This is a genomic window from Mesorhizobium sp. M0618 (assembly GCF_040320765.1).
GTDB lineage: Bacteria > Pseudomonadota > Alphaproteobacteria > Rhizobiales > Rhizobiaceae > Mesorhizobium.
Genome location: NZ_JAMYQH010000007.1, coordinates 1 through 57,671, shown reverse-complemented (window position 1 = coordinate 57,671; position 57,671 = coordinate 1). Strand labels below are relative to the sequence as shown.

The window sequence follows — 57,671 nt, the reverse complement described above, 5'->3', positions numbered from 1 at the left end:
CGGCGTCGGGCTGTTCTGGCCAAATCCGGAGAGCGTGCTGCTGTTGCCCCTGATGTTCCTGGCCGGCATGGGCGCCGGCATGGCATGGGCGGCAATCCCGGCCTTCCTGCGCGCCCGCATGAACACCAATGAAATCCTCGTCACGCTGATGATGACCTATATCGCCACGCTGTTCCTGTCCTATCTCGTGCATGGGCCGTGGCGCGACCCGGCCGGTTTCAACTATCCGCAGACGGCCCTCCTGCCGGCTGCCGCGATGCTCCAGTCCTTTGATCCGGCGTACCGGCTCAATTCCTCGATCTTCATCACCGTCGTCGCCGTCATCGCGATGTGGCTGTTCACCGACCGCAGCTTCCTCGGCTACAAGATGTCGGTGAGCGGCGCGGCACCGCTGGCCGCGCGGTATGCGGGGTTCCGCGAGTCCGCAGCGATCTGGATCGGCCTGCTGGCAGGCGGAGCAGCAGCCGGCATCGCCGGCATGGCGGAAGCCGCCGGACCACTCGGCCAGCTCTCGCCACAGATATCGCCGGGTTATGGTTTCGCGGCCATCATCGTCGCCTTCATCGGACGGCTGAACGCCTTTGGCATCGTGCTCGGCGGGTTGCTGATGTCGCTGCTTTTCCTTGGCGGAGAAGGCGTGCAGATGACGCTTGGCCTGCCTTCAGCGCTGACGCGGATTTTCCAGGGCATCCTGCTGTTCTTCCTGCTCGCCGCCGACTTCTTCATCTTCTACCGCGTTCGCCTGGTCCGGGAGAAAGCCTGATGGATCTGTTCATTGCCATCTTCACCGGCACCATCATTGCCGCGACGCCGTTGATCTTCGCCGCCCTCGGCGAACTCGTGGTCGAAAAGTCAGGGGTCCTCAATCTCGGCATCGAAGGCATGATGCTGATGGGGGCAGCACTTGCGTTCTGGGCTGTCACCGCGGGCTTTTCCATGCCTATCGCGATCATGGCCGGCGCGCTGGCCGGTGCTGCCGCATCGCTGCTGTTCGGCGTTCTGGCGCTGACCTTCCTGACCAATCAATATGCCGCCGGCCTGGCGCTGGCGATCTTCGGGTCAGGTGTTTCGGCCTTTCTGGGGCGCGGCTTTGGCAGTTCCCCGATCGATGCGCTGCATGGCGTCGACATCCCCTATTTGTCGGATATACCTTTCCTGGGTCCGATGCTGTTTCGCTTCGATCCGATGGTTTATCTGGCCTTGCTGATGTTCGCCGCCATCAGCTGGTTTCTTTACCGGACCAAGGCCGGGCTCATCTTGCGCACGATCGGCGAGTCGCCGCAGACGTCGCATGCGATCGGCTACCCGGTGATCAAGATCCGCTACGTGGCCGTCCTGTTTGGCGGATTGATGGCCGGACTGGCGGGCGCCTATCTGTCGGTCGCCTACACGCCGCTGTGGGTCGAGAACATGACCGCCGGCAAGGGCTGGATAGCGCTTGCGCTGGTGGTATTCGCCACATGGCGGCCGCTGCGCATCCTGCTTGGCGCCTGGCTGTTTGGCGGCATGACGATCCTGCAGCTGCAAGGACAGGCGCTCGGGCTGGAAGTGCCGTCGGAACTGTTGTCGGCCCTGCCCTATCTGGCCACCATCATCGTGCTGGTCCTCATTTCGCGAAACCGCCAGATGCTCGCGCTGCATTTCCCGGCCTCGCTTGCAAAGCCCTTCCGCCCGGCGACCTGAACCAGGAACTATTCTCTGTTGTAGGGTATGCCGAGCGCCACCGGCTGATGCGTGCGCGATCGCAACCCGGCCAGCAGCACCAGGGACGCCACATAGGGTAGCACGAGGAATATCTGATGGGGGACGGGTATCCCCACGACCTGCGCATGAATGCCCAACGCCTCGAGAAACGCGAAAATGAAGATCGCACCGACAACCCGGAACGGCATCCAGTTGCCGGCAATGATGGCGACGACGACCAGCCAGCCGCGCCCGGCAATGAGATCGGGGACGAATTTGTCCGAATAGCCGAGCATCAGAAACGCACCGCCGAAGCCGGACATCATGCTGCCGAACATGATCGCCAGGCACTGCCTGAGGCCGACATGCAATCCCTTGACGTCGAGTGCCTTTGGATTTTCGCCGACGCAGCGCACCTCGAGGCCGTATTTGGTCCGGTAGAGGAAGAACCAGACCAGGACAGGCAGGAGGAAGCTGACATAGGTGAGCAAACGTTGCGAAAACAGCACCGGACCCAAGACCGGAATATCCGCCAGGTAAGGGATCGGCACCCGGTCGAAGCCAGCGAATGTCGGCGGCTCGCGGCCGGCAACATAGGCCTGGAACCAGAACAGTGTGACGCCCGACGCGAGAAGATTGAGGGCCAGCCCGGCGACGAACTGCTCGGCCTTCAACACGATCGTCACGAACGACATTATCAGGCTGCTTGCGGCGCAGGCAATGATGGCCACCACCAAGGCCAGCCACGGCGATCCTGTGGTGGAGGCGACCATGTAGGCGACCACCGCGCCGATCAACATGGTGCCTTCGACGGCGATGTTCCATATGCCGGCGCGCTGTGTGACCAGCTCGCCCATTGCCGAAAACAGCAGCGGTGTCGCAATGCGGACCATCGCCGCCAGCAGGCTGATCAGCAGCGGTCCCTGCAAGAGCTCAAGCATGGACTTCCCTCCGCACCAGTTGGAGCCGTGTCGCCACTGCGGCGCACAGGAAAAACAACAGCACCAATCCCTCCATCGCCGAGACCAGTCCCGCCGGTGTGCCGCTTTTGAGCCGCATGTAGATAGTGCCGCTCTGAAGGGCGCCGAAGAACAGTGCCGCGAGCATCGTCCCGCTAGGGCGAAGTCCGCCCACCATGGCCACGACAATACCGGAACTGCCGATGCCGAGCAGCGTTTCAGCGCGCAGCCGATGGGTGACGCCGAACAGCTCGCCCGCACCTGCCAGCCCAGCCAGCGCCCCCGACATCAGCATGACGGTCAGGAGAAGCCGGCGGACATTGGTGCCGCGAAAGGTCAAAGCGGTCGGGTTGGAGCCGAATGCGCGGATTTCATAGCCAAGCGACGTCTTGTCGAGCAAGACCGAGCAGAATGCCGAGGCAGCGAGAGCAAACAGGAACCCGACATGCAGCTTTCCCGCACCCGTGCCGAAAAACACCGGCCATTCGAGAGCCGGATTGATTGGCGGCGATTGGTGGTAGGCCACGGTGACGCCGGTCTCCATCCACGGGCCCCCGTCGAGAAGATAGGCAAGCAGGAACATGATGATGTAGTTCAACATCACCGTTGAAATGATCTCATTGGTGCCGAACCTGGTCTTCAGAATGCCGGCAAGCAGGCCAAGTGCGCCGCCACCGGCCAGCCCAGCGACCGCGAGAACACAGACGGCCAGCCACGACGGGAGCGGTGCCACCCATAAGCTGACCCAATAGGCCGCCATGGCGCCGGCGAACACCTGACCCTCCTGGCCGATGTTCCAGATCTTGGCCCTGAACGCCAGCACCGTGCCCAGTCCGACGAGCAGAAGCGGCGTCGCCTTCGCCAGCGATCCAAGCAAGGCGCCCGGGCTGCCGAAAGCACCGATCAGCAAGGACGAGAAGGCCTTGGCCGGATCGCCGCCGGAAAGCTTCAACAGGATTGCGGAAGTCAGAAAAGCACCGAGCATCGCCGCCGAATAGCAGACGACGTTCCACCCCAGGCTGCCGCCCGAGCGTCGTTGAAATGATATCATTGAGTTACCTGTCCAAGCTGGCTGGTGTCGCCAGCCATCATCATTCCGAGTTCGAGAAGGCTGGTCTCCTGCGGCCGGACGATGCCCATGATCCTGCCCTTGAAGATCACCGCGATGCGGTCGCTGAGGCGCAGCAGATCCTCAAGCTCCTCCGATGCCAGCAGGACCGCAAATCCGGCGGCGCGTTTTTCCAGGATCTTCTCGTAGACGAATTCCGAGGCGGCGACGTCGAGGCCGCGCGTCGGCTGGTTGGCCAGCAGCAACCGCCTGGCATGCTGGAACTCGCGGGCGAGAATTACGCGCTGGGCATTGCCGCCCGACAGTCGCTCCACCGGCAACTCGGCCGAGGCGGTCGCGACCTTGTATTCGTCGATCTTGCGCCGCGCCAACTCAGCCAGCTTGCGGCGATCGAGAAAAGGGCCGCGGCAATATTCGGGCGAACGCTGCCAGCCCAACACGAGATTCTCGGCGGTGCCGAACTCCGGGATCAACCCTTCGAGAAAGCGATCTTCCGGCACGAAGCCGACGCCTCTGTCGAGGATTTCGCGTGACGTCGGCGCCACCACCGGAATCCCTTCGAGGGAGAAACTGCCGGATTGAAGCCTGCGAACGCCCATCAGGACTTCGAAGAGTTCCCTCTGGCCGTTTCCGGCAACCCCCGCGAGTCCAAGCACCTCGTTGGCGGCAATGGTGAAGGTGACGTTCTTGAGAACGTCCTCGCCCCACTCGCCGATTGCCGATGCGCTTTCCATGGCGAGGATTTCGCCCGCCGGTGCAAGCGAAGCGTCCCTGACGTTCTTGGTCACCTTGTGCCCGACCATCAGCGCGGTGATCGCTTCGGCGGTCGTTCCCATGGTATCGACGGTGGCGACGACCTTGCCCCGGCGCAGCACCGTCACCCTGTCCGACTGCATCACCTCGCGCAGCTTGTGGCTGATAAGAATGATCGAAAGGCCCCGTTTGCGCATTCCGTCGAGAATGACGAAGAGCTGGTCGGATTGCTGCGGCGTGAGGACCGCCGTCGGCTCGTCGAGGATCAGCAACTCGGCGCCGAAATAAAGCGCCTTGAGGATTTCCACCCATTGCTGCTCGCCGACCGAGAGCTGCCAGATCTCGCGATCCAGATCGATGTCGATGCCGCACTCGCGGCAAAGGGTGAGAATCTTGCTGCGGGCGTCGGCTTTCTTCAGCAGCAACCCGACATCGGCACTGCCGACAATGATGTTCTCCAGAACGGTGAAATTGGAGACCAGCACGAAATGCTGATGCACCATGCCGATCCCCAACCGCAGGGCGTCGGCGGGAGAGTTTAGCTCCACCACCTCGCCCTTGAAGCGGATCACGCCACTGTCGGCCTTGTAGTAGCCGTAGAGGCAGGACGATAGCGTCGACTTGCCAGCGCCGTTCTCCCCGAAAAGGCAGTGGATCTCGCCCTTGCGGATATCGAGATTGACCCCGTCATTGGCGACGACGCTGCCAAATCGCTTGGTAAGGTTCTGGACGTTCAGAAGGTCTTCCATTGGTCGCACCGGGCTGCCTGGTTGACGTGTCTTACTTCACCTCGGCGGTCTTCAGGGGAACGACAAACTTGCCGGACATGATGTCCTGCCGCCTGGCCGTGATTTCGTCCTTCACCGCTTGCGGGATCTTGCCGTCGAAGTCGTGGTAAGGCGCGATGTCGGTGCCGCCTTCCGCCATGGAGAACCACCTTGGCTCGGCATTGCCGCTGAACTGTCCACCGGCCTTATGTTTCAGCCACTCGGCGATGATCCACTTGACGTCGGGCTGCCAGTTGATCAGCGCGCTGGATGCTATCGCGTCAGGAGCAACCTTGTTCTGGTCGTTGATATTGGCAAAGCACATGATCTTGTGCTCCTGGCACGGCTTGAAATTGTCGGTCAGCATGAACACGACGTCGGCACCGGCCGCGATCTGCACATTGGCGTGCTCTGCCGCCAGCGCATTGTCGGACCATGAGCCGATGAACGACAGCCGATGCTGGATGTCGGGCCTGATCGATTTTGCCCCGTCGAAGAATGCGTTGATCTGGTCGTTGACGTCGTCGGCGGCGAAGGTCCCCACCACCCCGACCATGCCGGATTTGGTGGTGTGGCCAGCCAGCATTCCAAGCAGGTAGGACGGTTCGTGCAACCGCTTGTAGATCCAGTACTGGTTGGCCCCGACCGGAAGGTTGCCGGAGCCGGTGACGACGAACATCAGGTCCGGAAATTCGGCGTTGAGTTTCTTGACCTGGTCGGAATAGCGGCCATGGCACCAGATGATGTTGTATTCGCCGCTTTCAGCGTAGAAGCGCATCGCGTTTTCCGCATCGTCCCCCCACAGTGGATCGGTATATTCCCAGGAGATTTCGAGTCCTTCCGGCTTCTCCTGTTTCAGGTGCTCGAGACAATCGAGCAATGTGCTGGACCAACCGACATCGGTGCGGCTTTCCAGGATGATCGCCAGTTTCAGCGTCTTTGGCTCGTCTGCCATGGATCGCACAAGCCCTGAAAGAAGCAGGGCGCCCGCCGAGCCCAGGATTGCGGTGCGTCGCGTGATGTTGGTCGTCATTGCTTGATCCTCTCATTCCAGCCGGAGAACTGTCCAATGCCGCTCGCGTCGCGCACCCGGATACTGTTGTTTTTTCCGGTTGCCTTCGTGGAGGCGGCGTTCGCCGAGACAACGTCCCCTATGGCGTTGCAAGGCAGCCGATTTTTCCGGCCTGGTTCGAAACTTCCACGGGGAAGCCCGGCTAACAATGGCTGCGATTTCTTTCGGACATATCCGCAATTAATCATGACCGAAAATGCGTCAACGCCTAGTGAGCGCGGATACCGTCGGCGGCGACGACGCCATAACGCAAGCCTCGTTCGCGTAGCCAGCGCCGGTAGGCAGCCGATGCAGCGTCGGCCCGGATCGGCACCTCGGAACGGGGATCCAGCGGCAGCTTCTTCGGCACCTGGTTCTCCAGGATCGGCTTGTCCTGACCCAGGATGGTCTGATGAAACCGCCTCAGGGACGCGAGGTCGCGGACTTCATCCAGCAGGCAGATGACGATATGGACGAGCACCCAGTCCTCTTCGACCGGCTGCCCGAACAGCGCGATAACGTCGCGCCGATCACGTTGCCGCGACCCCGTCTTGTAAAGGACGGCGCAGAACGGGTGCGGCACCCGGTAGGTATATTCGGTGTCGGCCCCCGTCGTCGAACCAGCATTCGCCTGGGGCTGGTAGAACTCGCAATCGGTGACCATTATTTCGGGTGGCTCGGCCAAAACCTGCACCTTGTAGGGTTTGACCTCGGTGTGCGGCTCCTCGCCGAGGATACCTGTGTGGACGAATGGGAAATGCCCCATGTCGAGAAAGTTCTCGACGGCCCTGGGCGCCGACACGTTGACCCTTACGACACCCTGGATGATGTGGCGGCGATCGGCTTCGGAAAACTCCGGAATCTCGAACAGGTCGCGCTCCGGCATGCCCAGCGTCGTCCAGACATAGCCGAACCGCTCAATGACGGGGAGCTCTGTTCGGGCAGCATCGACGCTAGCCTCGCCTTGCCAGACTGCAATCTTGCCGCCGCGCCGGCCAATGGTAATCGGCTGACCGAGCAGGACCGTCCGCACCGCCCGATCGACCGGCAAATCCTCGGTACAGGCAACGACATGCCAGTCGTTGAGCGCTACGGGATCGAGGTGAGAGAAATTGTCCATGATGCTGTCCAGCCCGGAATGTCTGTTGTCGGTGAACGGATCTGGCCGAGGCGCGACCCGGCAACGAGGTTGCAGGACATCGGTCCCTTGCCCTGCGGGCTTGACGCTGCAAGCCGGATCAATCCTGATAGGTCCGACATTTCATCCGCGGCCGGAAATCCGCCATGCCTGCTGTTGAGGAAAGCATATCGCCAGTTCATCCGCGCTCGTTCCGGCGGCAATGCTTGCCCCGCCCATCCGGAGGCATGTGGGCAGCCGTCAGGCGTTGCGCTTCTGCTCTCTCAACTCGGTCGGAGAGCAGTCGAATGCCAGCTTGACCTGCCGCGAAAAATGATAGGGGTTCTTGTAGCCGACCTGGTAGGCGATCTCGCTTATCGACAGTCCCGTCCGCTGCAGCAGATGCGTGCCGTAGTCGAGACGGCAACGCCACAGATATTTGGCAGGCGTCATGCCGAGATGTTTCTTGAACGCCGAGACCAGATATTGCGGGCTGACGCGCACCTGCTGCGCCACCCGCTCGATCGACAGATCAGCGGCAAAATTCTCTTCAAGGAACCGGCGCGCCTGCAGAATCGTCTGCGGGATCGGCCGCTCCGCCTCGATCACCTCGGCCTCGTAGATGAAAGCGTGGAGCAGAGCGTTGGTCAGCGACTCGCGAACACCGCTGCGACCGCCGCGCTCACCGAGGCCAAGGTCGACACCCAATTGCATGAGGGTATGGACCATCGGCGAGGCGACGATGAACGGCGCGAACTTCTCGCGCTCCTTGTACAGCCACGCCGCGTTCTGCGGCCGGCCATCGCACCAGCTGATATGGGTCAAAGTCTCCGACCCGACCGTCGTCATGTAGCGCTGGCGCGTAAGCGACAGAGCGCATTGCCCGGCCTCCAGTTGCAGGACGCTGTCATCCGTCTCCAGCCGCAGGGATCCAATGTGGACAAGCATGAAAGCCAAATAGTCGCCGCCAATCGGCCCGTACTCGCCACCATTCTCATAGGTCAGTGCACCGAACGTGTTCTCGCGGCTAAGATCGATTGGAGGCAGGCGCATGGCGACGTTCCCTCTCAGGCTGCCGGCATCGTGCAAACGAGGTCGAGCCGCTTGCCGGCACTGTCATCTCCAATAGTCGAGGGTGTGGCTCCATGGCGCAAGGCATTTGCCTGTTCGAATGAAATCTGACTTTGGCGCGCCTCAGCGACCATAGATCGGGAATGCCTCGCAAAGTTCCTCGACCGACCGGCGAGCCACCTTCTCCTGTTCAGCGCCCCATTGCGTTCCAACCGCATCAAGGACGTCGGCTACGAGATGACCGACACGCGCAAACTCGCCCTCGCCGAAACCGCGCGTCGTCGCCGCCGGCGTGCCCAGCCGGATGCCGGAGGTCACGGCAGGCGGCGCCGGGTCGAAGGGAATGCCGTTCTTGTTGCAGGTCAGCCCGGCACGGCCCAGCGCCTCCTCCGCATCCTTGCCGGACAGACCTTTGCCGCGCAGGTCGACCAGCAGCAGATGCGTATCGGTTCCACCGGAGATGATATCGAAACCGCGCTCGCCGAGCGTGGCGGCCAGGACCCTGGCATTCGTCACCACCTGACGGGCATAGACCTTGAACCCGTCCTCCAAGGCTTCACCCAAGGCAACGGCCTTGGCGGCGATGACATGCATCAGCGGACCGCCCTGCAGGCCCGGGAAGACAGCCGAATTCAGCTTCTTGGCGATGTCCTGGCTATTGGTCAGGATCATGCCGCCGCGCGGGCCGCGCAGCGTTTTGTGCGTCGTGGTGGTGACGATGTCGGCGACCTCGACCGGGTTGGGATGCACGCCGCCGGCGACCAGGCCGGCGAAATGCGCCATGTCGACCATCATCAGGGAGCCGACAGTGTCGGCGATCGCCCGGATACGCTTGAAGTCGATGATGCGCGGATAGGCTGACCCGCCGGCGATGATCAGTTTGGGCTTGGTCTCATGTGCCTTCGACTCCAGTTCCTCATAGTCGATGAGGCAATCGCTCTGGCGGACGCCGTACGGGACGGCGTTGAACCATTTTCCCGACATCGTCGGCTTGGCACCGTGAGTTAGATGCCCTCCCGCGGCGAGCGACAGACCCATGAAGGTGTCGCCGGGTTTAAGCACGGCGAGCATCACCGCGCCATTGGCCTGCGCGCCGGAATGCGGCTGGACATTGGCATGCGCCGCGCGGAAGAGACGGCAAGCCCGGTCGATAGCCGCCGCTTCCGCCAGATCGACATATTGGCAGCCGCCGTAGTAGCGATGCCCGGGATAGCCCTCGGCATATTTGTTGGTCATCACCGAGCCCTGAGCTTCGAGCACCGCCGGCGAGACGATGTTTTCGGAAGCGATCAGCTCTATCTCCGACCTCTGCCGGCCGATTTCGCGCTCTATCGCGTCGGCGATCACCGGATCCTGCCGCGCGAGGTTTCGTTGGAAGAAGCCGGACATTCTGCTGGTCTCCTGGCGTGCCCGCGGATGCTTGCAGGCATCCGGCGATGGCTGTGCTCGTTGAGTTGAAAACGCGTGGCTAATTCACCGCGTCAGGCGGGGTGCGCCCTTCGAAGAAGGCCGACAGATTGTCGATCACCCGCATGCCCATGGCGATGCGCGTCTCGCTGGTGGCGCTGCCCAGATGCGGCAGCAGCACGACATCCTCGCGCTCGGTCAAGGAGGGTGGCACGGAAGGCTCCGTCTCGAAGACATCCAGTCCGGCGCCGGCGATCCGGCGCTCACGAAGCGCCTGAACCAGTGCGTCCTCGTCAATCACGTCGCCACGCGCGGTGTTGATCAGGAAGGCCGATCTCTTCATGCAGGCAAGACGGCGTTCGTTGATGAGGCGGGTGTTCTCGCCACCGCCAGGGCAATGCAACGACACGAAATCCGAAGCCGAGAGCACGTCATCGACCGTTGCCATTTGCCGAGCCGGCATGCCGGGATCAGCAACCGCCATGCTGTCGAAGAAGACGACATCCATACCGAAGCCGAAATGACAGCGCTTCGCCATTGCCTGGCCGATGCGGCCCATGCCGATGATGCCGACGGTCTTGCCGCTGACCTGGGTGCCGCACAGATGGGTCGGCCGCCAGCCGGTCCAGTTGCCGGAGCGCAGCTCACGCTCGCCCTCTCCGGCGCGGCGGGCGCACATCAAAAGCAGCGTCATGGCGAGATCGGCGGTGGCATCGGTCAACACGGCGGGCGTGTTGGTGACGACCAGCCCTGCCGCTCTCGCGGCGGCAATATCGATGTGGTTAAAGCCGACGCCGAAATTGCCAAGCATTCTTGCCCTGACGCCACCCGCGAAGAGATCGGCGCCAAACCGGTCGGTCACGGTCGGTAGCACCGCATCGGCTTGCAGCAACGCCTCGCGGAGCTGTTGTTGCTCATAGGGACGATCGGCTTCATTCAGAGTGACATTGAACTGGCCGGCGAGGCGCTGTTCGACCTCATCCGGCCATCGCCGGGTAACGACTACCTTCAATTTGCTCACGATTACGTTCCTCTCAAGCCGCGCGTTCGTGCAGCGGCAGCAAGTTCCGGCCGATCTCAGAGCGGTACCATTCCTGGGCAACGGCGACACCGGAACCGGCCTCGATCCGTGCGCCAGCGTCGCGCAATGACATTTCCGCCGAGGCCAGCGCGGCGAGACACATGACCTCGTTGAGATCGCCGAGATGGCCGATGCGGAACACGCGGCCGGCCACCTTGCTCAGCCCGGCGCCGAAGGAAGTGCGATATCTGGAGTAGCCGTTGGCGATGACTTGCCTGGCATCGACATCGTCGGGAACGACGATCGCCGAAACCGTATCCGACCACCATTTTTCCTCCCTCGCACAGAGCCTCAGTCCCCACGCATGCACACCGCGACGAACACCTTCGGCGAGGCGGTGGTGACGGGCAAAGATCTGCTCGAGTCCTTCGGCGAAGACGAGATCAAGCGAAGCCCTCAGCCCAAGCAGCAACTGCGTTGGCGGCGTGTAGGGGAAGAAGCCGGTTTTGGACGGCGTCTGCATATCCTCGAAGCTGAAATAGCAACGCTCCATGCGTGACTGCTTGTGCGCTTCCAACGCTTTGGCGCTCACCGCCAGGATGCCGAGACCGGCAGGCAGCATCAGCCCTTTCTGCGAGCCGGTGATGGCGAGGTCGACACCCCATTCGTCCATCCGAAAATCGATCGAGCCGATCGAGCTCACGCCGTCGACGAACAGCAGCGCGTCATGAGCCGTTTCGTCGAGCGCGGCACGCACGCCGGCGACGTCGGATGTCACGCCGGTTGCGGTCTCGTTGTGGGTGGCGAACACCGCCTTGATCTCGCCGCCCTTGTCGTCGCTCAACCTTTGCCGATAGGCGTCGAGCGGAACCCCCTCGCCCCATTCGACGTCGATGCAATCGACCTCCAGTCCGAGCCGCTCGGCCATATCGACCCAGAGATGCGAGAACTGACCGAAACGCGACATCAGCACCCGGTCGCCACGGTTGAGCGTGTTGGAGATTGCCGCTTCCCAGGCACCGGTGCCCGAGCCTGGAAAGATGAAGACGCTGCCGGTCTCGGTCTTGAAGATCCGCTTCAGGTCGCGAAACAAAGGCAGGACCAGTTCCGGAAAATCCGGTGCGCGCATATCCTGCATCGGCACGTTCATGGCCCGCCGGACCGCGTCAGGAATGTTGGTCGGACCCGGGATAAAGAGATGCGCCGTTCCATTCTTCATGATCTGATTCTCCTGTTGACATGAGCCTTGCCACACACAAGCCCAGTGGTGCCGCCTTACGCGAACACAACCGTCTTTCGTCCGTTGATCATCACCCGGGCTTCGAGGTGCCGTTTGATGGCACGCGCAAGAACGCGACTTTCGATATCGCGGCCGGCCGCGATAAAATCCTCGACGCTCATGGAATGCGTTACCCGCTCGGTTTCCTGCTCGATGATCGGCCCCTCATCGAGTTGGGCGGTCACATAGTGAGCCGTGGCGCCAATCAGCTTGACCCCGTGCTCAAATGCCTGGTGATACGGCCGCGCGCCCTTGAAGCTTGGCAGGAACGAATGGTGGATGTTGATGACCCTGCCGAACAGGCGCTCCGCGAGGTCGTCGGAGTACACTTGCATGTAGCGCGCCAGGACGACGAGGTCGGCGCCGACGTCTTCGATCACCGCCAGTATCCGGCCTTCCTGTTCCTGCTTGTTGTCCTTCGAGATCGGGAGCACGTAGTAGGGAATGCCCGCCCATGCGGCAGTTTCGCGGCTGTCTTCGTGATTGGAGATGATCGCTGCGACCTCGGCTTCGAGCCAGCCAACACGGATTTGGTAGATCAGGTGCAGCAATGCATGGTCAAACTTCGAGACCATGATGACGATTTTCGGCCGACGACTACGTTCGAGCAGCCGGCAGCTCAAGCCGAAGCGGTCAACCGCAGGGGCAAGTCCCTCTTTGATGGCGTCGGCAGATACCCAGGCGGGCGCCGAAAGGGCAATGCGCATGAAGAAACGGTTCGAGGCCCGGTCCCAATGCTGGCTACTCTCGACAATGTTGGTGCCAAGGCTGGCAAGCTCAGTCGTCACCGCCGCCACGATCCCGGCCTGGTCTTCGCAGGACAGGGTCAGAATGAACGAAAGTCGAAGCGTTGCACAATTCATCGTTCGTTGATCCGCGGCCAGCACGCCTCGCGATAATCGCTGAACCAGGCAAGTGTCTTTTCCCACCCACCGAATGGGAAGAAATGGAGGTGTAGCGGCGCGGTCGGCGCCGGGTAGCTTGCCGCCATCGTTTCCAAGATCTCGGCCGGGTTCCTGTCGGCCACGATGTTGAAGAGGCCGCTGGCGGAACGCCGCAGCGCCGCGATCGAAGGACCAACACCGCACATCATGGCGAACCGGATGAGTTTGGTAAGGCTGGTCACGCCGGCCAGACCGACATGAACCGGCAGCGCGGGATGTGCCATATGCAGACTGCTTGCCCAGGCGGCGATCATGTCCCCATCGAAAGCGAATTGCGATACGACCCTGGCTTCCAGCGATCGCTCGACACAGATGTCGAGCTTGCGCCGCAATGCGTCCGCCAGCACGGCTTCGACGATGCTTGGATGCCCTTCCGGATAGCCGGCGACGAAGGCGGTTCGTATCGTGCTGTCTCTGACCACTGGATGGGCGAGCAACTGGGTTGCCTCCCCCAGCGGCCCAGGAAAGAGAGCCGGATTGCCGCCAAGAAAGAGCGCTTCGCCGATCCCGTTTCGGCTGTGGGCGGTGACAAGATCGACGTAGTCCTGCTCTGAATTGAAGTTCCGCGCGCCCAGGTGTGGCACCGGCGCAAAACCCAACTCCTTGATCCGGCGAGCTGCTTCGATTTGCAAAGCTTCGGGCTTGCCGGGAAGGTGAGTAAGAAAGACGCGAGAGCCAAGCGGAAAGCAGTCGGCTCGTGGCGCAAATGTGCGTGCCTGCTCCGGCGCCAGCTCGATCGACACCTCCGCGCCAAACGCAAATGCAGCGGACCCTCGTGTCTGGATAAGTTCTTGGCGCATATCGTTCATGATCTTTCCAGGTCTCTCCCGACAAGTTCGATTTCGCGGCACCGTGTGCCGTGGCAATGGGAGCCGGGCAGACCAGCTGCCCGGCTTGTCGTCATGGGAGGATGCGACGACAGGACTCAGTTCTGAAACAGCGTTCAGCTAACCGTTGGCAGCGCGCTTAAGCGACAGGAAAGGCAGCGCAACGACACTCGCCTTGACGTCAACTGCAGCGCCATCCTTGTTCCACTTCAACGAAAGCTCAGTGCCGACTGCCGCAGCCTCACGCCGTAGATGCCCGAAGCCGATCATTTTCCCGGTTGAAGGTGACCAAGCGACGCTGCTGGCGTGCCCGACTTCGTTCTCGCCCTGGAAGGCTTTAAGCGGATACCATCGCACCCGCCTTAGATCACCTGGCGCCCCACTCTCGAGGCCTCTCCCATCGAGGGCCTGCGACCAATCGATGTCGAGCCCCACGAGCTGGCGATGGTCGCCTGTGTTCGACATGCGTTGCAGCGCCGCCTTGCCAATGAAATCGGCCTTGCGGAAGTCGATCAACCGACCGAGGCCAAGATCGAATGGCGAAGCGCGGTATTTTCCAGCCGCCTGGATACCTGCACCGCCATGATCCGGGCCGGCGCTGGTGTAGTCATAGCCGACGATCAGCAGGCCGGCTTCGAGACGCGCGATGTCGAGCGCCCAGGCACCAGCAGGAAGAATGCCATAAGGCTTGCCTGCCGCCTCCACTGCGTCCCACACGGCAGCACCGTCGTCCGCCTTGACCCATAATTCGTAACCGTGTTCGCCGGTAAAGCCCTGGCGCAGGATTTCGACCTGCCTGCCAGCAATGGTGACAATGGCCAAGCGAGAGAACGGTAAATCCTGCGCTGACTGTGTGACAGCCTCAAGGACTTCGCGGGAGCGCGGCCCTTGCAAGGTGAGAATGCCGTAGGTATCGGAGATATCGGTCACGCGGACGTCGAGACCCTCGGCATGCTGCTTCCACCACGCGAAGCCCGGATCGGCCGAAACACGAAATGTCGTTTCATCCATGCGGAAGACCAGACCGTCGCCGACGACGTGCCCATTCTCGTCGCACCACGGCGCATAATAGATCTGCCCGACCTGTAGCTTGGTGATGTCGCGCGGGATCAGCCTGTCCATCAGCTTTTCCGCATCCGAGCCGGCAATGACATATTTCGACAATGGCGACATGTCGCCCATGGCAACCCTGGTTCGGATTGCTGACAGCTCCTCGACCATATCGGAATAGGAATCGACGACCATGTTCCGGTCCCAGCGCATCCACAAGGCGTTCTGGTTCAGCGGAGCCGTCCGCTCGACGAAAGGCGTGCCGCGAAAGGCCACCCGGGCATCCGCTACCGCGCTCAGGCCTGTGGTGAATTTGATGTCATCCATTGCAAGTCTCCTCCCGGCCGCAAGGCACTTCGCCGCGACATTCAACAACGGGTGAGGACCGGCGCATCCCGCGCCAGGGAAACGAGTCTGTCAAAGAGCCGACCGCAGAGGATTTCCTACGGGCAGGAACCAGCTCAGTCAGATGTCTCTTGCCTCATCCGTATCTGGGGCGAGACTTTCACTTCACGGAGTTTTTCGGAATGCCCCCGGTTGCCGACGACATACCCGCAGTTCAACCTGATCATTTCAAGCTGTTGTTTGAGCAGCCGTTCAAATGCACTTGCGCGCTTTGATCACGAAGCTGGCCAAGTCGTCGCTTCCACGGTCAGCCATTCCTTCGGAGGGCATCGGTTAGCCTCTGTCCCCAAATTCAGAAAATTTCGACTAAGCCGCGTGCCTCCGATAGCAAAAGAATGCATCTTCAATAGTGGGTCTCGCGATGTAGCGGTCTCCCGCTACCACCATCCTTGTTGAAATTTCGAAGCAACCACGACGGTTTCGATCAAGTCCCGCACCGGCCACAGTGCCCTGTTTGAAGTTGGTTTGGTTGTTCCTCGTAGCGTGCCAGCACCGCGAGACGCAGCGCGATCACACCGGTCACGCGGGCGCCTGATCCAACTCGGCAAAATTCGCGGGTTGAATCTTGTCTGCACGGGAAGCCATGATCGATTTTGCCGTTACCGGCGCCCCACGACATCCATTTGCGCGACCGCCGGCTTAGTGAATGACCTTATGTCAGCCGATGCCAGATGAATTCCGAAATCTTTGCAGCAGCGCCGCCACCTCCGTAAGGAGACGGCTTGTGCGCCATCGACGCATAATGATCACCGTCCGACAGCAACCGCTCAAGGTTTGACTTTAGCCCCTCGCCAGCCGATCCGACAAGCACAGCAGAACCGAGTTCCACGATCTCCTGACGCTCGGTATGGTCGCGGGTAATGAGAACAGGCGCTCCCAGAAACTGCGCCTCCTCTTGTATGCCGCCGCTGTCAGTCACGACGACGAAGGCCCGTCGCAGCAGATTGATCATCTCGCCGTAACGGAGAGGCGGCGAAAGGATCACCGCGGGGCTGTCACCCAGTTCCCGCCTAACCACTGTGGCAACGGACGGGTTGGGGTGCACTGGCAAGACGACGAAGACGCCGGGATGTGCCTCGGCAACGGCTCTCACGGCTCGTAGCGCGGCGGCCATCGCTATCCCCTGACTCTCGCGCCGGTGCGTGGTCATGACAATAAGCCGTGCATTCGCGCGTATGCCGAGGCTCTCGACGATCGTTGTATCCACTGGGACCAGCCGAGCGGCATCAATAACGGTATTTCCCGTCACAAGAATGGCGGAGCCATCGACGCCTTGGTTCAGCAACGAAATCCGCGCCTTCTCGGTTGGCGCGAAATGGACGTTCGCCGCTATCGACGTCGCCAGTCGATGAAATTCTTCCGGAAATGGATGCTGAAGATTCCCGGTCCTGAGACCAGCTTCGATATGACCGAAGGGGATGCCGCGATAAAAAGAACATATGGCAGCCGCGAAAACCGAGCTCGTGTCTCCTTGGGCCAGGACAAAATGCGGAAGGTTGGTCGAAAGGTAGGAGTCCAGTTCCGCCAGCAACCGCCCCAGCAGCGGCGCAAGTCCTTGGCCGGGGACCAAGGCACCCAGGCGCTGGTCAAGCCGAAGTCCAAAAACCGCAAGCGCCTCGTTAAGAATTTCTTCGTGCTGGCCGGTTCCGACAAGCATAACAGAGTGCTCGCAAGAACAGAACCTCTCCCTTAACGAGACAACGACAGGCGCCATCTTGATGGCTTCAGGCCTTGTTCCAATAACGCATAAAATCTTCGCCATCTGTCTTGTCGCATTAGCTCGCCAAAGTCATTCTCATGCATCACGGTGGCGGTGGGGTGTCCACCCGCCCCATTTGCTTTCGAAATAGTCCTGGTTGCGCTGCCAGATCTCGGCGTATGCCACTTTCGAGAGCTTAGTGAAACTCGCCCCACCGACATGGTGGACAAAGGCGTCTTCGGCACAGATTGTACGCAAGCCCTTTTCATGGATGCGGCGCGAATAGTCGTCATCCTCGAATAGCCCCAGCCCGAATGTTTCGTCGAGTGGTCCAACGGCCTCCATCACGTCGCGCCGCATCGCGACGCAGAACATGGCCAGCATGGGGATATCGAAGCATTGGCCGGCATGACGAGCCGTATTCTGGTCCGCTAACGCCTCCATGCCCTCTGGGTCAAGGTAGTCCACCGCAATTTTTGCCTCGTTGCCGATCTCGTTGGTGACGGGACCGACAAGGCCAACGGACGGATTGTCGAGGTGACGGATGAGCGGGTCGAGCCAACCCTTCGGCACGAGCGTGTCGTTGTTCAGGAGAACGAGCACATCGCCCGTCGCCATACGCAAGCCCTGATTATTTGCCGCCGCGAAACCACGGTTCTCCCGATTCAACTCGATCCTGACTGGCAGCCCCGAGCGGGATAGCTGTCGCAGGTAGGACTGCGTCCCATCTTCCGACGCGTTATCGACCACAATGATCTCGTAGTTTGGGTAGGTGGTGTTGCGGATCAAGCTGTCGATGCAGGCGGCGGTGAGATCGAGGTTATTGTACGCAACTACGATGATTGACACGACTGGATAGCCGTCACGAAGCGCCTCGAGCGTCGCGTCTACCCGTGTAGCCCAGTCGTTAGCCCGCGCCAACTCACGCCGGTGGCGGGAGATCGCCGGGTCGCTCTGGGCCAGCGCCACCTCTATGGCGTGCACGGCCTCGTCCGGATTGGACGCAAAGGAGAGGTAGTCCTTGTAGACTTGAAGTTCCGCGGTCGGCGTCGCGATCACGGGCTTTCCAGCGCTCATGTATTCATAGAACTTTACGGGGTCGACCGCATGCGTGACGTTGTAGATCCTGAACGGGATCAGACAGGCGTCGAACCAGTAGAGGAATTGCGGCATCTCGCTATATGGGCGCAGACCAAGGAGGTGGACGTTTGGCAGGCTGTCGAGGCCGGCAAGGTCGGTGGAGAAATCGTCGCCGATCATCACGAAGGACCAATCGGGGCGCTGGCGCGCGACGGCAGCGACTAGCTTGAAGTCGAGCCATTCGGCGAGCGCGCCGTAGTAGCCGATAATGGGACCCTTTATGTTGCTCAAGAGATTGTTCGGGCGGCACTGCTCCTGGAAGAACGCGTAATCCACGCCGTTGCGAACAAGGACGCAACGGCGCGCCTTCGCTTGCCATTTATCTTGGAGTAGGGCGGCTGTAACCGTCACGAGGTCGGCTTCGCGGACCAGTGTCTCCTCGTCGTCGAGAAGGTCGCGGCCAATGTTCGGGAAATTGTCCCATTCGTCCATGCAGTCGTACTGCACGTGCCACCCGCGTGACGTCCGAAGCGCGAGTGCGAGCGGTGTCCAGTAGGTGAGATGCACGACAGTGACCGCTGTCTTGATCCTGAGATCGCGCGCCAGCGCGGACATCGCTTCCCCGAAGGCGGCCTGATTCTCACGGCTCATCGACTTGCTGTAGAAATCCTGGACGCCGTGAGCTCTCAATGAGACCTCGAAGACGCCGTTCGCCACCTCCATGAGGTCGTAGTCCCGGCCCGGTGGCGGCGTGCGCGAGGGTACGATATAGAACACGCGATAGCCGCGGTTGGCGAGGTTCGACATGAGCTGCTGAGGACGCTGGTAGCGCGCCGACCAATCGATGTTGGCAAAGCATACAATGTCCATGAGCCCCGAGGCGACCTGTCCTGACGGGCGCGCAGCAGGCGCGCCAGCCAAGACGGCATGAGGAGCCATGACCGGGCGTGGTTGGCCTCCTGCGCGATTTACAAGCGTCAGGAGTGGCGAGGAATTCGACCGGGAGAGGATTCGGAATCGCAGACGCCTCGGAAGGAGGAGCTTTCCGATACTGCGGAGCCAGGGCCATCTACGCCGGATGAGGATGATCAGGTCCGCCAAGAGGATGCGGAAGCTAGTACGTCGCCGCTCGTATTCGCCCGCCAGCACTTGGATCTCGCCACGCAGCCAGGCAATTCCATCGTCGCGGGCCTGAATGAGGCTCCGCAGCGTAGCGATCTCCTCGTCTTTGGCGGGATTGCCCCGCTCCTCACGCCGCATGTCCATCGGCGAAAGATGCACGGCAAGCAGCTCCCCGGTCCCATTTGCGGCTTCGCCACCGACCCGCAATTCCCCACGGAATGCCAAGAGCTGCCGCAAGTGTTCTTGGGCAGCCACATTGGAAGTCCCCAGAAGCTCACCAACTCTGGATCGCTCGACATTCGTTGCATGGCGTTCAGCCGATAGTGCGTCGCTGAGCCGTGCTGCCTCATCTGCGAGCGTCGAGCGCATCAGTTCGACCTCACGGCTGCGAGCGGTCATCGCCTCGATCTGGTCTAGCAGTTCGGCAATTCGGCGGGTCGCCGCCGCATAAGTCACTTCGGCTTCCGCGCGTTCGATCCTGGCGCCGCTGAGTTCGCTCGCCAACCTAGCGACCTGCGAGCTCCATCGTGCGCGTTCGTCGACGAAGCCTCTCGCACGTGCCTCGTCCTCTATTTCGAGCTGTCGACGCGCCAGCGTGGCGTCGCCGGGAGCACCGGAAATGCCATGCTCGACAGCGAGGTCAGCGAGCCGGAGCCCTCGCTCGGCAAGGCGGTGCGGCCGGGCATAGACGAGCAGGATCTGCTCGCCTGCCCAGTACGTCGGCTCGATGCTCCGGGTGTCGATCACCTTCGATGCGGTGAGCACGAGCTCGCCGCCAGAAAGCGTCGCCGGGATGTTCGATGGGTCAAACGTTGCCTTGTGCTCGGCCAGCCGCAAATATTCCCGGAAGGGGACCAGAATCACGAGGGCCTCGGTCGCCATTTCCCCGAGCCGCTCGAAAACTGCCAAGGGCTCATCGAAATGCTCGAGCGTGTTCGACGAGACCACCACATCAAAACGCTCGTTGAAGGGTTCGCGCAGAAGGTCGGCCCGAAGAAAATGCGGCTTGCGGAATTTCGCACACGCGGAGGCAATCGCGGGCTCGGCGAAATCGATACCCGTGACTGGGCCGGGGAAAACTTGAGCCAGGAGGTCGGTGCCGTCCCCTAACGCGCAGCCCCAATCGCAGAGGGTCCAACGCTCATCGCGCAGCGCGCGGGTCAACCATTCTGGCAGGTTGTCGAGGATGATCCGGCCAAAGAAAACCGACTGCTCTCGACCGTGGTTGGTGATCCAGTCGGTCTCGAAGCGCCGAGACCAGTAGGCCTCGCTGTTTACGTGGGCGTTGGGTCCCTCTTCTGACTCGTCGCGCGATGACATCAGAACCTGCTGCGAGCTTGCATATGGCCGCCGATTACCGTCCAGGCCGGCGTATCATTCCGATTTCCGGCGTCCACAACCATGAGCACGCAGGCCATGTCGCTCTGCTGCGACGCCGGCAGGAGGGCGAGGGCTGTCTCGGTAGACCGGTCGAGCGCGGGCATGATGACAATGACACCTATCGGACGCTGGCCGCTACAGTATTCCTCAATGACGAAGATACCCAAGGGTGTCAACTGAGCACAGATTCTAAGTGCAAACATGCTATGCTGTGTTGTAGCAGGCAGATAAAATCCACTCGTCCAGGCTCGTGAAACGATTTTTGCGACTGCATTGAAAGGCTAAGCATGTCGATTGCGGAAGCGATGACCAACGAGGACAAAGCACGTGTTGCGAAGCGCTGGTCCGAGATTAGCAGCGAGTCCGACGAATTCTCGGCAAACGTTTATTGGCTCGCAATCCCGGCCATTATGTCCCGTCACCAGCGCCGAGCCTCTGCGGGCGAGAATTATCCCTCATGGGTGGAATATTGCCTCGGTTCCTTCATTCCCCAGGGCGGCGAGCGCCGCATGCTCAGCGTCGGCTGCGGTTACGGCGACCTTGAGCGGCACCTCATGCGGATCGATGCCTGTGCGATCTGCGACGCGTTCGATATCGCGCCTGCTGCGATCGATAGTGCGATTGTGGCAGCAGCCGGGGAAGGGTTCGACGGCATCCGCTATCGCTGTGCAGATATCGAGACGCTGCAGCTTGAGGAGGGCGTTTACGACGCAGTTTGGTTCAACGGTTCCCTGCACCACATCCATGCGCTCGAGCGCGTACTAGATCGTGTCCGCTATAGCCTCAAGCCTGGCGGTTTTCTGTTCGTCAACGAATATGTCGGCGCTAACCATTTTGGGTTTCCACTCGCCCAACAGGAGGCGATTTCGCACGCCTTCCATTTGATCCCACCGCGCTATCGACTGAGCTTCATTCCGGCAATTCTCGGCCAAGTTGCGACCCAAGCACCCATCCCCGACCCGACCGAGGTTCGGCGTGCGGATCCGTCGGAAGCCATTCGGTCACAGGACATCGTGCCCGTCATCGTGAGCATGTTCGATGTCTTGGCGATGAATGCGTGTGGGGGAACGATAATGCAGTTTCTGCTGAGTGGCATTGCCGGCAATTTCCGTGAAGAGGATCCATCCTCGATGCTAGTTCTTGAAATGCTGCTCAAGATCGAGGACGCGCTTATTGATACTGGGACGCTGGGAAGCGATTTTATGGTGATAGCGGCCAGGAAGGGCAGCTAGCCAGCTTCCCGCCCAAGTGCGATGTGAGATATCCGCCGATCCGCCTGGCAGACGGCGGATTGTCATTATAGCAACATGTATATTAGCTGTTACTTGACAATATGCCTACGCTCTGGTTTCCTGATTTAACGGGTGTTTAACCAAGTTCGTTGCGTTTTTTTCGGACGGTGTTGGTATGTCGACTTTGGTTGTCGCCGACCCGCGGGGGGTGTATCTCGCCGGTCTGGAGTGGGTGTTGCAGAAGGCTGGGCACGATGTTGTCGCCCAGTGTCGCCGCCCTGTGGACGTTCTCGCTCATGTGGAGCGCCATCAGCCTGATATCGTCATCGTGGGCGTGGATCTCGCGGACCAGCAGACATCAGGTCTTTCCTCACGGCTGAAGGCCGGCAACAGCGCTCTCGGCATCATCTTCATCGTGCAGCCAACCGGCAGGCTCGATGTCAAGGAGATACAGACGCTCGACGTCGACGGCCTGTTTCTGGACGGCATCAGCCACCGCTTTCTCATCGAATGCGTGAATGCGGTGGCAACAGGCAAGAAGTGGATCGACAACAAGATCGTCCAGCAGCTGCTGATGCCCGGATCGCAGCCGCAGCCAATGTCCAGGCTGACCGGGCGGGAGACCGAAATCGCCGATCTCGTCTCGCGCGGGTTGCGCAACAAGACCATCGCGCAGCGGCTGCATTTATCCGAAGGCACGGTGAAGATGCACCTGCATCACGTCTACGAGAAGCTGCACCTCGGCGGCCGGGCGGAACTTGCCTGGATGACGCACGGCAAAGGCTCCGGGCGTCCAGGAACGGGCCGAACCGGCCTGCTCTGAACACTCTCCACTCGCACCGACATTGTACGCACGGCAACGGCCGGAGAGCCGTCTGACGGCATCCGGCTCGTGCCTGCGCGACCTCCCGCAGCGCCCGCCAGCCTGATCTATCGAAGGATATATATCGTTCGATCAGGCGCGGACATTGACCGCAATACTATCCAAGCGGGAATGGACGCGCCCTCTTCATTGGCGGCACGATGAGGCATGGGGACGAAATCCATCACGCGACCGGATGCACTGGGGTAGGTGCATTTCCGGCATCCGGGAGCTGGTTCCCTTTTCTTGAAGCGTTTTCAACCAAGGAGAACCTCCATGGCCCTCGACATCGCGGCCCAAGACATCATCATCGACGAAACCACCGGTCTTCAGGACAGTGATATTGATCCGTCCGATCCGTTGTACAGTGGCAATCTCACGCTGCAATATCTTCTGGGCCTCGGCACCGCACTGGAAGTCGCCTTCAAGGCCGACTTCGTGCAGGCCACGGGGGACGCAGGGGAAATCATCACCTCGGTCGTTCTCACGCAGAACCTCGACGGAGACCTGTTTTCCCCCACCGAAGGCGTGAACAGCGGCATTCGGACGGTCGATGGCAATTATGTGTGGCTGTTCCAGGATTCAACTGATCCAAACGTCGTGATCGGCGTCATTGGCACTGACGACCCGACTTTTGAGCCCGTCGAGACCGGGCCTCTCGCCTTCTCGTTTGGGCTCGACCCCACCAGCTCCACCAACGCGGATTTGTACTTGGTTGAGTATGTGCCGTTGCTCCATCCGCTCGGCGGGGACAGCAACCCGGATGACCGCATCGATTTGACCAATATGGTATTCGCATCGATCGAGGGGACCTCCGAGATCAGTTTCTCAGGCCAGGACGCCGCTCCCGGCAATCACGATTTCTACCTGATTAACTCGCCCGATGACGCTTCCAAGCAGCTTCTGGTGATAGGTCTGAACGGTGGCACCGCCAACGTGAGTAAACAAGGCTTCGGCATCGACAATCAGAGCATCAATCCGGGCGAAACGCTGCAGGTCGATTTTGTGACCGGCGGCGACCTGAGCGCAGGTACTGCTTCGCAGATCCAGTACGACAACCATATCGAGACTATCACGCAGGCTGGGTTCACCATCAACCAGATCACGCCTTCCACTTTTGATAAGCGCGTGGACATCACGATTACGGCCTCGAACAATACGGACAACGATCAAGGCACGAACTTCTTTGACGGCACTGCTACCAACCCCGTCGATATCGTCAGCATCAAGTTGACGGGAGAATCGGGATTTGCCGCCACCATCACCGCCGATGGCGACTACGTCACGGCGAGCGGCACGATCCACGTCTCAGGGCTTACTGGCACTGGGAACGCAGTCACCATCACCGGGCTGGATAACATCACAACCGTCGATATCACAACCGCCAGCCCAATGGACCGGCTGACCGTTACGGGGGTCGATGCAAACGAAGGGTTAGACATCACCGAGTTCCATTTCTCGGCGACGACCACCAACGCCCACACCGAAGAGGTCGGCTCCCTCATCAACTTCGACGATGACGGGCCGGCGGTGACAGCGGACGGCACCGTTCCGCCGCTGATTACCGACGATACCGACATTCCCGATACTGCATCGGCAAGCTTCGCGTCGGTCTTCAGCGTCGATGCCGGCGCCGATGGCCTGGACGGCGTCACCTATGCGCTCGACGTCAAGAGCGCCGGTGTCGACAGCGGCCTCGACGACACGCTCAGCGGCGACAACATCCTGCTGCGCGTCAACCTCAATGGCCAAGTGGAAGGTTACCTGGAGAACGACACGGCTACGGTCGCCTTCCTGATCACCGTCGATGCCACCGGCGAGGTAACGCTGACCCAGAACCGCGCGATCGTCCATGACGATCCGGCAGATTCGGTGGAGAGCGGTCTTTCGGCGGCGGCACTTGCCGCGGCCGACCTCGTGACACTGACCGCGACTGCCACCGATGGTGATGGCGACACCGACGCTGCAACCGCCAATATCGGCGACGCCTTCCACTTCGAGGATGACGGGCCGACCGTGACCGCTGACGGCACGATTCCGACGCTGACCACCGACGACAGCGATCTTTCCGATACCACATCGGCAGGCTTCGCTTCCGCCTTCAGCACCGACCTCGGCGCCGACGGCGGCGCCGTCACCTATGAACTCGACGTCAAGAGCGCAGGCGTCGACAGCGGCCTCGACGACACGCTCAGCGGCGACAACATTCTGCTGCGTCTCAACGCCAGCGGCGAGGTCGAAGGCTATCTGGCGAACGCCACAGGCACGGTCGCCTTCCTGATCAGCGTCGATGAGAACACCGGCGAGGTGACGCTGACCCAGAACCGCTCGGTCATCCATAACGATCCGGCAGATCCCGTGGAGAGCGGCGCTTCGGCGGCGGTACTTGCCGCGGCCGATCTGGTTACGCTGACCGCGACCGCCACCGATGGTGACGGCGATACCGCCGAGGCAACAGCCAACATCGGCACTGCCTTTACCTTCGAGGACGACGGCCCGACGATCACGGTGCCATTCGACGGTGACCCCGGTACCGCAGGTATCCAGCACGAGACCCTGGCCAACACGCTCAACGCGTCGGCCACGGGAGCCTTCGGGTACGACATCGGCGCGGATGCCCACACGGCCGTCTTCTACACGGGCGGCGGTTCTGACTTTGTCGACCAGAATGGCGCGCTTCCCGGCGTCCAGATCGCACTCATCGGCACGATCACCGGCGGCGGCGGAGGCAGTATCATCACCTCGGACGTCACACTCGCGTCGGAGACTGACCTCTTGGCGACGTTCAACTTCACCTTCACCTACGATAAGGACCCAGCAGCGGGCGTCCAGACGGGCACGGCGGGCGGCACCCTCGTCTTCGACAAGGTTGCCGACACTTACACCATCAACCTGACCGACCCGCTCGAAGGCTTCAGTTTCGACTTGATCCACACCAGTGAACTCTTGTCCAAGCAGCCGACGAGCAACGTGGGCCACCCGCCGATCGTGGTGGAAAAGTTGCAGGCCGATGATGCGAACACGGTGCCTGACGAAGACTTCTACGTGCAGTTCACCGGCAACGCGATCAACAAGGCCAACCCGTTCAGCTTGACAACCAATGGCCAGGGAAAAACCGCTGACACCGCGTTCACCGGCGCTGCGCACGATATGGTGAGCAACAACAATGAAACGTGGGTGTCCGCGACGCAAAGCACCAACGGCGTCGCCGGCGACACGATCCAGAAAGGCGAACTGCTCACCTTGCGGTTCTACAACAACAGCCCCGGCATCGTCACCGAGGATGTCGACCCGACTACATCCGGTGTGCAGACGACCCCGTCACAAACCGCCGGTACCATGGCCATCAAGTTCGACGGCATCGGCAACAGCGAGGACCTGATGCTGATCCTCGACCTGATCGACAAGAATGGCGCCGACAACATTGCCGGCACCGCCGACGACAACACCACGATCACGCGGGCTGTGTACGTCTCGAACGATGACATTTTCAAGACGGGCAATGTCCCGTCCCCGTACAGCAGCGAGTTCACGCTGGACAACAATGACGGCCTCGTGATCATCGAGCAGAACGACTACAACGCAGCCGGAGAAGACTATGTGATGCAGGGTGTCCAGATCATGCAGTCGGGCAACGGAATCACCGGCTCGGCGATTAACCTGGTCGGGACGACCGGCTCTGGCGGCGGCAGCAATGCGACCGGCAGTTTGGTGAATTTCGACGCAGTCGACAACGACGTGCTGAAGATCACGGACATCGCCTTCAGCACGACCGTGACCGAGACGCCATCAGCCAGCCTCGACTTCGCCTTCCAGGTGGCGGACGCGGACGGGGACCAGACGTTGACGCAGCACATATATGTTGACGTCGGCTGACACTTGACCAACGGGGGCAGCCATTGCTGCCCCCCTTCTTGCACAAGATGTCACCCCCACACCAGAGATGTAAATTATGAAAACCAGGCAACAACCCCCTGCCCTGCAGGTGGTGATGAAAGAGGCCAAACGCGCCATCCGGCCGCTAATCTGGTTCAGCGGCGGCATCAACGTGCTGATGCTGACCGGGGCGCTTTATATGCTCCAGGTCTACCACCGCGTGCTGTCCAGCCACAGCCTGGAGACGCTGGTGATGCTGTCGCTGATGGCGGCGGCCGCGCTCGGGACGCTCGCGGGGTTGGAAGTAATACGCGGGCGTCTTCTGGCCAAGGTCGGATCATGGATGAACGCGCGCTTGGGACCGGTTCTCCTGACCGCATCGGTGGAATACGCCGCGTCGGCGCCTGGTCAGGCCAACGCCCGTCCGCTGCGCGATCTGGACCAGGTGCGGAATTTCTTCACCAGCCCGAGCATCTTTCCGATCCTCGACGCGCCTTGGGCGCCACTGTTTTTCGCTGCCATATTCGTCATGCACCCTTGGCTGGGTTGGCTGGCGCTGGGCGGCGGGATCGTCCTGTTCGCTTTGGCGCTGCTCAACGAATACGTCACGCGAAAGCCCTTAACCGAGGCTTCGGGTGCGCAGTCGCGGGCCTATGTGCAGGCCGAGGCGGCGATCCGCAACGCCGAGGTCGTCCAGGCGATGGGTATGCTAAAGCCACTGATGGAGGGCTGGAAGGCACAGCAGGACGAGGCAAACAGAGGACAGGTTCTTGCCGCCAACCGTGGCGGCGTTATCGCGGCCATCGCGCGTTGTCACCGGCTGGCTCTGCAAATGGCCATACTCGGCCTTGGCGCCTATCTGGTCCTTCGCAACGAGGCCTCGCCAGGCATCATGATCTCCGCCTCGATCCTGATGGGTCGCGCATTGTCGCCGGTCGAGCAAGCCATCGGCACCTGGAAGGCGACGGTTGGGGCGCGTGCCGCCTACCGGCGTCTCACCGCTGTGGCCGGACAGCACCGGGAGGCCACACCGGCCCTGCCGCTACCACGACCGAAAGGCAGGTTCGAGGCCGAGAACCTTGTGCTTGCCCGACAGGGTGGCGAGCATATCCTGAAAGGCATCAACTTCCGCCTGGAGCCCGGTGAAGCGATGGCGTTGATCGGCCCGAGCGGGGCCGGCAAGACGAGCCTGGCGCGCATACTCGCCGGCGCCTGGCGCCCGTCCGCGGGGCGCGCCTTGCTGGACGGAACGGATGTTGCCCAATGGGCGGCGGAGGACCGTGGCCGTCATGTCGGCTATCTGCCGCAGGACATCGAACTCTTCGCCGGCACCGTGTCCGAAAATATTTGCCGCTTCGCGACGCTCAATCCGGCGGTTTTCAACAAGGTGGTCGAGGCCGCGCAGTTGGCGGGAGTCCACGAGCTGATCAAAGGACTGCCGAAGGCATACGGGACCGAGATCGGCGAAGCGGGTGCGATACTGTCGGGCGGACAGCGCCAGCGCATCGGGCTGGCGCGGGCACTCTACGGCGCCCCCACGCTGCTTATCCTCGACGAACCCAATTCCAACCTCGACAGGGAGGGCGAGGAGGCATTGATTGCCGCTCTCGGCGTGGCCAAGGCGACGAACACAACCGTTATCCTGATAGCGCACCGCGCCAACATTTTGGACAAGGTAGACAAGATACTGGTGCTCAACAGGGGTCAGCAAGATCTCTTCGGGCCGCGCGACCATGTCTTCAACGAACTCGCCAATCGCGCCGGCAAGGTGGCCCATCTGCCCAAAGCGGCCCAGTTGCCTACCCTCGAAATGGTCAAGGAAATCAAAGAGGTCAAGGAAGCATGAGCCGCCCCCCGCAATTGAACGTCGTGCCGCTGCCCCTCCCCCCACCCTCCCTCCTGGAACCGGTACCCCTGCGTCTGGGAGGCGTGAAATTCACCGGGTTCGCGATCATGTTCCTGTTCTTCGGCGTGGCCGGGGGTTGGGCGGCGCTGGCACCGTTGGACAGCGCCGCTGTGGCGCCGGGCGTTATCAAGGTCGCCGGCGACCGCAAGCTCATCCAGCACCTCGAGGGCGGCATCATCGCGGAGTTGAACGCCGCCAACGGGGATATCGTCAAGGCGGGCAAGATCCTCATCCGGCTCGACGACACGCAGGCAAAGGCGCAACTTGACCTGGTCCAGAACCGGATAGCAACGCGTGAGGCGCTGGCCGCGCGTCTCAGGGCCGAGCGTGACGGCAAGGCCGAGATCGAATTCAATCCGGCGTTGCTCGCAAACCCCGCCACGGCCGTGAAGGACGCGGTGGCCGCACAGCGTGACGTGTTTGCCGCGAAGCACCACAATCTGAAGGACGAGCGGGAAATTCTCGGCCAGCGCCGTCACCAGGTCGAGGAAGAGATAACGGGACTGGAGCAGCTTATCGTCACCGAAGACAAACAGATCGAGGCAATCGAGGATGAAAGCAAAGACCTTGAGGGGCTGCTCAAGAAAGGGCTGACCACCCGCGAACGGAACCTATTGCTCAGACGCCAACAGCGGGAGATCGAGGGGGAGCGCGCTACCAACATTGCCGCAATCGCCCGTGCCGGAAGCGCCATGGCCGAGATTGATATGCAAATCCTGAACCTCAACACAGTGCGCCTGAACCAGGCCGTCGACGAGTTGAGCAAGGTCGAGGCGGAGTTGTTCGACCTCGGACAGCAGGAGCGTTCCGCCGCGGACGTGCTTACCCGCACCGATGTCGTCGCACCGGTTGACGGCATTGTCATGGATCTGAAGGTCCATACGGCGGGCGGTGTCGTGAAACCCGGTGAGACATTGATGACCGTCGTGCCGCTCGGACAGCAACTCGTGGTCGAGGCTATGGTCAAGCCGGAGGATGTCGAGACGATCGCACCCGGACAGCTCGCGCGCGTCAGCTTCCCGGCCTTCGCCCGCTACAACCTGCCGCCACTCGAAGGTGTCGTGGAGATCGTGTCGGCTGACCGCATGGTTGAGGAACGCAGCGGCGCACCTTATTTCGCCGCGACGGTTGTGATCGACAAAAGCGAACTCGGCAAGCTGGAGGGCCGCAAGCTGCTGCCCGGCATGTCGAGCGAGACGATGATCCGGACGGGGGCTCGCACCGTGCTCTCTTATCTCGCCGAGCCGATCACGCAGAACTTCCGCCGGGCCATGCGGGAAAAATAGCCGTAGGCCGCTGAACCGGATTCAGGAAAGCAACATTCGCCCGGCCGTGATCGCCAGGAAAAACGCAAAGGCAGGTTTCAGGTAGCGCGGGTTGAGCGCGTGGGCGAGCCTGGCGCCCAAGGGTGCGAACAGGAAGCTCACGGGCGCTATGATGGCAACCGCCGGCAGGCTGACGTAGCCCAGGCTGAGCGGGGGCCTGCCGGCGATTTCTAGACCCGACCAGATGAAGCCGGCCACTGCTGGAAGCGCGATAAGCAGGCCAAGCGCCGACGATGTGCCGACGGCCCGGTGCACCGGAAAGGAAAAACTGGAAAGCGTCGGCACCGAGAGTGTGCCGCCGCCAATTTCCATGAGCGAAGAGACAAAGCCGATCACAGCAGCGATCGCGCGGTTGATCCAGCCGCTTTGCGGCAGGTGATCGGAGATCACGAGGTGCTTCGGCAGCGCCATGTTGACGGCCACCAGCAGGCCGACGACGCCGAAGACCAGCCGCAGGCCGGCGCCCGGGATGAATTTCGACATGATGCCGCCGACCAGGGCACTGACGAAAATCGCCGGTCCCCAAAGATTGAGCAGAGGCCGATCGACATTGCCGCGCCTGTTGTGTGACCGCATCGACGAGATCGAGGTGGGGATAATGACCGCAAGCGATGTCGCGACCGCCAGATGGCTGATCACAGCAGGCGAAAAGTGGAACAGGCTAAGCACCCAGAACAGCACCGGAACGATGACGATGCCGCCGCCGACTCCCAGCAGACCGGCGAGCACGCCGGAGGCCATTCCGGTCATGGCCAGGCCGGCGATCAGCATTGCAATCGTCAGCCCGTCGAAAACCGACGTGTCGAATCCGAAGTCCACTATGATTTTTCCTTGATTGGCTATTTGCGGCACGGCCTTGCGGGCACGGCCGCGCTCATCCGCTGTTGCGACCCAAAATGCAGGTCGCCCAGAAGGGTCGTAGCGTTTTTGGGATGCGCTTTGGCTAGTGGCGCACCATCCCGGCGTCGACATTGAGCGTCTGGCCAGTGATCCAGCGTGCATCGTCGGAGGCCAGGAACGAAACCACGTCGGCGATATGTTCCGGCTGCCCCTTGCCTTTCATGGCCTGAAGCATCTCGACGAAGCCGAACGCCTCGTTGTGCGGGCTCGCCTTGACGCCGTCGCTCTCGATCAGGCCGGGCGTCACCGCATTGGCGGTGATGTTGTATTTGCCAAGCTCGGTGGCGAGCGCCCTGGTGAAACCGATGACGCCACCCTTGGCCGCGACATAGGCCGCCATGTTCGGCGTGCCGGCAAAGAAGGTGTTGGATGCGATGCTGATCACCCGTCCGGCCTTCCCCGCCGCACGCATCTGGTCCGTACCGGCACGGCTGACGATAAAGGTGCCGGTCAAATTGACGTCGATGATCTTGCGCCAATGGTCGAGATCGACATCGTCCCAGGCGACGAACGGAACGATGCTGGCATTGTTGACCAGGATGTCGATGCCCCCGGTCAGGGCCTGGATTTCGGCGAAGAGTGCCTTGACCGATGCCGGATCGGAAATGTCGGCGGCGATCGCCCTCGCCTTTCCGCCTATCGCCGCGGCCGCCCCCCCGGCGCCTTCGGCATTGATGTCGCTGACGATGACGGTTGCCCCGTCGGCGGCAAGCCGCGCTGCGATCGCCTTGCCGATACCCTGCGCGGCGCCTGTAACCAGGGCCGTCTTTCCCGCAAGCCGTTCAGTCATGAAAATGCTCCCTCAATCCGTGGTGATGTCTGTTCAGGCGTCGGCGTCGATCACGGCCAGCGCCGCGTCGATGCCCTCGCCGATCGCCAGTTTCTGGCCGGCCGCGTTCATGGCGCCGCCCAGTGCCGTGAGCGCCGCGATCGCATAGATCGGCTGGGCTGTCGGTCCCATATGGCCGATGCGCGTCAGCTTCCCCAATGTTTCGCCGCGGCCCGATGAGAAGACGACGCCGTAACGGGCGCGCGCGGCCTGGCGAAGCGCTTTCTCGTCGACACCTTCGGGCGTGCGGACAGCGGTCGTGGTCGGCGACGCGATGCTGTCGCTGGCAGCCCAGATCGACAGACCCATCGCGGCAACGCCGGCGCGCATGGCCTTGGCGGTGAGTGCATGGCGCCCCCACACAGCCTCCGGTCCCTCATTGAGATAGAGGTCGAGCGCGACATCGAGCCCGTTGATCTCCGAGACCGAAGGCGTGAATGGAAACGGCTTGTCCCGCGACCACGCATGCTCCCAGTCGACGATGCTGAGCATCGACGCGCGCGGCGCCAGGGGATTGGCCTTCATCTTGGCCCAGGCCCGCTCGCTGACACCCATCATCGTCAGGCCGGGAGGCGCGCCCAGGCATTTGTTCGGGCCGGTGACATAGATATCGGCCTTGCAATCCTCGGGATGCGTCTTCATGCCGCCAAAGGACGAGACGGCGTCGACGATGAGATAACCGCCATGCGCCGAAACCAGCGCGCCGATGGCGTCGATCGGATTGATGGTGCCGGACGGCGTGTCGTGGTGGCAGACGGAAACGACGGTGATTTCCGGATGCGCCTTCAGCATTGCCGCAACCGCCTGCGGGTCGATCGCCTCGTTGTAGGGCACCTCGATCTCGAGCAGATGTGGCGAATAGCGCTTCGCCCAATAGCCAAAGCCCTTGCCGTAGACTCCCGAGGCAAGGTTGAGCACGACATCGTCCGGCGTGATCAGCGAGGCCGCGGCGGCCTCCAGGCCAAGCACCGGCTCGCCATGCAGGATGACCGGCTTGTTCGACAGCCGCATCGCCTTCTGCGCCTTGTCGACCACACCCTCGTAGAAGAGCTGGAACGCCGGGTCGTAGTCGTAGAGCACCGTGCGGCCGAGGCCGCGCAGCACTTCAGGATAGGCGTTCACCGGCCCCGCGGTCAGGGTGATGACCGGATCAGCGTGTTCGAGATAGCGCATCGTCTTGTCTCCCGATTGGCGGCGGTCAGCCGTAGAATTGCGTGCCGGTCCTGTAGGTCTTGAAGTTGTCCATGTCGTGCGAGTACATCAGCTCGGCGCCATGGTCCTCGGCGAGCTTCCTCACCTTGCGCATCGAATTGACGCCCGCCACCGGGTCGATGTGGAAGGCCGCCTGGCACAGCATTTCAAGGCTCTTTTGCGTATAGGCCGCGTCGATCGTGAACATGATCGGCTTGCGCTTGGGAAACTCCACCAGCAGGCTGTAATGGCCGATCGAATGACCGGGCGTCGAGATCAGCCGGACACCCTTGGCAAGCTCGACGTCGCCATCGATGCCTTCGAAGGTCGAATTCGCCCGTGTCGTTCCCGCAAGCAATTGTGCGGTCGCGCCACGCGCTTCGGCAGCCTCCGCCGAAAAGCTCAGGTCGGAATAGCCGAGATGTTCGAAGGGCTCGGGATTGCAGGCCTGCGGCACCTCGGTCCGATGACAGATCTTCTTGGCATGCGGAAAATACTTGTTGCCGCCGCAATGATCGAAGTGGAAATGCGAGTTGACGACGACGTCGATGTCCTTCGGCTCAAGGCCGAGCAGCGCCAGGGCGCCGGGGATGGTCTGGTGCTTTTCCTGGATCGGCTTTTCGAACGGCAGCACCTTCATCACGTGGTCGTAGTCGTAGCCGGTGTCGATGAGGAACCGACCCTCGGCATGCTCGATCAGGATCGAATAGACGGGGAAGCGCACTTCACCGCCAGGGCCGCGATTCCAGAACACATGATAGCCGTCGAGAACGAGCGAGCCGCCGTCGAGCAGGTAGACCTTGGTATCCGACATTCTTGCCTCCTTTATTGGCGCGGGTCCCGTCCGCGCATGAATTGTGCTCAGCGCGCGCCGCGCTCGTATGGAATGCCGAGCGCCGCCGGCAGGCTCGCGCGCCGGCCGAACAGCACCAGCATGATCATCACCGCCAGGAACGGCAGCATCTGGATGATGTCGGTCGGTATGTTGATGCCGGCCACCTGCATGGCCGTCGTCAGCGACAGGCAGACGCCGAACAGCAACGCGCCGAACAGCACCCAGATCGGGCGACCGCGCGCCAGCATGGCCAGCACGATGCCGAGAAAGCCCGCGCCATTGGTGATGAACGGAATGAACAGCCCAGCCCCGACATTGGCGAGATAGGCGCCGCCGAGCCCAGCCAGCGCTCCGGTCGTCAACACGGCGATGGTGCGGGTCCGCACGACATCGATGCCGGCGACATCGAGCGCGGCCGGCTTGTCGCCTGCCGCCTGCAAATTGAGGCCGAGTTGCGTGCGCCGATAGAGGTAGCTCATGCCGAAAACCAGCGCGACCGCCAGATAGACGATCAGATGATGCTTGAAGAATGCAGGCCCGATGACCGGGATGCCCGAAAGCAGCGGAATGACGGTAGCATCCGCCGCGGGCAGGCGCGGGTAGCTGCGTGAGAACTGGAAATGGTGGAGCAGTGCCGTCAGGCCCTCGAGCCCCAAGGTCAGCGCGATGCCGATGACGATCTGGTTCAGCCCGATGCGCACGCAAAGCAGCGCCATGACAAGCGCCACCGCAGCACCCCCGACGGCACCGGTGAGAAAGCCCAGCCACAGCGACCCGGAATAGAAAGCGCCGACAAAGCCGAGATAGGCGCCGGCCAGCATCATGCCTTCGATGCCGATATTGAGCACCCCCGCCTTCTCGGAGATCTGCTCGCCGAGCCCGGCAAGCAGCAGCGGGATCGCCGCGGTGACGGCGCCGAACAGGAGCGCGCTGAGAAAGACTTCGCTGAACAGCCCGGTCATGCCCTAGGCCCTCCGCGACTGGTTGTATCGGTGATCGAAATGTTCGGCGAGCGCGAGCACGATCAGCACGATGGAAACCAGCACCAGCGTGAAATGATTGGGAACGCCAAGCCGGCGCGCCGCGCTCTCACCGCCGATCGAAAGCACCGAAAGCAGGAACACGAAGCCTATCGCAGCAAAGCCGTTCATGCGGGCGAGAAACACGGCGGGTATCACGGCAAGCCCATAGGCGGGATTCCAGTCGGCGCGGACATTGCCCTGGACGCCGATGATGTCGACGGCGCCGGCAAGGCCGGCCAGCCCGGCCGAAATGGCGAAGACGGCGACGGTCAGGCCGGGGACACCGAGCCCCGAGTGAACCGCCGCGCGTGGATTGGCGCCGACGATCCTCAGCTTCAGCCCGAACGCCGTGCGCGTCATCACCAGATGCACGATGACGATCGCCGCCAGCCCAAGCAGCAGGCCACTGGTGATGGTCGTTTCGAACAGGCGCGGAAGCCGGTCTTCCACCGGAAGCGTGCGCGTCTGCGGCACAGTCGTGCTTGGGTCGCGAAACGCCAGCTTGACCAGCACATTGGCGAGCGAGGTGCCGAGGAACGTCATCATCAGCGTGGTGATGATCTCGTTGACACCCTGATAGGCACGCAGCAGGGCCGGCACCAGCGACCAGATCATCGCCACCATCATGGCGATGAGGAACGAGCAGACCAGCGCCAGCCAGGCTGGCATAATCTGAACGAACACGGGAGCGCTGGCAGCCGCCGTCACCGCGCCAAGCAGGAACTGGCCGTCGCCGCCGAGATTCCATATGCCGGCGCGAAAGGCCACGATCAGGCCGGCGGCAAGAAACAGCAGCGGCGCCATGCGCGTCAGCGTCTGCTGGATGCCGAGCGGCGAGAACAGTCCTTTCTCCAGCACGAAGCCGTAGTAGGCGAGCGGGTCGACGCCGACCGCAAGCAGGATACAGCCGGCTATGACGAGAGCGATGAGGATCGGGCCGAGCGTCATCAGCAGCCGATGCAGGATGTCGCGGCGCGTCGTTGCCCCGCTCGTGGCATCGAGTGCGGTAGCACTGACCGGGGGTGCGGTGTCGATGCTCATGCGGCAAGTCCGATCATCAGGCGACCGACCTTGGTGCGGGCGTCGTCGGCATTCTCGACGGTGCCGACCAAAGCTCCGTCGGCGATGACGGCGATGCGGTCGCACATGCCAAGCAATTCCTCGAGGTCGGTGGAGATCAGCAGCACCGCAAGGCCACGCGCCGCCGTGTCGCGGATGCGCTGGCGCGACGCCAAAGTGTTGGCGAGATCGAGCCCATAGGTCGGCTTGTTGAAGATCACCACCTTGGCGCCTTCAGCCAGTTCCCGTGCCAGAAGCACCTTCTGGATGTTGCCGCCGGACAGCCGCGCGACGGGCGTCTTCAGGCTCGGAGTACGCACATCGTATTCGCGCACGAGATGGGCGGCGCGCTTGTCGATCTCCGCGCGCTGCTCGACGCCGTTGCGCCAGAACGGGGCCGCGCCGACCTGCTTGAGGAAGAAGTTGATAGAGACCGGAAAGGTGCCGACAGTGCCCTCGCCCAGCCGGTCGTCGGTCAGGTAGCGAAGGCCGCGCCGGCGGCGCTCGCCGACGCTCAGCGTCTCGATGGCGGCGCCGTCCAGCCGCACCGAGCCGCTGGTGGCTGTACGCTGGCCGGCCAGCGCTTCCGCCAGCTGCTTCTGGCCGTTGCCGTCGATGCCGGCTATGCCCAGGATCTCGCCCGGGCGGATGTCGAAGGAGATCGACGACAGGCCCGGCGCATTGTCCGTCGGCGCGACCGCCAGATCCGCGACCTGAAGCAGCGGGGCCGTTCCGGCTCGCGCAGTGCGGACTGGACGCTCGACGGCTTCCGGATCATCCTTCTGCTTGCCGAACATCAATTCCACGATCTCCGAGACGATCTCCTGTTCGCCCAGGGCGCGAAACCGCTCGGGCGGGATCTCGCCGACCTTGCGGCCAAGCTTCAGCACCGAGATGCGGTCGCCGAAGGCAGCCGCCTCTTTGAGCTTGTGGGTGATGAAGACGATCGCCAGGCCCTGCTCGACAAGGCGGCGCATCAGCGCGCCCAGTTCGTCGATACCTTTCGGCGTCAGCATGGAGGTGGACTCGTCAAGGATGAGCAGCCGGCTGTTGCGCAGCATCGCGCGCAGGATCTCGACCTGCTGCTGCTCACCGAGCGACAACTCCGATACCTTGGCTTGAAGCTTGACGGTGATGCCGAGCGTGCCGGTGATCTCGGCGACGCGCGCCGCCAGTTCCTCGGTCCTGGGGCGCTGCCACCACGGCCCGCCAAGCAGAAGGTTCTCCGCCACCGTCAGCGTCGGCACCAGCATCATGTGCTGGAATACGGTGCCGATGCCGAGTGCCAGCGCATGGCGCGGCGAGGTGATCGGCGTCGGTTTGCCGTCGACCAGTATGCGTCCTTCGTCCGGCTGCTGCAGGCCGGACAACATGCCGATCAATGTCGATTTTCCAGCGCCGTTCTCGCCCAGCAGCACATGCACTTCGCCCGGGCGGATCGACAGGTCGACGCTGTAATTGGCAACGATGCCGGGGAACCGTTTGGTCACGCCTTCAAGCGCGACGATGTCGCGCCCGGCAACGGACGATGAAGAAAAACCGCTCATGAAAGCCCAGCACCAAAAAAACGGGAATCGTCCGGAGGGGTGAACGGATCACCCCTCCGGCAGTTGACCGTGATCGCCTTACTGGGCGACGCTGGTCATCAGTGCCCTGACGGCGGCCGCGTCATAGACCGGCTCGACCTTGATCTTGCCGGAAATGACGTCCTCGCGCAGCGCCTGGATTTCCGTCCAGACATTGTCCGGGATCGCAGCGGTCTTCAGCAGCTTGACCGAGTCGTCCTTGAGGCCGATCGTATAGTGTTTGGTGCCGAACGTGTCGGCCTTCAGGTCGGCAATCATCGCCGCATAGACCGGCTCGATGTTCCACACCACCGACGACAGCAGGAAGCCCTTGTCGATCGGTGTCTTGTCGCCGATGACGTCGATAAAATAGACCTTGCCGCCATCGGCTGCCTTGGTCGTCTCGACCGCCTGCAGCATGCCGAAGCTCGAACCGTTGCCCTGGCCGAAGATGATGTCGGCACCGGATGCGATCACGCTTTCGGTGACGCGCTTGCCGCCGGCCGCGTCGCTGTAGGCGGCAGGGCCGATCACCGCATAGGTGATCTTGACGTCAGGGTTCTCCGCCTTCACGCCTTGTGCGAACGCCGCCGACTGCGAATTCCACGATGGCGGTTCGCCCGAGACGACGATGCCGACCGACTTGGAACGCGACACCTTGCCGGCGAGACGGCCGGCCAGATAGGCACCCTCGTGGCCGCTCAGCGTGTAGTCGGCGACGAGGCCCTTCTCCAAGCCGGCTGGCGTGTCGACGATCGCCACCGGAACTTTCAGTTCCTTGGCGATTTCGGGCGCCGAGGTGTTGTAGCCGCTGGCATGAGCGATCAGCAGGCTGGCGCCGTCGGAGGCAAGCTCCCGCAGGGTCGGACGAACGTCGCCATAGCCGAGGCCCTGCGCCACGACCACTTCGACGCCGGCGGCCTTGCCTGCCGCCTTGGCGGCGTCGATGCCTTGCTGGTTCCAGCCATAGTCCGTGCCTTCTTCGGGCGTCAGGATGGCGATCGACTTGACCTCGCCGGCAAGCGCGCCGCTCATCAAGACACCGGTCAATATAACTGCACTTACACTGCTCTTAAGAAGCTTTAACATGTTACCCTCTCTGTTGTTTCACCAATCAATATTCTTATTGTTATTGCGCGAAAGCGAGATAGACTGCCGAGGAAAATTACATTGGAGCTCAGGCAAAGTGAAGATCCGTTATGCCCTTCCGGTGATGCTGGCGTTGTCGTCCTTCGCCAACGCGGTTGAGTTGCACCATGTCACCGTCCGCACCGGCACTGACGGGCTCGACATGGTTCCGTTGACGATTTCGAATGCGGGCAGCGAAGGCCTCTCCTGCAACGCCGACTTCGCCCACTGGTATTCAGCCGGGATCGCAACGATCGAGCCGGGCAAGAAGACGCGCGTCGAACTCTGGTTCGATGTGAAGACCGGCACGTTCACGATCCTCAACGACAAGCGCGAGAACCTGCCCGTCGAGCGGCTGTGGTGCGGTCTGGCGAGCCGAGCATATGCCACCCGCGTGCAGGTCACGCTCGACCGCACCGATGCGGCGAAAGGCGAGCGTGATGTGTCCTGCGCCATGGCGCAGGACAGCCTGGTCTGCCGGTAGGCGCTCATCGAGCTTTCCGTTCGAACACCGCGCACCTCTTATTCTTTTGTCAGGAATGCGTCGGTGAAAACGTCGTCCGCCGACAGAGCCGCCTTGAGCACGCCCTGGTCCGTCAGTGTCTTGAGGGTCTCCTCCCACTGCGTCTTCGTCATCCAGCCGAGACCGTGTTCCTTGGTGTCGGCGCTGCTGAACGTCGATGCGATGTCGGCGTTGATCTGCGCCAGCAGCACGTCCTTCTTGTCCGCATAGCCGGGCGCTGCCTTGGCCGTGATCTCGGCAGCTTCTTCCGGATGAGCCACGACATAGTCGAACGCCTCCCTGTATGCCTTGACGAAGCGGCGCACGACATCCGGCTTGTCCTTGATCATCGCTTGCGAAGTGAACAGGCCCGAGCCATAGGCTTTCCACCCATGGTCCGCCCCCATCATGATGCTGAGCGAGCCGGGGCCTCCGGCCTTAGCCTCCAGTTCGGGAACCTCGGCATCGATATAGCCGACGACCGTCTGAACCCGGCCAAGCAGCAGATAGCTTTCATAGGGAGGCGAGACGCTGTTCAGCGTCATGTCCTTTTCGGTCAGGCCGTTGGCGGCCAGGAAGCCCTTGAAGAAGATGTAGGTGGAGCCGGCCGGATGAATGCCGATGGTCAGCCCCTTGAGGTCGGACGGCTTGGTGAGCTTCAGCGTCTTGGCCAGCGAAATGATCCCCAGCGGCGAGTGCTGATTGACGGCCGCCAGCGCCACGACCGGGACATTCTGCGACCGTGCGACGGCAAGCGTGGGAAGATCGCCGAAGCCGAAATCCGCGTTCTCATTGCCCACCAGCCGCATTGCGTCCGGCGAGCCGGATCCCTTGCGGATCTCGGCCACATCGATGTCGTTCTTGGCGAAGAAGCCCTTTTCCTTGCCGACAAAGAACATGGCATGATTGCCACGCACCACCCAGTCGAGCTGGACGTTGACCTTATCGGCCGCCAGAGCCGCGTTGGAGAAACCGAGTGCTGCGACAAACGCCGCCAAGGTAGCGGCCTTGATAAGTGAGCGTCTCAGCATTTTTTGTTCCCTTTTGTGACGTTGGTTGATCGAGCGGCCTAGGACTGGCTGAATTTCGGCGCCCACGGCACCACGATGCGTTCGAGGATTTCGGCGGCGTAGTAGAAGGCGATGCCAAGCACGGAAACGAGCAGCAGCGCTGCGAAGACCAGCGCCGTGTCGAGCTGGGTCGAAGCGAACTGGATGACGTAGCCGAGACCGTCCGACGCCCCGGCGAACTCACCGACGATAGCGCCGATCACACTCAACGTGGCGGCGATCTTGGTCCCGGCCATCAGGTTCGGCAGCGAGTGCGGAACGCGGATCCTGAACAGGATCTGCGTCGGGCTGGCCCCGACCGAATTCATCAGCGACAGCAGCGAGCGGTCGACCGATTGCATGCCCGCCAGCATGGACAGCGTCACCGGGAAGAAGGCGATGACCAGGATCAGGCCGATCTTGGGCGCCAGCCCATAGCCGAACCAGAGAATGAAGATCGGCGCGAGAGCGACTTTCGGCACGTTCTGGAACAGCACAACCAGTGGATACAGCGCGCGTCCCAACCAGTCGAAGCGCACGATGACCAGCGCAATGGCAATGCCGACCACGACCGAGACCAGGAAGCCGAACAGGATCTCGCCCGCCGTCACCAGCGTCGCCTGCATCAGCGTGCCCCATTGCGCGACCAGCGACTTCGCGATCTCGGACGGAGCGGGAATGATGAAGGCGGATATGGCAAAGATCCGCACGGCGGCTTCCCACGCTACGATTGTCACCAGCAACAGGATGACCGCCGGCAGCCAACTGCCGGTCGCCGCACTCCAGCTGGAGGCGAGCCGCGGCTCGGGAAGGTCCGTGATGGGTTGGTCGCTCAAGACGCGCCTCCCGGCTGATGGCTGGAGCGCAGCATCGTTCGCAACTGGACCACCAGCCTGACGAACTCCGGATCTTCGGTGACCGACAGGTCGCGTGGATAAGGCAGCGCAATGTCGAGGCTCTCGGTGATCCGCCCCGGCTTGATCCCCAGCACGTGAACATGGCGCGACAGATGGATGGCCTCGTCGATGGAATGGGTGACGAGCACGATCGTCTTGCCGGTCCGCTGCCAGATTTCCAGCAGCGACTGACCCATGGAATCGCGGGTGATGGCATCGAGCGCGCCGAACGGTTCGTCCATCAACAGGACCGCCGGATCGAGCGCCAGGGCTCGTGCGATGGCGACCCGCTGCCGCATGCCACCAGACAGCTCGTTTGGCCGCTTGTGAGAGGACTCGCCCAGACCTACCAGCTCAAGCATCTCCTGCCCGCGCGCCCGCAATTCCGAGCGCGACAGCGACTTGTCGGCGATGCCGAGCAGCATCGAGGCATTGTCGACGGCGTTCTTCCACGGCAGCAGGTTGGCGTCCTGGAAGACGAGGCCGATCATCCGCTTGCGCGCTGCCTCGACCGGTGCGAGCCCGGCGATCGAAACGCTGCCCTGGGTCGGCTGCACCAGTCCGGCCAGCACCTTGAGCAAGGTGCTCTTGCCGCAGCCGGAAGGACCAATAAGGGAAACGAACGATCCCTTTGGCACCGAAAGATCGATGTTCCTGAGGATCAGCTGCCGGGCGATGACCACCGAAACGCCTTTGGCGGAGATCAGATCGTCATGGCGGATATGGGCCGGCCTGTCGCCGGCGGCTCGGATGGTTTCAATGCGCATCGCTTGTCGCCCCGCGCGCTGTTTTCTGCCGCACCCGCACCATCTGGATTGCGAGGGCGCCCTTCACACAAACAGCCGACCGGTGGAACTCCTCAAACCGGCTGGCCCTCTGCGCACCATATGACATTGGCTACTCCCGGCCTTCCAGGATGCGCCGCACCGCGACGAGCTTGCGCGCCCGTTCGCCTTGCAGCGCCTTTGTCTGCTCGGGCGTGTAGGCAAACATGCCCTCGCCCGACTTGATGCCGAACTTCAACGCAGCCGTCTTCTCCAGCACCATCGGCGCGACATCGTCGCGGTTGGAGAGATCGGCATTCAGGAAGGACGAGACGGATTTGTAGATATCCAGCCCCGCCATATCGAGCAGCGCCATCGGGCCGATGACGGCGATCTTGTAGCCGATGCCCCACGATACGCAGGTGTCGAGATCTTCCGGTTCGATGACGCCGCGCTCGACAAGGTCGACCGCCTCGCGCAGCAGCGCGTAGAGCACGCGGTTCTCGACGAAGCCCGGAACGTCCTTCTTCACCACCACCGGCAGCAGGCCGATCGAGCGAATGAGGTCGCGGATCGTGGCCACGGTTTCTGGCGCGGTCTTTTCGCCGCCGATCACTTCGATCATCGGAATGATGTGCGGCGGGTTCGACCAGTGCATGCCGACCATCCGCTCGGGATGCGAAATATGCGCCTGCAACTTGGTGATCGGGATGCCCGACGTGTCGGAAGCGACGATGACGGACGGGCCGATCAGCGGATCGATGTCACGATAGGTCTGCGCCTTGATGTCGATATTCTCGGGCACGTTCTCGATCACCAGTTCGGCGCCATCGACGGCCTCGGCGATCGTCTCGACGAATCGCACGCTGCCGGCGCCTGTCCCGGGCGCCTTGATGTCGAGACGATCGAGCACGCCGCCGGCGAGATCGAGCATGCCGCGGGCACGCTCGACCGACGCCTGTGAAACATCATACGCCGTGACATCGAGGCCGCCGCGCGAAAGCCGCGCGGCGATGCCTGGACCCATCGTTCCCAATCCGATGAGAGCGGCGCGCTTGATCATCATGCCGCCTTTGCGGGAGCAGCAGTGGTTGCCGCCTTGAAGGCCGGCCGGGCGGCGATCGCGGCCACCCAACGCTCCAGATCGGGCATCGACGGCCGGTCGATCTTGAAGTCGACGCAGCGCTTCAGGATCGGCGCGCAGGCGATGTCGGCAAGGGTCAGCTTGTCCAGCGCCAGGAAGTCCTTGCCGGCCAGGTGGCCATCGACGATCTTGAGTTGCGCGACAAGGTCCTTCACCTGTTCCTTGTATTCGGCGGTCTGTTCCTCGGGTGTGAGCTTGGCGCCCTTGAAGGCCGCCAGGTAGCCGGGATTGACCGCCGCCAGCAGGAAATCCATCCAGCGCTCGACCTCGGTCTTTTCCGCCGGCGTGGCGCCATTCAACTGTTCGCCACCGAATGCCGCGAGATAGCGCAGGATGGTGTTGGACTCCCAGATCACGGTGTCACCGTCGACCAGCGTCGGCACCTTGGAGGTCGGGTTGAGCGCCTTGTATTCCGCCGTCTGGGTGTTCTCGAATTGGCGGCCATAATCCTCGCGCTCGTAGGACGCCCCAAGCTCTTCGAGCATGAAGAGCACCTTCTGGACGTTGCCGGATGTCTGGCGGCCTAACAGCTTGTACATGTCGTCTCCTCGATTGTGTCCAATGCCTACTTGCTCGCTGGGAGCGGCTTGTAGACGATCGCATCCATTTCGATCTTGGTGTTGATGACGGCCTTTGCCTCGACGGTCGTGCGCGCCAGCACGGCATCGCCGATCCCTTCGAGGAACGCCTTGTTGTAGCGGCCGAAATCGCGCGTATCCTCGAGATAAGTGGTGATCCGCACGACATCCGACAGCGTCGCGCCCTCATGCGCGATGACGCGCGCGATGGTCTTCAGCGTGGCCAGCGTTTCTTCCTCGATCGTGCCGCTGATCATGTTGTTGTTCTCGTCCTTCGGCACCTGGCCCGAGACGAAGATGAAATCGCCGGCACGCACCGCCGGATGAAACGGCAGGTTCGGGTTCTTGTTGCCGATGGCGTAATGGCTGGCGGATTTTCGCGTGCTGTCGCTCAATGCCTGCTCCTAGAGAACACTGGTTTCGATGATGTCGACGCCACGGATGCGATCGATCAGGTAGACGATGCCGCGGTCGTCGATGGTCACGTCGTTGGACGAGGAACGCTCCGCCCCCTCGGGCGCGTCGGGCACGAAATGGCCGACCTCCTTTGGCGCGAACGGGTCGGCGATGTCGACGAGGCGCAGCCCCTGCGCGAACCATGCAAACGGAATGATCGTGCCCTTGAACCGTTCGGAAGGCTGATGGCAGCCGGTCATCTGCGGCTGCGGTGAACCATCCGGGTCGAGGCCCGGCACCTGGAAGGTCGAGATCGGCAACGGGTTGGTCTCGTCGGTGATGTCGTAGATCCACGTGAAGGCCGGCGGTGATGGCCGAAGCTTGGCGACGTCCTCGTCCGCCACCACCATGATGTTGCGGCCCTTGAGCGGCTGTGGAATCGGCAGGCAGGTGTGGGTGGGATGCGGAAAGCTCGGGCTCGAATTGACGTGCGAGACCAGCTTCGGCTTGGTGATGTCCGAAATGTCGAGGATGAACAGGCCGTGATGCCAGTAGCTGACATACAGCCGGTCGCCCATGCGCAAAGGATGGTGGCAACGCGGCGTGACATAGTCGTGCCAGGGGTATTCCTCGCCGCCACCGGTCCACTGGCCGGGTATCCACCAGCGTCCGACCTCGACCGGCTTTGTGGGATCGATCAGGTCGAGGATCATCACGATGTTGCCGACATAACCGTCGGCGGTCGGCGAGATGTAGACGTAACGGCCGTCGAAGTCGTAGCGGTGGACGCCCTTGCCGCCGGTTATCCATTTCGAGATGAGCTTGGGCTGTGCCGGCTTGGTTGTGTCGTAGAGTGCCAACCCGCCGCCGAAATCGGCCGGGCCGGCATCGCCAAAGCGCTCGTGGTTGATGATCATCAGCCCGTCCTTGGCGCGCACCTTGTGCGAGTGCCAGCCGGGCGGAACATCGATCGTGGCTATCTTGCGCGGATTGCGCGGGTCGGAAATGTCGACCAGCGTCGTACCGCTCGGCGGCCGCATGTGGCCGATATAGAGGATGTTGCCGTCGACCCAGACCTGGCCGCCGCCTGGGCAGTCGACATGGCCGATCTGCTTGGTGTTGAACGCCGAAACCAAATGCATACGCCCTTGCTGCTGAAACGTCATTTCAATGTCCCCGCCGCCAATGGCGGCGGGGCAGTAGGATGGGAACTAGACGAGACGGAGCAGATCGCCGGCCTGGTTGCGGCCCCAGCGCTTGTAGAGGAGCAGCGCCTTCTGCGTCGGCGCATCGGTGGCGCCGAAGAAGATCACCGGCTCGCTCGACGAGCCGTTGACATGCTCGACCCAGGAACCCCCGGGTATGGCGATGGTGTCGAATTGGTTCCAGTCGTAACGCTTGCCGTCGATGATCGAATGGCCGTTGCCACGGAACGGCGCCAAGAGCAGGCTGGCGGTCTCGCGCTGCGGCAAGGTCTTCTCGCCGGGGCGCAGCATCTGCACGTAGAAATTGATGGTGTGGAAGACGGGTCCGCCGGTCGTCGGATCGACATAGTCGATGACGATGCCTTCATGAGGGTCGCCGTCCCAATCCTTGTGGGCATCGAGGACCGCTTCCATCTTCTCCCAGCGGTAGACATACATCGGCGACGACAGGCCGCCGCCGCGCTTGTGATCGACGAAACGCGGCATCAGGCCGCCCTCGCCATAGATGCGCTGTGAGTAGTCACCGGGATAGCGGGCGGTCTGCACCTTCTTCTCGACTTCCTTGCCATCGACCATCTCGGTGTATTTGTGGTCGAAATGGACGGCATGCAGCGTTTCGACCAGCGGCAGGTCGAGCACCGACAGGTTGACCGCCTGCTCACCGCCGACGGTGCCATGATTGTGCCAGGCGTCGTTGGGCGTCAGCACCATGTCGCCCGGGCCGAAGACCACGTCTTCGCCCTCGACGCCGGTGAAGTTGCCCTTGCCGGTCAGGCCGAAGCGGATGGCGCTCGGCGAGTGCTTGTGCGGCGGCATGATCTCGTCGGGATCGTTCAGGCGATAGGCAGTGTACATGGTGCTGACCGAGGCACGCTTGGGCGCAAGGCCGGGATTGACCAGGATCAGCGAACGGCGCTCGCTGTCGTCCATGGTCACCAGTTCGGCGGCGCGCTGCAGCAGCGGCTCGATGTCCGAATAGGACCACACGAAGGGAACGGCCTTCGACGTCGCCATCAGCTGCTTGATCTCGTCATGGTCGACGCCTTCCGACGTCGCCCAGAACGGAAACATGTTCTTAGCGTAGAGGGCGTCATAGAGGCCCTTGAGTGCTGCCTTCTTGTTGGTGAGCACATCGTTAGCTGGTTGCGCCAGGGACATATCGGACACCTCTCATCGCGAAGAAAATACTTCTAACCAACTCAACCGTATTCGCATTGGTTTTGCTCGACAATACCCAAATTGCGAATTTTATAAGTTTTTGGTTGGGGTGCATTTTTGAGAGGCAAATGCCCAGAAATAGGCAGAAATAGCCTAGAAATGCACGAAATACAGCTCGCAATCAGGGCGTGAAACCACTTCGTCACGGCCATGCGGATGCACATGACAGTCCAACCAACGCAGTTTTTCAGTGTCAACCAAAAGACTTTGGTTGTATTCCGGCCGTCTTATCAGGCCGCCACGCTCTGTTGAGCGCGGCTGCGGATCAGATCCGCGGCCTTTTCAGCGATCATGATGACCGCCGCATTGATGTTGCCGCAGACGAGATCCGGCATCACCGAGGCGTCCACGACACGAAGTCCGGCAACGCCGCGCACCCGCAATTCCGGATCGACCACCGACCCCGCATCGACACCCATACGGCACGTGCCGGCCGGATGATGCACGGTGATCGACGTCTTGCGGATATGCTCGTCGATCTCTTCGTCGCTCTCACATTTCGGGCCGGGGAAGAATTCCGCGCCAACGAACGGGGCCATGGACGGCTGGCTGGCAAGGTTGCGCGCAACACGAAAGCCGGCGCGAAGCGACTGCCAGTCGCGCTGCGAGGACAGGAAGTTCTGATGGATCAGCGGAGCGGCGACCGGATCGCTCGACGCCAGCTTGACGCTGCCACGGCTCTCCGGCTGCACGGCGACGATACGGGTCGCAAAGCCGTCGGCGAACGGTGCCTTGAATGGGGACATGTAAGGCCATGCCCCAAGCGGTGCGGCGGTGAACAGCAATTGCACGTCCGGCAACGGCCGGCTTGCGTCGCTTTTCAGGAATGCCACGACGCCGCCAGGCACATCTCCCGAAAAGCCCTTTCCGGTGAGATAGGTCTTGACGAAATCCAGCCCGATACGATCGGCCCGCATCATCTTGAGAAACGGTCCCGGCTGTTTGCGCCGATACATCAGGATGACCGAAACATGGTCCTGCAAATTCTTGCCGACCTGCGCACGATCAACCTTGGTCTCGATGCCATGCGCCGCGAGCTCGCCGCTGTCGCCTATGCCTGACAGCATCATCAGCTGCGGCGTGTTGATGACGCCGCCGGCAAGCAGAACTTCGCGCCGCGCCAGAACTTCATGGCTCGCTCCGCCTCTGGTATAGGCAACGGCGGTTGCGCGCCCATTCTTCAGCAGGATCTTCGTCGCCATCGCGCCGGTCAGCACCTTGACATTGCGGCGGCGCATGGCGGGCCGCAGATAGGCGGTCGCGGTCGAGCAGCGCCGGCCGTTGGCAATTGTCATCTGCAGCCGGCCGAAGCCTTCCTGTATGGCGCCGTTATAGTCGTCGGTCTGCGGATATCCGGCATCACGGCTGGCCGTGGCGAAGGCATCGATCAGTTCGTCCTTGTAGCGGCAGAACTGGGTGTTCAGCGGTCCGCTGCCGCCGCGATACCGGCTTTCGCCCGCCTCCCAGCGCTCCTGCTTCTTGAAGTAGGGCAGCACCTTGTCGAACGACCAGTCCGTCAGGCCGCTTGCCGCCCAGCGATCGTAGTCGCCGCGATTGCCGCGCACATAAGCCATGGCGTTGGTGGAGGAAGAGCCGCCGATGACCTTGCCGCGCGCGCATTCGACCTTGCGCCCGCCGACATTGGCCTCGGGCTCGCAGAAATACATCCAGTCGTGGCGGCGTTCGGTCAGGATCTTGCCCCAGCCGAGCGGGATGTGGATCATCGGATCGCGGTCCCAATCCCCCGCCTCCAGCAGAAGCACCGACACGGCAGGGTCTTCGCTCAGCCGGTTCGCCAGCACGCAGCCGGCCGATCCCGCACCGACAATGACGTAGTCAAAGGTTTCGTCAGCCGGCATGCGTGATCCTCGGGAGAAAGACGGTCCGCCGCGATGGCAACCGTCGACATGGGCAGTCAACCATTGCGCAACTGGTGTTGTCAACCATTGCGTACAGTTGTAGATTGGTTGAATTGGTTGAGTGCCGTCGAACAGGTTTTCGTGTCACAATATGATGTCGGGACGTTGAGTCGGCGGTCTGCCGATCGGACAGGAGATTTGGTTTTGAGCGCATTCGAGCCGCAGGTCGGACCATCGGATCTCGACGACATCATCGCCGCGGTCCGCCAGTTGCAGCAGGGCGGCGGCAAGCTTCCGTCCGAGCGCGATCTTGCGGAACATCTGAGCGTCAAGCGCCATCAGCTTCGCAAGGCGCTTGAAGTGCTGCGCCTTTCGGGCGACCTCAAGCCGGCGCGCGCCAGGCGGGCGCCGACTGCCCTTCCGAGATATGGCGAGGAACTGGTCAGGGTAACCAATCCGATCGAGGTCCTGGAATTGCGCCTGATCATGGAGCCGGGCCTTGCCCGACTGGCGTCGCTGCGCGCCTCCTCTTTCGAGACGGCGCGGATCCTCGACGCGGCAACCACGCCTGAGAACGCCCCGTCGGGTGAGGTCGACTTCGCTTTCCATCTCGCGATCGTCGCCGCGGCCCGCAACCACCTTGCCGCGGAATTCTACAAGATGCTGCGCCAGGTCGGTGTCGATGCGCGGGTGAAGGTTGCGCGCACCGCGGCACCCACCTGCCCCAAGCGGATCGCCCACCGCGACGGCGAGCATCGCCTGATCGCCGAAGCGATCTCGCAGCGCGATCCCGAAGCGGCAGAGACCGCAATGCGCGCGCACCTTTTGTCCGTGCAGAGACAGATCATGGAACGGTCGAACGCCGGCGCCTTTGCCGCGTGATCGTATCACCTCTGACATCGAGCCTGTGCGGGGAATTTCAAATTGAAACGTCATTTCGACGTGCTGGTGATCGGCGCGGGATCCGCAGGCTCGGTTGTTGCCAGCCGGCTCAGTGAAGACCGGTCGTGCCAGGTCGGCCTCATCGAGGCCGGGGCGATGCCGGCCGATCCCGACATCGCCGATCCGCTGAAATGGACGATGCTCCAGGGCCGCGCCTATGACTGGAGCTACCGGACCGTGCCCCAGCCCTTCACTGCCGACCGCGTCCATGAATGGCCGCGCGGCAGGATAGTCGGCGGCTCGAGCTGCCTGCATGCAATGGCCTATGTGCGCGGCCATCCCGATGATTTCGAACCTTGGGCACAAGCCGGTGGCGAGCGCTGGTCCTATCGGGGGTTGTTGCCGGGCTTCATCCGCAGCGAAGCCTTCACCGCCTTCGATGCGCCGACACGCGGCAAGAGCGGCCCGCTGGACGTCTATCTGCCGGACGCCGAGGTCAGTCCGGTCGTGCGTGCCTACATCGCCGCCGGGCGATCCCTGGGCGCTCCCGCCCTGAGCGACCACAACGGCGGCGAACTGGTCGGCACCAGTCCCAATTCACTCAATATACGTGACGGCAAGCGCCTGAGCGTCGCCGACGCCTATCTGCCGCCGCGGGTCATGGCGCGGCCGAACCTGACCTTGCTCGCCGGCCACGAGGTCGAGCATCTGGTGCTGGACGGCCACAAGATCACGGGCGTGAGCGTGGTGTGCGGGGGTGAGACCGGAACACTCTCCGCCGACCGGATCGTTCTTTGCGCCGGCGCCGTATCCACGCCGCTCATCCTCATGCGGTCGGGCATTGGCTGTCCCGATACGCTGAAGCAGGCTGATATACGCTGCCTAGCCGATCGGGGCGATGTGGGCCGCAACCTGCAGGATCATCTGCTGGCTCTCGGAAATGTCTACAGCACGAAAAAGCCGGTGCCGCCCTCCCGCCTGCAGCACTCCGAATCGCTGATGTATCTGCACAGCGACGATCCGACCCGCTCTACGGGAAGTCCCGATATCGTGCTCGCCTGCGTCGTCGCCCCGTCCGCGGCCGAGGGCCTGAAGACCCCGCCCTATGGCTCCGCCTTTACCATCCTGTGCGGCGTCACCCATCCGACAAGCCGAGGGCGCATCACACCAAGCGGGCCGGGCCGCAACGATGCGCCGGTCATCGACCCACATTATCTCGAAACCGAACACGACCGCGCGACATTCAGGATGGCGTTGAAGCGGGCGCGCATGGTCGGCCATCATGCGGCTCTGGACGAATGGCGCGATATGGAGATCCTGCCAGGCGCCCCGGTTCAGTCCGATGCCGAACTCGATGCTTTCATTGCCAGGGCTGCTTCCACCCATCACCATCCGGCCGGCACGTGCCGGATGGGTCGTGACACTGAGGCCGTCGTCGATCCTGACTTGCGGCTGAACGGCTTCGACAATGCCTTTGTCGTCGACGCCTCGGTGATGCCGGCGATCCCGAGCGGACCGATCAATGCCGCGATCGTCGCCGTAGCCGAAACCTGGGCGGCGTCTTCACGGGCTACCCCGTCGTCAGCGTAACCGCGGCCGCGTCCGACAATTCCCCTGGGTTCCGAATGGCTCTGGTTCCCGGCGAATGTCAGCTATGGAGATGCGTCAGTTCAAACGCGGCTCCGTCCTGGACGCCGGCCATGCGCTGCTCGGCGGACCGGAACATGTCCGCGAACTCCACCTGGTTTTCGAACACCACGCCGCCGACCTTGACGGTCAGGGCATCCTCGGTCCCCTTTGGCGCGAAATAGACTTGCGCGATCCGCGCCTCGATACGCTCGCCGATTTCCCTGGCTTCTGCTTCGGTCGCACCGGCGAGGAAAACCCCGAACATCGACGTTCCCATGCGTCCAACCAGATCCTCCGCGCGCACCGACGATTGTATGGTCGAGGCTATGAGCCGCAAGGCTTGATCGCCCCATTCAAGACCAAAGCGCAGGTTGATGGACCGCAGATGCTCCGAATGGATGACCAGGAAGGCGCCCGATTTAGGCCCCGGCACCGACGGCCTTGCCGTTCTTTTTTCGACCATCGACGTGAAGACCGCTCCGTTCAGGCAGCCGGTCGTGGTGTCGAAGGTTGCCGACTTGTCGAGTTCCCGGCGATAGCGACGAAGCTCGATCTGTTTCAATCCAACGAACAGAAAAAGCGGAACACCAAGGACAACAGGCAACAGGATTGCCGTGATCATGCTGCGCCCAAATGGCGTCAGCGCCTCGGAGAACAGGAGCAGATAATTGAGGCCGACGGAAACGCCCAGGATTGCAGTGGTTCCCAGAAACGTCAGCAAAGCGACGCCTTTCCATGCCTGGTCGGTGGTGCTCGCCATAGTCTTTGTCACTGGCCGATCTCCTGTGGATGGGCTGGTATAGGGCCGGTGTGTTGCAATTTCAGTTTCAAGGAACCTTGCAATTTAATCGATTGCGCGATGACCCCATCAAGGCTGCGGACGAAATCGGCTTGCTCCCAATGCATGACCTCCGCTTTGGGAAAAGGACATGCAGAAAAACAAAGATCTAAGCTGCGCCCGTGGCGGTTAACAAACAAAACATCAGGGTTGAATGGCAGGCTATTGTGCCGGGCCGAATATGCCCATCTCAGCCTTTCTGGCTGTCGCCTCCGCCTTGCCGTAGATGCCGCTCGGCAGCGCCGTGGCCCAGCCGTTGGAGACAAGCCAGGCGCCAACATCCTGCTTGCCCAGCCTGCATGGCGCGGCGACGGCAAAACGCTCGACGTCCGGCGGTACGAAACAGTGCAGCCCGCGTCCCCTCAGCCAGGAATTGAAAACGGCGCGTGCGCGCAGGCCGCAAGGCCAGGTGACGTCATGAAACGAGCAGGAGCTGTCGAGATCGATGCCTCGCACTCCGCTGATGACCACCTTGCGGCCCATGGATGCGAACATCGCCGACGATGTGGCAACCGGGCGGTAGAGCAAGACCTCCCGCCAATCCCCAGGCATCGGCGTTTTCGGGGGCACGGCGAGACCGAGCTCGCTGAGTGGCGGACGGGGCTCGGTCCGTTCGATCTCAGCGGGATCAAGCCGTGGCGGAGCGATCAGGTCTTGAGCAACCTTGCGCGCCGGCTCCAGGCGTTGTGCGCCGGCTACCGGGGCAACCGGCCGGATAGGCTGCGTATCGTCAACATCCCGCGACGGGGCACGGACAGGCCGATCGACCGAAAGCAACGCCCCACCTTGAATGATCAGCAGTATCCCGGCCAGAAGCAGCAGGCTTCCGAGCGCGATCGCCAAGCGGCTGCGGCCCGGCCTGCCCATCAGCTTGAACAGGATCTTAGGGATTTGCGCCGGTCAGAAACCCGACGTCGATTTGGCAACCAGCTTGAGCGCACCTTTTTCAATCCGATAGAACGGCATCGAGCGTTCGCTAGATCCGTCGGCCCGAAACCGGAACAGGCCGGTCGACCCGCGAAAGCCGTTTGGATTCTCGAGAACCTTTTTGCTGAAGCCATCAGGCCCGATCGCGCTGGCAATCCCTGCCGTCAGGGCAACCATGTCATAGGCATAGGCCACATTGACGTCAGCCGGATAGTTGTATGCCGTCCTGAAGCGGTCGGCGATCGGCCCGGTTTCACTTGGATCGAGCGTGGCGATAAACGCCCCCTCTAAGAGCGGATCCATGGGGTGCTCCAGCCAACGGTTCGTTCCGACGACGGAGACAGTCTTTCCCGGAATGCCCTTCGATTTGAGGGCGGCAAGGACAGGCGACGGACTGCCATTGCCGCTGGCGACAATGACGGCGTCGGGGGCGTCCACGAGTGAGCCCATTTCGTCGACCGCCTTCGCGGCGCCGTCGCCGGCGGAATATCGGAGAGTGACCGCGAGCGCCGCGCCGTAGATGCTGAGGCTGTTTGCGACCCGCTTCTCCATGGCGCCGGCGTTTGGGCCATCCGCGACAAGCAGCACGAACTTCTTGCTGCCTTTCGCGGCCAGTCCCGCGGCGCCTGCGGCGGCGCTGTCCGCTTCGCCAAGGAGCACGGCATAAACCCCGGCGCCACCGGCGAAATTATCGGCAAGCGCCAGAACCGGTGGCCGCTTCGATCCAGACAGCGTGGCAATATGCTGGGCTGCCGTCAGTTCGGTCGGGCCGATCACGACCTTCGAGCCCGTCGTTATGGCCGTTATCGCCATTTTGCTGGCCAGTGCGCTGTCGCCTTTGGTGTCTTCTACCGTCAGCGTAAGCAATCCATTGCCAATATCCGTCATCGCCAGCTTGGCCGCATCCAGCATCTTCCTGCCGTTTTCGCCCGCTGTTCCGGAGCCGGACAACGGCAGCAGCATCGTGACTTTTGTCGACCCGGTGCCCAGCGACTGGGTCGCCTGGACGGGGCCGGCACCGGCGGCGCCATTCTGCCCGGCAGGCGCGGCAATCGCCGCCGGATCGAGCACTTCGGACACGCCGCCCTTCGACTGGCAGCCTGATAAGATCGCGGCGAGCGCCAAGGCGATTGCCCATGTCCGCGGACCGTGGACCTGTCGGCCAGCTTCCATGAATACTCCACCCCTATGTGCCGCCGGATATTGTTCCCGGTCTGGTCTTCAACGCATGTTACGGCGGACTTGCAGTGCCGTCTGTAGTTCTTTTAGCCGCCGAAAAGCCTGTCTCTGAGCGCCCTGATCTGCCTTGCTTGCCCGGCACTCCGATAGTCGGCGCATTTCATGTATCGCGGCCAGGGCACGAACACGCGGCGCACGCAGACGCCCTTTCCCCCCTTCCCCGGCCAGAATTGGGCAGCGGCTCCACCCTCACCGCCTGAAAAGGCGGAAAAGCCGAACGTCGCCACCGGCAAAAGCCCGGTCACTTCAAAGCCTTCCCTTGCCAGGATTGCCCGCGCACGCTGGCAGTAGCGGACCGAAAGGGCCGAGAACCGGCTTTCATTGTGCCCGGCGCGATACTTCATGACGGTGGTGCACAGATCGCCGGCGGCCAGCCTGTTGGCCTGTGCAAGATATTTGACCCCCAGCGCGATGTTGGCCGCCGGCGCGCTGAGATCGTCCAGGGAACCTCGAAAGCCGAGCATCCTGGCCGTCGCCGGCATCACCTGCATCAGGCCGATTTCGCCATCGGCGCCTTGCACGCCGGGATCGAAGCCGCTTTCGATCTCCATCACTGCATGCGCCAGCAGCGGCTCCAGGCCATGGATCGATGCCTGGCAGCTGGCAAATGCCTTGAATGTCTGCCGGGTCCACTCCGTAGCCGGATCACAGCGCACTGGCTGCTTCAGGCAGGGCGAAAGCTGTTGTTTCGCGGACGGTCGTTCCAGCCAGTTGGCACTGGCCGGCGTGACCGTTTGGACAAAGCCAAGCAACACGATCGCGCCCGCAACCGCCTTCAGGAAGGATCCGTCGGCTGCCATGATGGCCAACAGGCGTGGCTTCGCCTATCCGGTCAGTGCATGTACTCGACCATGCGATCGTGAAAACACTCGCATTTGTTGAGGGTGTCTTCGTCCTTGTAGTTCGTCTTGAGGTAGCCGTAAGCCATGCCGCAGGCGACCTTGGCTTCCGATGCCCAGACGAAGACGGGCCGGGAGGAGTTGATCCACTCCGAACTGTTGGCGGCTGCGACCGACTCGTCCATCAGCTTCACCACCTGCTCCCTGAGGTCGACGATGTTGTCGTTCAGCACCAGGTTGGACGTGCCGACGACACGGCAATAATCGCCGGTCGGGCCATCGATGATGTCGGCGGCATACCCCGTCGACCCGACTGCCAGCAACAGCGTCGCAGCGGAAACCAGCAGTCTTGCAGAACGTTTCATGTTGAGCTCCCCTAGATATTAGCGATGTATAACATAGTCGCGTGGCCGTGCGCCATGGCGTTAGATCGTTGCCGTGTGTTGTACATGCGCCGTGTCGTCGTAGAGTATCGTGATCGTGCCTGCGGCAGGTGCGTTCTGCAACTCGGCGACGTCCACGAAATTGGCCGCATTGCCCGAACCAGTCGTATCGACGCTCAGTGTCTTCGTGTCGGCGTCGTAGTGCACATAGTCATTGATGTTGCCCCCCGACGCCGTGTCGAACAGCGCGCTCAGGTCGATCTTGTCGCCCTCACCGCCAGGGCCTGTGCCGTGGTAGTCGGTGATGAGATCCTTGATGTCGAGGTTGTCAAGCTTGAAGGTGTCGGCGCCCGTGCTGCCGGCGGTCTGCTCTGCCGGCGCAACAAGTGAGGTGTCGAGTTCGACCTCGACATAGTTGCCGGTCGTGCCGTCGGCCATCTGGAAGGTTCCGTTGCCTGTCACGGTCTGTCCGTCGATTTCGCCGACAGTCGGAGTAGCCGCTGTGCTGATGGAGACGATACCGTTGTCAGCGAGGTGTGACAATTCTCCGGCGTCACTGGTGCCGTTGGCATTGGCGTCTTTCCAGATCAGCAGGCTGTCGAAGGCGGTATCGTTGTGGTCGATGACACCGTCATGGTTGCTGTCGAGCGAAGCCAATGCCGCCGCGCCGCTGGCGAAGTTGCCACCGCCGAAGTTCGGCGTGAACAGTTCGGTGCCATCGTCGATCTTGCCGTCATGGTTGAGATCGACCGCCAGCATCCCATCATGGGATGTGTTCCAGGCAAGCTGTTCCTTGGCACCATCGCCATTCATGTCGAACTGAACACCATGACTGACGTCTGAGAAGGCAAACCCATTGTGGTTCAGGTCGAGGATAATGGGATCGATCGACCCTGTGAGCAGGGTGTTCAGGTTCGCGATCGTGACCCCTTGGAGATCGACGAGAGTTCCCACGCCGGCACCTGCACCAGTCTGGGTGTAGACAAATGTATGGCTCACCGCCGCTATCGTTGCGGTGAAGGCGAGCGTCGCCCCGGCGTTTCCGATATCCGTTATCGTCAGATACTGGACAGCCGCCGCCAAGCTTGCGGTCGAGTTGACCGTCAACGGTGTTGTAAAGCTGTCCGTCCCGAAGAACGTGGCGATGCCATTCGTGACCGAATGGGACTGAACCGTGTCTCCGCCGATCGTCAAGGTGGTGTTCCCCCCATCGACGTTGCCGCCCGTCGCAGCCACGAGGGTGCCTGGCAGGCTTAGCTTATCGGTCCCGGCGACGAAGTCCGTGATGATGTCATAGCCGGAGATCGTGCCGAGGTCGCCTGATCCGCTGATGACGGGCGTCGAGTCGCCAGCCCCAATCACGAAGGTGTCTGCGCCAGCGCCGCCGGTCATCGTGTCGGCGCCGGCACCGCCGGTCAGTGTATCGTTTCCGCCAAACCCCTGCAGGATATCGTCGCCTCCGTTGCCGTTCAGCGTGTCGCCATTGGCCGTACCCTGCATGGTCTCGGCATCCGCCGTGCCAGCATAGGTAACACCGTTGACAACGTGAACGTCCAGCTGCTGTGCCGGTGACGTATCGCCGTCCGCGTCTTTCACGGTGACATTGAAAGTTAGATCGGCATTTTGCGCCGTCGTCGTGGTGCTGACCAGGCCGATGTCCGAGACCTTGAAGCCCAGATCGTTGACATCCGAACTCAAATTTTGCGTCGTCGTGCTCGCTCCGCCGGCACCGATCGCACCGTTTAGATTGATAGCTGTGCCGGTGATGCCTTCATCGGTCGGAGTGATCTGTGCGCCCACCAGCACGTAGTGCTGACCAGCAGCATTGTAGTCATTCGATTCGATGATCAACAGGCCGTCATTGTTGTCGAGCGTTACGCTGGAGTAGATGCCCGGACCAGTGCCCGGGCCCTTGAAGATGTCGCCGTTCTCGACAAACATTGCCTTGGTCGTATAGGTGCCGGCAACCGTATCGTAGAGTTTCAGGATGACGATGAAGTCTTCGGAGTTCCCGATGCCATCGAACTTCAGGAACATCGAACTTACCTGAGCGTCAGGGGCCAAATTCGTGAATCCAGTCGGGTTTGTGGTGAAGAAGTCCATGTCCATGACTTCTCCCTTGCCCATTGTATCGCCCGCAACGCCGTTTGCTGTGCCGGAGATGGACACGTATGCCGAACTCTGGGTGAGCAATTCTCCGTTCACGTAGGTAAGCGAATTGCCATCAATCGAACCCGATTGCAGGTTGTCAGCCCCGGTGCCAGCTCCCGGTTCCGCGTAGCCGGTAAACTGGATGAACAGATTTGGATTGACCTGGGCTACCGCCACATCCGGCTGGCTGTTGTCAACCGTCGAGGATCCCGGTTGATAGCCAACGATAGAGGACGAATTGCTCACTGTACTGATCGTTACTGCTGAGATCGGGTCGGTCAGGTCCACGGTGTAGGTTCCCGCAACCTTGTCGAACGTGAGGGTGCCCGTTTCCTGGGTAGACACCCCACCCGTGAGATAGTTGAAGCTGACATTGAAGACGGCCGTTGTTGACGTCTCAGAGGCCCAGATCACGGTCGGCGCCGTGATTGCGCTCCCAGCCACACTGCCAGCCAAAGTGATGGCGGAAAAGTCCGAATTGAGGCTGCTGTACGCCGTATGTCCGTCAGCACCGATGGAGTAGTCGAAGACGCCGGTGCCGCTGACAGTCCCGCTGTTGGCGAAATAAAGATCCGTCTTGTCGAGAACCGTCGGACCGTCGTCGAGGAAGGTCAGGTTCTTGCCGATGTCGACCGAGGCCGACTGGCTGTCGCCGTCCTTGTCGGTGATCGTGGCCGTCACCTTGATCAGATCGTCGGCGCTCAGGCTGGTCGGCTCGTTCGGATCCGTCGTCGGATGGACGACCGCCCGGATCTGGT

The 57,671-nt window shown here is 62.0% G+C and carries 47 protein-coding genes (1 of these 47 running past the window's edge); 10 read left to right on the top strand and 37 right to left on the bottom strand.

All coding sequences use genetic code 11. The features are described from left to right. Together NKJ04_RS09970 and NKJ04_RS09965 are read left to right on the top strand one after the other, a co-directional pair. On the top strand, positions 1–763 hold the 3' portion of the coding sequence (locus tag NKJ04_RS09970; protein ID WP_352674610.1) for an ABC transporter permease. 305 nt of this gene lie to the left of the window's left edge; 763 of the gene's 1,068 nt are visible here — the last part of the coding sequence; the start codon falls outside the window, past its left edge; it ends in the stop codon at positions 761–763. Beyond that, the gene (locus tag NKJ04_RS09965) at positions 763–1,683 is read left to right on the top strand and encodes an ABC transporter permease (RefSeq protein WP_352674609.1); all 921 of its coding nucleotides are present in this window, start codon (positions 763–765) and stop codon (positions 1,681–1,683) included. The genes NKJ04_RS09970 and NKJ04_RS09965 overlap by 1 nt, the downstream gene beginning before the upstream one ends. Positions 1,684–1,691: 8 nt before the next feature. Here the strand turns inward: NKJ04_RS09965 and NKJ04_RS09960 are convergent, their stop codons facing one another. From NKJ04_RS09960 to NKJ04_RS09895, 14 genes are all read right to left on the bottom strand, one after another. Further along, complete coding sequence (locus tag NKJ04_RS09960; RefSeq protein ID WP_352674608.1) at positions 1,692–2,624, bottom strand: ABC transporter permease; 933 nt, start codon at positions 2,622–2,624, stop codon at positions 1,692–1,694. After that, on the bottom strand, positions 2,617–3,693 hold the full coding sequence (locus NKJ04_RS09955; protein ID WP_352674606.1) for an ABC transporter permease: 1,077 nt from the start codon (positions 3,691–3,693) through the stop codon (positions 2,617–2,619). Before NKJ04_RS09955 ends, NKJ04_RS09960 begins: the two co-directional genes overlap by 8 nt. Then, positions 3,690–5,213: an ABC transporter ATP-binding protein gene (locus tag NKJ04_RS09950; protein WP_352674604.1), complete on the bottom strand. Its 1,524-nt coding sequence runs from the start codon at positions 5,211–5,213 to the stop codon at positions 3,690–3,692. The genes NKJ04_RS09955 and NKJ04_RS09950 overlap by 4 nt, the downstream gene beginning before the upstream one ends. 31 nt (positions 5,214–5,244) lie before the next feature. Then, complete coding sequence (locus NKJ04_RS09945) at positions 5,245–6,264, bottom strand: BMP family lipoprotein (RefSeq protein WP_352674601.1); 1,020 nt, start codon at positions 6,262–6,264, stop codon at positions 5,245–5,247. A 247-nt stretch (positions 6,265–6,511) separates the two neighbouring features. After that, entirely contained in the window at positions 6,512–7,402 is an 891-nt protein-coding gene (locus NKJ04_RS09940) for an aromatic ring-hydroxylating dioxygenase subunit alpha (protein WP_352674599.1), read from the bottom strand. A gap of 258 nt (positions 7,403–7,660) precedes the next feature. Further along, complete coding sequence (locus NKJ04_RS09935) at positions 7,661–8,452, bottom strand: AraC family transcriptional regulator (protein ID WP_352674596.1); 792 nt, start codon at positions 8,450–8,452, stop codon at positions 7,661–7,663. Positions 8,453–8,593: 141 nt separating this feature from the next. Next, positions 8,594–9,859 carry a serine hydroxymethyltransferase gene (glyA, locus tag NKJ04_RS09930; protein WP_352674594.1) on the bottom strand — a complete coding sequence of 422 codons (1,266 nt, stop codon included), beginning with the start codon at positions 9,857–9,859 and terminating at the stop codon, positions 8,594–8,596. A 79-nt stretch (positions 9,860–9,938) separates the two neighbouring features. Beyond that, positions 9,939–10,901 (bottom strand): 2-hydroxyacid dehydrogenase, encoded by a 963-nt coding sequence (locus NKJ04_RS09925; RefSeq protein WP_352674804.1) that lies wholly within the window; start codon positions 10,899–10,901, stop codon positions 9,939–9,941. A gap of 10 nt (positions 10,902–10,911) precedes the next feature. Then, positions 10,912–12,117: an aminotransferase class V-fold PLP-dependent enzyme gene (locus NKJ04_RS09920; RefSeq protein WP_352674592.1), complete on the bottom strand. Its 1,206-nt coding sequence runs from the start codon at positions 12,115–12,117 to the stop codon at positions 10,912–10,914. Positions 12,118–12,173: 56 nt separating this feature from the next. Continuing rightward, complete coding sequence (purU, locus tag NKJ04_RS09915) at positions 12,174–13,040, bottom strand: formyltetrahydrofolate deformylase (RefSeq protein ID WP_352674802.1); 867 nt, start codon at positions 13,038–13,040, stop codon at positions 12,174–12,176. Next, positions 13,037–13,930 (bottom strand): methylenetetrahydrofolate reductase, encoded by an 894-nt coding sequence (locus NKJ04_RS09910; RefSeq protein ID WP_352674590.1) that lies wholly within the window; start codon positions 13,928–13,930, stop codon positions 13,037–13,039. Before NKJ04_RS09910 ends, purU begins: the two co-directional genes overlap by 4 nt. 138 nt (positions 13,931–14,068) lie before the next feature. Continuing rightward, the gene (locus NKJ04_RS09905; RefSeq protein WP_352674588.1) at positions 14,069–15,325 is read right to left on the bottom strand and encodes an aminomethyl transferase family protein; all 1,257 of its coding nucleotides are present in this window, start codon (positions 15,323–15,325) and stop codon (positions 14,069–14,071) included. Between the two features lie 730 nt (positions 15,326–16,055). After that, positions 16,056–17,165, bottom strand: a complete 1,110-nt coding sequence (gene wecB / locus NKJ04_RS09900) for a non-hydrolyzing UDP-N-acetylglucosamine 2-epimerase (protein ID WP_352674585.1) — start codon at positions 17,163–17,165, stop codon at positions 16,056–16,058. 33 nt (positions 17,166–17,198) lie between these two features. Further along, positions 17,199–20,624, bottom strand: coding sequence for a glycosyltransferase (locus tag NKJ04_RS09895; RefSeq protein WP_352674583.1), 3,426 nt, complete (start codon positions 20,622–20,624; stop codon positions 17,199–17,201). A 347-nt stretch (positions 20,625–20,971) separates the two neighbouring features. Between NKJ04_RS09895 and NKJ04_RS09890 the strand changes: the two genes are divergently transcribed. The 5 genes from NKJ04_RS09890 (at position 20,972) to NKJ04_RS09870 (ending at position 29,846) form a co-directional block, all read left to right on the top strand. Next, positions 20,972–21,916: a class I SAM-dependent methyltransferase gene (locus NKJ04_RS09890; protein WP_352674581.1), complete on the top strand. Its 945-nt coding sequence runs from the start codon at positions 20,972–20,974 to the stop codon at positions 21,914–21,916. A gap of 175 nt (positions 21,917–22,091) precedes the next feature. After that, a complete protein-coding gene (locus NKJ04_RS09885) occupies positions 22,092–22,739 on the top strand; it encodes a response regulator transcription factor (protein WP_352630111.1) in 648 nt (215 codons plus the stop codon). Positions 22,740–23,054: 315 nt separating this feature from the next. Next, positions 23,055–26,654, top strand: coding sequence for a DUF5801 repeats-in-toxin domain-containing protein (locus tag NKJ04_RS09880; protein ID WP_352674580.1), 3,600 nt, complete (start codon positions 23,055–23,057; stop codon positions 26,652–26,654). A gap of 76 nt (positions 26,655–26,730) precedes the next feature. Then, positions 26,731–28,500 (top strand): type I secretion system permease/ATPase, encoded by a 1,770-nt coding sequence (locus tag NKJ04_RS09875; RefSeq protein ID WP_352674579.1) that lies wholly within the window; start codon positions 26,731–26,733, stop codon positions 28,498–28,500. Next, positions 28,497–29,846 carry an HlyD family type I secretion periplasmic adaptor subunit gene (locus NKJ04_RS09870; protein ID WP_352674578.1) on the top strand — a complete coding sequence of 450 codons (1,350 nt, stop codon included), beginning with the start codon at positions 28,497–28,499 and terminating at the stop codon, positions 29,844–29,846. The genes NKJ04_RS09875 and NKJ04_RS09870 overlap by 4 nt, the downstream gene beginning before the upstream one ends. A gap of 21 nt (positions 29,847–29,867) precedes the next feature. Here the strand turns inward: NKJ04_RS09870 and NKJ04_RS09865 are convergent, their stop codons facing one another. The 8 genes from NKJ04_RS09865 to NKJ04_RS09830 form a co-directional block, all read right to left on the bottom strand. Next, positions 29,868–30,704 carry a sulfite exporter TauE/SafE family protein gene (locus tag NKJ04_RS09865; protein ID WP_352674577.1) on the bottom strand — a complete coding sequence of 279 codons (837 nt, stop codon included), beginning with the start codon at positions 30,702–30,704 and terminating at the stop codon, positions 29,868–29,870. Between the two features lie 124 nt (positions 30,705–30,828). Further along, positions 30,829–31,575: a pyridoxal 4-dehydrogenase, SDR-type gene (gene pldH / locus NKJ04_RS09860; protein WP_352674576.1), complete on the bottom strand. Its 747-nt coding sequence runs from the start codon at positions 31,573–31,575 to the stop codon at positions 30,829–30,831. Between the two features lie 33 nt (positions 31,576–31,608). After that, entirely contained in the window at positions 31,609–32,787 is a 1,179-nt protein-coding gene (ppaT, locus tag NKJ04_RS09855) for a pyridoxamine--pyruvate transaminase (protein WP_352674575.1), read from the bottom strand. Positions 32,788–32,812: 25 nt separating this feature from the next. Continuing rightward, on the bottom strand, positions 32,813–33,619 hold the full coding sequence (gene pldA / locus NKJ04_RS09850) for a 4-pyridoxolactonase (RefSeq protein ID WP_352674573.1): 807 nt from the start codon (positions 33,617–33,619) through the stop codon (positions 32,813–32,815). A gap of 47 nt (positions 33,620–33,666) precedes the next feature. Beyond that, positions 33,667–34,602 carry a putative B6 ABC transporter permease subunit 1 gene (locus tag NKJ04_RS09845; protein WP_352674570.1) on the bottom strand — a complete coding sequence of 312 codons (936 nt, stop codon included), beginning with the start codon at positions 34,600–34,602 and terminating at the stop codon, positions 33,667–33,669. A gap of 3 nt (positions 34,603–34,605) precedes the next feature. Next, the gene (locus NKJ04_RS09840) at positions 34,606–35,703 is read right to left on the bottom strand and encodes a putative B6 ABC transporter permease subunit 2 (RefSeq protein WP_352674568.1); all 1,098 of its coding nucleotides are present in this window, start codon (positions 35,701–35,703) and stop codon (positions 34,606–34,608) included. Continuing rightward, positions 35,700–37,268 (bottom strand): putative B6 ABC transporter ATP-binding protein, encoded by a 1,569-nt coding sequence (locus tag NKJ04_RS09835; protein WP_352674565.1) that lies wholly within the window; start codon positions 37,266–37,268, stop codon positions 35,700–35,702. The genes NKJ04_RS09840 and NKJ04_RS09835 overlap by 4 nt, the downstream gene beginning before the upstream one ends. Positions 37,269–37,346: 78 nt before the next feature. Then, positions 37,347–38,375, bottom strand: a complete 1,029-nt coding sequence (locus NKJ04_RS09830) for a putative B6 ABC transporter substrate-binding protein (RefSeq protein ID WP_128305802.1) — start codon at positions 38,373–38,375, stop codon at positions 37,347–37,349. A gap of 97 nt (positions 38,376–38,472) precedes the next feature. Here NKJ04_RS09830 and NKJ04_RS09825 point away from each other — a divergent pair, with 97 nt between their 5' ends. Beyond that, positions 38,473–38,898 (top strand): hypothetical protein, encoded by a 426-nt coding sequence (locus tag NKJ04_RS09825; protein ID WP_128305803.1) that lies wholly within the window; start codon positions 38,473–38,475, stop codon positions 38,896–38,898. 38 nt (positions 38,899–38,936) lie between these two features. On the opposite strand, the gene NKJ04_RS09820 is transcribed toward NKJ04_RS09825, so the two are convergent. From NKJ04_RS09820 to NKJ04_RS09780, 9 genes are all read right to left on the bottom strand, one after another. Further along, complete coding sequence (locus tag NKJ04_RS09820) at positions 38,937–39,947, bottom strand: ABC transporter substrate-binding protein (protein ID WP_352674563.1); 1,011 nt, start codon at positions 39,945–39,947, stop codon at positions 38,937–38,939. Positions 39,948–39,985: 38 nt separating this feature from the next. Further along, positions 39,986–40,801: an ABC transporter permease gene (locus tag NKJ04_RS09815; protein ID WP_023809932.1), complete on the bottom strand. Its 816-nt coding sequence runs from the start codon at positions 40,799–40,801 to the stop codon at positions 39,986–39,988. Further along, on the bottom strand, positions 40,798–41,628 hold the full coding sequence (locus tag NKJ04_RS09810) for an ABC transporter ATP-binding protein (RefSeq protein ID WP_352674560.1): 831 nt from the start codon (positions 41,626–41,628) through the stop codon (positions 40,798–40,800). Before NKJ04_RS09810 ends, NKJ04_RS09815 begins: the two co-directional genes overlap by 4 nt. 130 nt (positions 41,629–41,758) lie before the next feature. Continuing rightward, complete coding sequence (gene fhmpcd1 / locus NKJ04_RS09805) at positions 41,759–42,688, bottom strand: 5-formyl-3-hydroxy-2-methylpyridine 4-carboxylate 5-dehydrogenase (protein ID WP_352674799.1); 930 nt, start codon at positions 42,686–42,688, stop codon at positions 41,759–41,761. Continuing rightward, entirely contained in the window at positions 42,688–43,308 is a 621-nt protein-coding gene (locus tag NKJ04_RS09800) for a glutathione S-transferase family protein (RefSeq protein ID WP_352674557.1), read from the bottom strand. The genes fhmpcd1 and NKJ04_RS09800 overlap by 1 nt, the downstream gene beginning before the upstream one ends. A 26-nt stretch (positions 43,309–43,334) precedes the next feature. After that, positions 43,335–43,742 (bottom strand): RidA family protein, encoded by a 408-nt coding sequence (locus NKJ04_RS09795; protein WP_024505125.1) that lies wholly within the window; start codon positions 43,740–43,742, stop codon positions 43,335–43,337. A 9-nt stretch (positions 43,743–43,751) separates the two neighbouring features. Further along, positions 43,752–44,909, bottom strand: a complete 1,158-nt coding sequence (locus NKJ04_RS09790) for an LVIVD repeat-containing protein (protein WP_050592656.1) — start codon at positions 44,907–44,909, stop codon at positions 43,752–43,754. Positions 44,910–44,954: 45 nt separating this feature from the next. Then, entirely contained in the window at positions 44,955–46,106 is a 1,152-nt protein-coding gene (locus tag NKJ04_RS09785) for a cupin domain-containing protein (protein WP_027039500.1), read from the bottom strand. A 290-nt stretch (positions 46,107–46,396) separates the two neighbouring features. Beyond that, complete coding sequence (locus NKJ04_RS09780) at positions 46,397–48,025, bottom strand: GMC family oxidoreductase (RefSeq protein ID WP_352553324.1); 1,629 nt, start codon at positions 48,023–48,025, stop codon at positions 46,397–46,399. A 204-nt stretch (positions 48,026–48,229) separates the two neighbouring features. Between NKJ04_RS09780 and NKJ04_RS09775 the strand changes: the two genes are divergently transcribed. Both NKJ04_RS09775 and NKJ04_RS09770 read left to right on the top strand, forming a co-directional pair. Then, positions 48,230–48,907, top strand: coding sequence for a FadR/GntR family transcriptional regulator (locus NKJ04_RS09775; protein ID WP_023809939.1), 678 nt, complete (start codon positions 48,230–48,232; stop codon positions 48,905–48,907). A 42-nt stretch (positions 48,908–48,949) separates the two neighbouring features. Continuing rightward, positions 48,950–50,497: a GMC family oxidoreductase gene (locus tag NKJ04_RS09770; RefSeq protein WP_352610532.1), complete on the top strand. Its 1,548-nt coding sequence runs from the start codon at positions 48,950–48,952 to the stop codon at positions 50,495–50,497. 58 nt (positions 50,498–50,555) lie between these two features. On the opposite strand, the gene NKJ04_RS09765 is transcribed toward NKJ04_RS09770, so the two are convergent. The 6 genes from NKJ04_RS09765 to NKJ04_RS09740 all read right to left on the bottom strand — a co-directional run. Then, on the bottom strand, positions 50,556–51,308 hold the full coding sequence (locus NKJ04_RS09765) for a GGDEF domain-containing protein (RefSeq protein ID WP_023809941.1): 753 nt from the start codon (positions 51,306–51,308) through the stop codon (positions 50,556–50,558). 228 nt (positions 51,309–51,536) lie between these two features. Further along, positions 51,537–52,241, bottom strand: a complete 705-nt coding sequence (locus NKJ04_RS09760; protein ID WP_352610533.1) for a thermonuclease family protein — start codon at positions 52,239–52,241, stop codon at positions 51,537–51,539. A 33-nt stretch (positions 52,242–52,274) separates the two neighbouring features. After that, positions 52,275–53,474, bottom strand: a complete 1,200-nt coding sequence (locus NKJ04_RS09755) for a type 1 periplasmic-binding domain-containing protein (protein ID WP_502897897.1) — start codon at positions 53,472–53,474, stop codon at positions 52,275–52,277. A 92-nt stretch (positions 53,475–53,566) separates the two neighbouring features. Then, on the bottom strand, positions 53,567–54,340 hold the full coding sequence (locus NKJ04_RS09750) for a lytic transglycosylase domain-containing protein (RefSeq protein WP_352610544.1): 774 nt from the start codon (positions 54,338–54,340) through the stop codon (positions 53,567–53,569). A gap of 32 nt (positions 54,341–54,372) precedes the next feature. Next, positions 54,373–54,744: a hypothetical protein gene (locus NKJ04_RS09745; protein WP_352610536.1), complete on the bottom strand. Its 372-nt coding sequence runs from the start codon at positions 54,742–54,744 to the stop codon at positions 54,373–54,375. Positions 54,745–54,804: 60 nt separating this feature from the next. Further along, positions 54,805–57,671 (bottom strand): beta strand repeat-containing protein (locus tag NKJ04_RS09740; RefSeq protein ID WP_352630134.1); only part of this gene is annotated, 2,867 nt, incomplete at its 5' end.

Excerpts from the sequence above, each read along its gene's own strand:
- NKJ04_RS09875 (WP_352674579.1), top strand. The coding sequence starts at position 26,731 with ATGAAAACCAGGCAACAACCCCCTGCCCTGCAGGTGGTGATGAAAGAG.
- NKJ04_RS09965 (WP_352674609.1), top strand. The coding sequence starts at position 763 with ATGGATCTGTTCATTGCCATCTTCACCGGCACCATCATTGCCGCGACG.
- NKJ04_RS09880 (WP_352674580.1), top strand. The coding sequence starts at position 23,055 with ATGGCCCTCGACATCGCGGCCCAAGACATCATCATCGACGAAACCACC.
- NKJ04_RS09935 (WP_352674596.1), bottom strand. The coding sequence starts at position 8,452 with ATGCGCCTGCCTCCAATCGATCTTAGCCGCGAGAACACGTTCGGTGCA.
- NKJ04_RS09835 (WP_352674565.1), bottom strand. The coding sequence starts at position 37,268 with ATGAGCGGTTTTTCTTCATCGTCCGTTGCCGGGCGCGACATCGTCGCG.
- NKJ04_RS09790 (WP_050592656.1), bottom strand. The coding sequence starts at position 44,909 with ATGACGTTTCAGCAGCAAGGGCGTATGCATTTGGTTTCGGCGTTCAAC.
- NKJ04_RS09955 (WP_352674606.1), bottom strand. The coding sequence starts at position 3,693 with ATGATATCATTTCAACGACGCTCGGGCGGCAGCCTGGGGTGGAACGTC.
- NKJ04_RS09940 (WP_352674599.1), bottom strand. The coding sequence starts at position 7,402 with ATGGACAATTTCTCTCACCTCGATCCCGTAGCGCTCAACGACTGGCAT.
- NKJ04_RS09895 (WP_352674583.1), bottom strand. The coding sequence starts at position 20,624 with ATGTCATCGCGCGACGAGTCAGAAGAGGGACCCAACGCCCACGTAAAC.
- NKJ04_RS09785 (WP_027039500.1), bottom strand. The coding sequence starts at position 46,106 with ATGTCCCTGGCGCAACCAGCTAACGATGTGCTCACCAACAAGAAGGCA.
- NKJ04_RS09920 (WP_352674592.1), bottom strand. The coding sequence starts at position 12,117 with ATGAAGAATGGAACGGCGCATCTCTTTATCCCGGGTCCGACCAACATT.
- purU (WP_352674802.1), bottom strand. The coding sequence starts at position 13,040 with ATGAATTGTGCAACGCTTCGACTTTCGTTCATTCTGACCCTGTCCTGC.
- ppaT (WP_352674575.1), bottom strand. The coding sequence starts at position 32,787 with ATGCGCTATCTCGAACACGCTGATCCGGTCATCACCCTGACCGCGGGG.
- NKJ04_RS09810 (WP_352674560.1), bottom strand. The coding sequence starts at position 41,628 with ATGCGCATTGAAACCATCCGAGCCGCCGGCGACAGGCCGGCCCATATC.
- NKJ04_RS09830 (WP_128305802.1), bottom strand. The coding sequence starts at position 38,375 with ATGTTAAAGCTTCTTAAGAGCAGTGTAAGTGCAGTTATATTGACCGGT.
- NKJ04_RS09950 (WP_352674604.1), bottom strand. The coding sequence starts at position 5,213 with ATGGAAGACCTTCTGAACGTCCAGAACCTTACCAAGCGATTTGGCAGC.
- glyA (WP_352674594.1), bottom strand. The coding sequence starts at position 9,859 with ATGTCCGGCTTCTTCCAACGAAACCTCGCGCGGCAGGATCCGGTGATC.
- NKJ04_RS09945 (WP_352674601.1), bottom strand. The coding sequence starts at position 6,264 with ATGACGACCAACATCACGCGACGCACCGCAATCCTGGGCTCGGCGGGC.
- NKJ04_RS09820 (WP_352674563.1), bottom strand. The coding sequence starts at position 39,947 with ATGCTGAGACGCTCACTTATCAAGGCCGCTACCTTGGCGGCGTTTGTC.
- NKJ04_RS09750 (WP_352610544.1), bottom strand. The coding sequence starts at position 54,340 with ATGGCAGCCGACGGATCCTTCCTGAAGGCGGTTGCGGGCGCGATCGTG.
- fhmpcd1 (WP_352674799.1), bottom strand. The coding sequence starts at position 42,688 with ATGATCAAGCGCGCCGCTCTCATCGGATTGGGAACGATGGGTCCAGGC.
- pldA (WP_352674573.1), bottom strand. The coding sequence starts at position 33,619 with ATGTCGGATACCAAGGTCTACCTGCTCGACGGCGGCTCGCTCGTTCTC.
- NKJ04_RS09755 (WP_502897897.1), bottom strand. The coding sequence starts at position 53,474 with ATGGAAGCTGGCCGACAGGTCCACGGTCCGCGGACATGGGCAATCGCC.
- NKJ04_RS09910 (WP_352674590.1), bottom strand. The coding sequence starts at position 13,930 with ATGAACGATATGCGCCAAGAACTTATCCAGACACGAGGGTCCGCTGCA.
- NKJ04_RS09745 (WP_352610536.1), bottom strand. The coding sequence starts at position 54,744 with ATGAAACGTTCTGCAAGACTGCTGGTTTCCGCTGCGACGCTGTTGCTG.
- NKJ04_RS09780 (WP_352553324.1), bottom strand. The coding sequence starts at position 48,025 with ATGCCGGCTGACGAAACCTTTGACTACGTCATTGTCGGTGCGGGATCG.
- NKJ04_RS09905 (WP_352674588.1), bottom strand. The coding sequence starts at position 15,325 with ATGGATGACATCAAATTCACCACAGGCCTGAGCGCGGTAGCGGATGCC.
- pldH (WP_352674576.1), bottom strand. The coding sequence starts at position 31,575 with ATGACTGAACGGCTTGCGGGAAAGACGGCCCTGGTTACAGGCGCCGCG.
- NKJ04_RS09890 (WP_352674581.1), top strand. The coding sequence starts at position 20,972 with ATGTCGATTGCGGAAGCGATGACCAACGAGGACAAAGCACGTGTTGCG.
- wecB (WP_352674585.1), bottom strand. The coding sequence starts at position 17,165 with ATGGCGAAGATTTTATGCGTTATTGGAACAAGGCCTGAAGCCATCAAG.
- NKJ04_RS09870 (WP_352674578.1), top strand. The coding sequence starts at position 28,497 with ATGAGCCGCCCCCCGCAATTGAACGTCGTGCCGCTGCCCCTCCCCCCA.
- NKJ04_RS09885 (WP_352630111.1), top strand. The coding sequence starts at position 22,092 with ATGTCGACTTTGGTTGTCGCCGACCCGCGGGGGGTGTATCTCGCCGGT.
- NKJ04_RS09845 (WP_352674570.1), bottom strand. The coding sequence starts at position 34,602 with ATGACCGGGCTGTTCAGCGAAGTCTTTCTCAGCGCGCTCCTGTTCGGC.
- NKJ04_RS09800 (WP_352674557.1), bottom strand. The coding sequence starts at position 43,308 with ATGTACAAGCTGTTAGGCCGCCAGACATCCGGCAACGTCCAGAAGGTG.
- NKJ04_RS09840 (WP_352674568.1), bottom strand. The coding sequence starts at position 35,703 with ATGAGCATCGACACCGCACCCCCGGTCAGTGCTACCGCACTCGATGCC.
- NKJ04_RS09760 (WP_352610533.1), bottom strand. The coding sequence starts at position 52,241 with ATGGGCAGGCCGGGCCGCAGCCGCTTGGCGATCGCGCTCGGAAGCCTG.
- NKJ04_RS09960 (WP_352674608.1), bottom strand. The coding sequence starts at position 2,624 with ATGCTTGAGCTCTTGCAGGGACCGCTGCTGATCAGCCTGCTGGCGGCG.